The sequence below is a fragment of the bacterium genome (assembly GCA_030648955.1).
Classification (GTDB): Bacteria; Patescibacteriota; Minisyncoccia; order Phycocordibacterales; family JAUSHB01; genus JAUSHB01.
In genome coordinates this window covers 57,672-115,342 of the sequence record JAUSHB010000006.1, presented here as the reverse complement: position 1 = coordinate 115,342, position 57,671 = coordinate 57,672, and the positions used below count along the sequence as shown (strand labels likewise).

60 protein-coding genes, 1 tRNA gene and 1 pseudogene (2 of these 62 cut by a window edge) are annotated in these 57,671 nt (G+C 43.0%); 52 read left to right on the top strand and 10 right to left on the bottom strand.

Annotation, left to right across the window (positions count from 1 at the left end; translation table 11 throughout):
• The 12 genes from Q7S11_01220 to Q7S11_01165 all read left to right on the top strand — a co-directional run.
• Nucleotides 1-1,332, top strand: the 3' portion of a protein-coding gene (locus tag Q7S11_01220) for a carboxypeptidase-like regulatory domain-containing protein (GenBank protein ID MDO8572372.1). Its footprint begins 594 nt before the window's first position; the window shows 1,332 of its 1,926 coding nt (coding positions 595-1,926); the start codon falls outside the window, past its left edge; its stop codon occupies nucleotides 1,330-1,332.
• Between the two features lie 35 nt (nucleotides 1,333-1,367).
• Nucleotides 1,368-4,841, top strand: coding sequence for a tail fiber domain-containing protein (locus Q7S11_01215; protein ID MDO8572371.1), 3,474 nt, complete (start codon nucleotides 1,368-1,370; stop codon nucleotides 4,839-4,841).
• Nucleotides 4,842-4,943: 102 nt separating this feature from the next.
• Nucleotides 4,944-5,984, top strand: coding sequence for a type I glyceraldehyde-3-phosphate dehydrogenase (gene gap / locus Q7S11_01210; protein ID MDO8572370.1), 1,041 nt, complete (start codon nucleotides 4,944-4,946; stop codon nucleotides 5,982-5,984).
• Between the two features lie 24 nt (nucleotides 5,985-6,008).
• Nucleotides 6,009-6,374, top strand: a complete 366-nt coding sequence (locus Q7S11_01205; GenBank protein ID MDO8572369.1) for a four helix bundle protein — start codon at nucleotides 6,009-6,011, stop codon at nucleotides 6,372-6,374.
• A 12-nt stretch (nucleotides 6,375-6,386) separates the two neighbouring features.
• Nucleotides 6,387-6,863, top strand: coding sequence for an RpiB/LacA/LacB family sugar-phosphate isomerase (locus Q7S11_01200; protein ID MDO8572368.1), 477 nt, complete (start codon nucleotides 6,387-6,389; stop codon nucleotides 6,861-6,863).
• 71 nt (nucleotides 6,864-6,934) lie between these two features.
• The gene (locus tag Q7S11_01195) at nucleotides 6,935-7,669 is read left to right on the top strand and encodes a hypothetical protein (GenBank protein MDO8572367.1); all 735 of its coding nucleotides are present in this window, start codon (nucleotides 6,935-6,937) and stop codon (nucleotides 7,667-7,669) included.
• 86 nt (nucleotides 7,670-7,755) lie between these two features.
• Complete coding sequence (locus tag Q7S11_01190) at nucleotides 7,756-8,064, top strand: hypothetical protein (GenBank protein ID MDO8572366.1); 309 nt, start codon at nucleotides 7,756-7,758, stop codon at nucleotides 8,062-8,064.
• A gap of 21 nt (nucleotides 8,065-8,085) precedes the next feature.
• Nucleotides 8,086-8,955 (top strand): transketolase, encoded by an 870-nt coding sequence (locus Q7S11_01185; protein ID MDO8572365.1) that lies wholly within the window; start codon nucleotides 8,086-8,088, stop codon nucleotides 8,953-8,955.
• A gap of 16 nt (nucleotides 8,956-8,971) precedes the next feature.
• Nucleotides 8,972-9,274, top strand: coding sequence for a hypothetical protein (locus tag Q7S11_01180; GenBank protein MDO8572364.1), 303 nt, complete (start codon nucleotides 8,972-8,974; stop codon nucleotides 9,272-9,274).
• Between the two features lie 9 nt (nucleotides 9,275-9,283).
• The gene (locus tag Q7S11_01175; protein MDO8572363.1) at nucleotides 9,284-10,273 is read left to right on the top strand and encodes a transketolase C-terminal domain-containing protein; all 990 of its coding nucleotides are present in this window, start codon (nucleotides 9,284-9,286) and stop codon (nucleotides 10,271-10,273) included.
• Between the two features lie 5 nt (nucleotides 10,274-10,278).
• A complete protein-coding gene (locus Q7S11_01170) occupies nucleotides 10,279-11,973 on the top strand; it encodes a DUF5011 domain-containing protein (GenBank protein ID MDO8572362.1) in 1,695 nt (564 codons plus the stop codon).
• Nucleotides 11,974-12,107: 134 nt separating this feature from the next.
• The gene (locus Q7S11_01165) at nucleotides 12,108-13,595 is read left to right on the top strand and encodes a HAMP domain-containing sensor histidine kinase (GenBank protein MDO8572361.1); all 1,488 of its coding nucleotides are present in this window, start codon (nucleotides 12,108-12,110) and stop codon (nucleotides 13,593-13,595) included.
• Nucleotides 13,596-13,668: 73 nt separating this feature from the next.
• Here the strand turns inward: Q7S11_01165 and Q7S11_01160 are convergent, their stop codons facing one another.
• Together Q7S11_01160 and Q7S11_01155 are read right to left on the bottom strand one after the other, a co-directional pair.
• The gene (locus tag Q7S11_01160) at nucleotides 13,669-14,364 is read right to left on the bottom strand and encodes a VPLPA-CTERM sorting domain-containing protein (protein ID MDO8572360.1); all 696 of its coding nucleotides are present in this window, start codon (nucleotides 14,362-14,364) and stop codon (nucleotides 13,669-13,671) included.
• Between the two features lie 179 nt (nucleotides 14,365-14,543).
• Nucleotides 14,544-15,536 carry a PfkB family carbohydrate kinase gene (locus tag Q7S11_01155; GenBank protein ID MDO8572359.1) on the bottom strand — a complete coding sequence of 331 codons (993 nt, stop codon included), beginning with the start codon at nucleotides 15,534-15,536 and terminating at the stop codon, nucleotides 14,544-14,546.
• Between the two features lie 71 nt (nucleotides 15,537-15,607).
• Here Q7S11_01155 and Q7S11_01150 point away from each other — a divergent pair, with 71 nt between their 5' ends.
• The 12 genes from Q7S11_01150 (at nucleotide 15,608) to Q7S11_01095 (ending at nucleotide 24,555) form a co-directional block, all read left to right on the top strand.
• On the top strand, nucleotides 15,608-16,474 hold the full coding sequence (locus Q7S11_01150; protein MDO8572358.1) for a class II fructose-bisphosphate aldolase: 867 nt from the start codon (nucleotides 15,608-15,610) through the stop codon (nucleotides 16,472-16,474).
• Nucleotides 16,475-16,576: 102 nt separating this feature from the next.
• Nucleotides 16,577-17,542 (top strand): D-glycerate dehydrogenase, encoded by a 966-nt coding sequence (locus tag Q7S11_01145; protein MDO8572357.1) that lies wholly within the window; start codon nucleotides 16,577-16,579, stop codon nucleotides 17,540-17,542.
• Between the two features lie 84 nt (nucleotides 17,543-17,626).
• On the top strand, nucleotides 17,627-18,310 hold the full coding sequence (locus tag Q7S11_01140; GenBank protein MDO8572356.1) for a 50S ribosomal protein L25: 684 nt from the start codon (nucleotides 17,627-17,629) through the stop codon (nucleotides 18,308-18,310).
• A 283-nt stretch (nucleotides 18,311-18,593) separates the two neighbouring features.
• Nucleotides 18,594-19,925, top strand: a complete 1,332-nt coding sequence (locus tag Q7S11_01135) for a lytic murein transglycosylase (GenBank protein MDO8572355.1) — start codon at nucleotides 18,594-18,596, stop codon at nucleotides 19,923-19,925.
• 39 nt (nucleotides 19,926-19,964) lie between these two features.
• On the top strand, nucleotides 19,965-20,339 hold the full coding sequence (locus tag Q7S11_01130) for a four helix bundle protein (GenBank protein ID MDO8572354.1): 375 nt from the start codon (nucleotides 19,965-19,967) through the stop codon (nucleotides 20,337-20,339).
• Nucleotides 20,340-20,406: 67 nt separating this feature from the next.
• A complete protein-coding gene (rpmE, locus tag Q7S11_01125) occupies nucleotides 20,407-20,616 on the top strand; it encodes a 50S ribosomal protein L31 (GenBank protein ID MDO8572353.1) in 210 nt (69 codons plus the stop codon).
• A 98-nt stretch (nucleotides 20,617-20,714) separates the two neighbouring features.
• Nucleotides 20,715-21,692, top strand: coding sequence for a PCRF domain-containing protein (locus Q7S11_01120; GenBank protein ID MDO8572352.1), 978 nt, complete (start codon nucleotides 20,715-20,717; stop codon nucleotides 21,690-21,692).
• 109 nt (nucleotides 21,693-21,801) lie between these two features.
• Nucleotides 21,802-22,329 carry a hypothetical protein gene (locus Q7S11_01115; protein MDO8572351.1) on the top strand — a complete coding sequence of 176 codons (528 nt, stop codon included), beginning with the start codon at nucleotides 21,802-21,804 and terminating at the stop codon, nucleotides 22,327-22,329.
• A gap of 199 nt (nucleotides 22,330-22,528) precedes the next feature.
• A complete protein-coding gene (gene rpsB, locus Q7S11_01110; protein ID MDO8572350.1) occupies nucleotides 22,529-23,248 on the top strand; it encodes a 30S ribosomal protein S2 in 720 nt (239 codons plus the stop codon).
• Between the two features lie 104 nt (nucleotides 23,249-23,352).
• Nucleotides 23,353-23,955, top strand: coding sequence for an elongation factor Ts (tsf, locus tag Q7S11_01105; GenBank protein ID MDO8572349.1), 603 nt, complete (start codon nucleotides 23,353-23,355; stop codon nucleotides 23,953-23,955).
• Between the two features lie 12 nt (nucleotides 23,956-23,967).
• A complete protein-coding gene (locus Q7S11_01100) occupies nucleotides 23,968-24,417 on the top strand; it encodes a hypothetical protein (GenBank protein ID MDO8572348.1) in 450 nt (149 codons plus the stop codon).
• Nucleotides 24,418-24,479: 62 nt separating this feature from the next.
• Nucleotides 24,480-24,555: transfer RNA gene (locus Q7S11_01095), tRNA-Thr, on the top strand.
• A 183-nt stretch (nucleotides 24,556-24,738) separates the two neighbouring features.
• Here the strand turns inward: Q7S11_01095 and Q7S11_01090 are convergent.
• Nucleotides 24,739-25,254 (bottom strand): RNA polymerase sigma factor, encoded by a 516-nt coding sequence (locus Q7S11_01090; GenBank protein ID MDO8572347.1) that lies wholly within the window; start codon nucleotides 25,252-25,254, stop codon nucleotides 24,739-24,741.
• Nucleotides 25,255-25,496: 242 nt separating this feature from the next.
• On the opposite strand from Q7S11_01090, the gene Q7S11_01085 reads away from it, so the two are divergent.
• From Q7S11_01085 to Q7S11_01015, 15 genes are all read left to right on the top strand, one after another.
• Nucleotides 25,497-26,078, top strand: a complete 582-nt coding sequence (locus tag Q7S11_01085) for a PAS domain-containing protein (GenBank protein MDO8572346.1) — start codon at nucleotides 25,497-25,499, stop codon at nucleotides 26,076-26,078.
• A gap of 101 nt (nucleotides 26,079-26,179) precedes the next feature.
• The gene (locus tag Q7S11_01080) at nucleotides 26,180-27,286 is read left to right on the top strand and encodes a hypothetical protein (GenBank protein ID MDO8572345.1); all 1,107 of its coding nucleotides are present in this window, start codon (nucleotides 26,180-26,182) and stop codon (nucleotides 27,284-27,286) included.
• A gap of 46 nt (nucleotides 27,287-27,332) precedes the next feature.
• Complete coding sequence (locus Q7S11_01075) at nucleotides 27,333-27,557, top strand: hypothetical protein (GenBank protein ID MDO8572344.1); 225 nt, start codon at nucleotides 27,333-27,335, stop codon at nucleotides 27,555-27,557.
• Nucleotides 27,558-27,603: 46 nt separating this feature from the next.
• On the top strand, nucleotides 27,604-27,963 hold the full coding sequence (locus Q7S11_01070) for a YggT family protein (protein MDO8572343.1): 360 nt from the start codon (nucleotides 27,604-27,606) through the stop codon (nucleotides 27,961-27,963).
• A gap of 29 nt (nucleotides 27,964-27,992) precedes the next feature.
• Nucleotides 27,993-28,244 carry a GlsB/YeaQ/YmgE family stress response membrane protein gene (locus Q7S11_01065; protein MDO8572342.1) on the top strand — a complete coding sequence of 84 codons (252 nt, stop codon included), beginning with the start codon at nucleotides 27,993-27,995 and terminating at the stop codon, nucleotides 28,242-28,244.
• 40 nt (nucleotides 28,245-28,284) lie between these two features.
• Nucleotides 28,285-29,604 (top strand): ice-binding family protein, encoded by a 1,320-nt coding sequence (locus tag Q7S11_01060; GenBank protein MDO8572341.1) that lies wholly within the window; start codon nucleotides 28,285-28,287, stop codon nucleotides 29,602-29,604.
• Nucleotides 29,605-29,826: 222 nt separating this feature from the next.
• The gene (locus tag Q7S11_01055; protein ID MDO8572340.1) at nucleotides 29,827-30,444 is read left to right on the top strand and encodes a class F sortase; all 618 of its coding nucleotides are present in this window, start codon (nucleotides 29,827-29,829) and stop codon (nucleotides 30,442-30,444) included.
• Nucleotides 30,445-30,549: 105 nt separating this feature from the next.
• Nucleotides 30,550-31,374, top strand: a complete 825-nt coding sequence (pheS, locus tag Q7S11_01050; protein MDO8572339.1) for a phenylalanine--tRNA ligase subunit alpha — start codon at nucleotides 30,550-30,552, stop codon at nucleotides 31,372-31,374.
• 24 nt (nucleotides 31,375-31,398) lie between these two features.
• The gene (locus Q7S11_01045) at nucleotides 31,399-31,788 is read left to right on the top strand and encodes a four helix bundle protein (protein ID MDO8572338.1); all 390 of its coding nucleotides are present in this window, start codon (nucleotides 31,399-31,401) and stop codon (nucleotides 31,786-31,788) included.
• 1 nt (nucleotide 31,789) lies between these two features.
• A complete protein-coding gene (locus Q7S11_01040; GenBank protein MDO8572337.1) occupies nucleotides 31,790-34,174 on the top strand; it encodes a phenylalanine--tRNA ligase beta subunit-related protein in 2,385 nt (794 codons plus the stop codon).
• Between the two features lie 40 nt (nucleotides 34,175-34,214).
• Nucleotides 34,215-34,667 (top strand): hypothetical protein, encoded by a 453-nt coding sequence (locus tag Q7S11_01035; protein MDO8572336.1) that lies wholly within the window; start codon nucleotides 34,215-34,217, stop codon nucleotides 34,665-34,667.
• 25 nt (nucleotides 34,668-34,692) lie between these two features.
• Nucleotides 34,693-35,250 carry a C39 family peptidase gene (locus tag Q7S11_01030; protein MDO8572335.1) on the top strand — a complete coding sequence of 186 codons (558 nt, stop codon included), beginning with the start codon at nucleotides 34,693-34,695 and terminating at the stop codon, nucleotides 35,248-35,250.
• 155 nt (nucleotides 35,251-35,405) lie between these two features.
• Complete coding sequence (locus tag Q7S11_01025) at nucleotides 35,406-36,155, top strand: hypothetical protein (protein MDO8572334.1); 750 nt, start codon at nucleotides 35,406-35,408, stop codon at nucleotides 36,153-36,155.
• A 262-nt stretch (nucleotides 36,156-36,417) separates the two neighbouring features.
• Nucleotides 36,418-38,505, top strand: a complete 2,088-nt coding sequence (locus Q7S11_01020; protein MDO8572333.1) for a DNA topoisomerase subunit B — start codon at nucleotides 36,418-36,420, stop codon at nucleotides 38,503-38,505.
• Nucleotides 38,506-38,580: 75 nt separating this feature from the next.
• On the top strand, nucleotides 38,581-38,814 hold the full coding sequence (locus Q7S11_01015) for a hypothetical protein (GenBank protein ID MDO8572332.1): 234 nt from the start codon (nucleotides 38,581-38,583) through the stop codon (nucleotides 38,812-38,814).
• A gap of 389 nt (nucleotides 38,815-39,203) precedes the next feature.
• Here Q7S11_01015 and thrS read toward each other — a convergent pair whose 3' ends face one another.
• Nucleotides 39,204-40,949 carry a threonine--tRNA ligase gene (gene thrS, locus Q7S11_01010; GenBank protein ID MDO8572331.1) on the bottom strand — a complete coding sequence of 582 codons (1,746 nt, stop codon included), beginning with the start codon at nucleotides 40,947-40,949 and terminating at the stop codon, nucleotides 39,204-39,206.
• 119 nt (nucleotides 40,950-41,068) lie between these two features.
• Between thrS and Q7S11_01005 the strand changes: the two genes are divergently transcribed.
• Entirely contained in the window at nucleotides 41,069-41,479 is a 411-nt protein-coding gene (locus Q7S11_01005; GenBank protein ID MDO8572330.1) for a hypothetical protein, read from the top strand.
• 183 nt (nucleotides 41,480-41,662) lie between these two features.
• On the opposite strand, the gene Q7S11_01000 is transcribed toward Q7S11_01005, so the two are convergent.
• The 3 genes from Q7S11_01000 to dnaE all read right to left on the bottom strand — a co-directional run bounded on the left by Q7S11_01000 (nucleotide 41,663) and on the right by dnaE (nucleotide 45,554).
• Nucleotides 41,663-41,947 carry a type II toxin-antitoxin system RelE/ParE family toxin gene (locus Q7S11_01000; protein ID MDO8572329.1) on the bottom strand — a complete coding sequence of 95 codons (285 nt, stop codon included), beginning with the start codon at nucleotides 41,945-41,947 and terminating at the stop codon, nucleotides 41,663-41,665.
• Entirely contained in the window at nucleotides 41,938-42,159 is a 222-nt protein-coding gene (locus tag Q7S11_00995) for a hypothetical protein (protein MDO8572328.1), read from the bottom strand. The genes Q7S11_01000 and Q7S11_00995 overlap by 10 nt, the downstream gene beginning before the upstream one ends.
• A 206-nt stretch (nucleotides 42,160-42,365) precedes the next feature.
• Nucleotides 42,366-45,554: a DNA polymerase III subunit alpha gene (gene dnaE / locus Q7S11_00990; protein ID MDO8572327.1), complete on the bottom strand. Its 3,189-nt coding sequence runs from the start codon at nucleotides 45,552-45,554 to the stop codon at nucleotides 42,366-42,368.
• A gap of 116 nt (nucleotides 45,555-45,670) precedes the next feature.
• Between dnaE and Q7S11_00985 the strand changes: the two genes are divergently transcribed.
• From Q7S11_00985 to Q7S11_00935, 11 genes and pseudogenes are all read left to right on the top strand, one after another.
• Nucleotides 45,671-46,279, top strand: coding sequence for a hypothetical protein (locus Q7S11_00985; protein ID MDO8572326.1), 609 nt, complete (start codon nucleotides 45,671-45,673; stop codon nucleotides 46,277-46,279).
• Nucleotides 46,240-47,730: an alpha/beta fold hydrolase gene (locus Q7S11_00980; GenBank protein MDO8572325.1), complete on the top strand. Its 1,491-nt coding sequence runs from the start codon at nucleotides 46,240-46,242 to the stop codon at nucleotides 47,728-47,730. Before Q7S11_00985 ends, Q7S11_00980 begins: the two co-directional genes overlap by 40 nt.
• Nucleotides 47,696-48,328: a ribonuclease HII gene (locus tag Q7S11_00975; GenBank protein MDO8572324.1), complete on the top strand. Its 633-nt coding sequence runs from the start codon at nucleotides 47,696-47,698 to the stop codon at nucleotides 48,326-48,328. The genes Q7S11_00980 and Q7S11_00975 overlap by 35 nt, the downstream gene beginning before the upstream one ends.
• Nucleotides 48,329-48,557: 229 nt before the next feature.
• Entirely contained in the window at nucleotides 48,558-48,803 is a 246-nt protein-coding gene (locus tag Q7S11_00970) for a hypothetical protein (protein MDO8572323.1), read from the top strand.
• Nucleotides 48,804-48,949: 146 nt separating this feature from the next.
• Nucleotides 48,950-49,285: a hypothetical protein gene (locus Q7S11_00965; protein MDO8572322.1), complete on the top strand. Its 336-nt coding sequence runs from the start codon at nucleotides 48,950-48,952 to the stop codon at nucleotides 49,283-49,285.
• A gap of 69 nt (nucleotides 49,286-49,354) precedes the next feature.
• A pseudogene (gene rpmF / locus Q7S11_00960) lies at nucleotides 49,355-49,516 on the top strand (50S ribosomal protein L32).
• Nucleotides 49,517-49,746: 230 nt separating this feature from the next.
• Entirely contained in the window at nucleotides 49,747-50,655 is a 909-nt protein-coding gene (gene nusB, locus Q7S11_00955) for a transcription antitermination factor NusB (GenBank protein MDO8572321.1), read from the top strand.
• A 21-nt stretch (nucleotides 50,656-50,676) separates the two neighbouring features.
• Entirely contained in the window at nucleotides 50,677-51,456 is a 780-nt protein-coding gene (gene rnc / locus Q7S11_00950; protein MDO8572320.1) for a ribonuclease III, read from the top strand.
• Nucleotides 51,457-51,466: 10 nt separating this feature from the next.
• Complete coding sequence (locus Q7S11_00945; protein ID MDO8572319.1) at nucleotides 51,467-53,725, top strand: AAA family ATPase; 2,259 nt, start codon at nucleotides 51,467-51,469, stop codon at nucleotides 53,723-53,725.
• A gap of 91 nt (nucleotides 53,726-53,816) precedes the next feature.
• Nucleotides 53,817-54,029: a hypothetical protein gene (locus Q7S11_00940; GenBank protein ID MDO8572318.1), complete on the top strand. Its 213-nt coding sequence runs from the start codon at nucleotides 53,817-53,819 to the stop codon at nucleotides 54,027-54,029.
• A 3-nt stretch (nucleotides 54,030-54,032) separates the two neighbouring features.
• Nucleotides 54,033-54,284, top strand: a complete 252-nt coding sequence (locus Q7S11_00935; GenBank protein ID MDO8572317.1) for a type II toxin-antitoxin system RelE/ParE family toxin — start codon at nucleotides 54,033-54,035, stop codon at nucleotides 54,282-54,284.
• A gap of 144 nt (nucleotides 54,285-54,428) precedes the next feature.
• Here the strand turns inward: Q7S11_00935 and Q7S11_00930 are convergent, their stop codons facing one another.
• The 3 genes from Q7S11_00930 to rnr form a co-directional block, all read right to left on the bottom strand.
• Nucleotides 54,429-54,875 (bottom strand): hypothetical protein, encoded by a 447-nt coding sequence (locus Q7S11_00930; protein MDO8572316.1) that lies wholly within the window; start codon nucleotides 54,873-54,875, stop codon nucleotides 54,429-54,431.
• A gap of 216 nt (nucleotides 54,876-55,091) precedes the next feature.
• A complete protein-coding gene (locus Q7S11_00925; protein ID MDO8572315.1) occupies nucleotides 55,092-55,265 on the bottom strand; it encodes a hypothetical protein in 174 nt (57 codons plus the stop codon).
• 72 nt (nucleotides 55,266-55,337) lie between these two features.
• Entirely contained in the window at nucleotides 55,338-57,311 is a 1,974-nt protein-coding gene (gene rnr / locus Q7S11_00920; protein ID MDO8572314.1) for a ribonuclease R, read from the bottom strand.
• Between the two features lie 133 nt (nucleotides 57,312-57,444).
• Here rnr and Q7S11_00915 point away from each other — a divergent pair, with 133 nt between their 5' ends.
• Nucleotides 57,445-57,671, top strand: partial view of a hypothetical protein gene (locus Q7S11_00915; GenBank protein MDO8572313.1) — the beginning only. Its footprint extends 301 nt past the window's final position; only the first 227 of its 528 coding nucleotides appear in the window; it begins with the start codon at nucleotides 57,445-57,447; the stop codon falls past the right edge of the window.

The following is a 57,671-nucleotide window of genomic DNA, read 5'->3' as shown; positions in this document are numbered from 1 at the left end:
GTACCACCTACACCAACTCCCACTCCCACTCCCACACCAACTCCAATTCCCATACCAACTCCTACTCCAACTCCCACGCCAACTCCGACCCCTACACCATCACCGTCCTCCATTCCACCTCTTACTGAACCACCGTCAACAGAACCGTCACCCTCTCCATCGTCAAGCGGTGGTGGACTATCGAGCGGTGGCACCACAGAAAATACACCAACGATAATCCCTACAACGCAGATTTTTTCTCCTCAAGTTTCTCTTCAAGTAACCGCTTTTATAACTCAAACTATTGCAACCATAAAAGAAAATGCAAAACTTGGAATAGCTCAAACAAAAAAAGTGGTGAGTGAGATGCGTAAAGAAGTAAAAGAAGCGCTTCAAACTCCCGAAGGGTCTGCGACCAGTAAAACAATAAGCACCACGGGCGTTATTGCCGGAGGCACAACTTCGCTTCTCACGCTCCTCGTCACACCATTTTCTTTGTCGGAAATTTTTCTTTTACCACTTCGGTTATGGGCGCTCTTACTTTCCGCGTTGGGTATCAAGCGACGTCATCGTCCATGGGGTTCGGTGTATGACAGTGTTACGAAACAACCTCTTGATCCGGCGTATGTTGTTTTGGAAGACCTTAACGGTAAAGAAGTTGCGACGGCAATTACCGATCTTGATGGTCGCTATGGGTTTCTTGCTCCTCCCGGCATTTATCGTATTGTGGCGAACAAGACGAATTATAAATTTCCATCGGCGCGGCTTGCAGGAAAAGAAGGTGATGAATTGTATCGCAATTTGTATTTTGGAGAACCACTTACTGTGAGCAACGGGGAGAACATTATTGCTCGTGATATTCCGATGGATCCGGAAGGATTCGACTGGAATGAATACGCAAAACGCGCGCAAAAGCTCATGGGATTTTATTCAAAGCATACAATTTTTATCGAGCGGCTATCTCGTGTATTGTTTGCTATTGGATTTCTTATTACCTTCGTGGTGCTTATTGCAGATCCGCGATTTTATAATATTGCCACATTTGGTCTGTATGTATTTGTGTGGGTGCTTCATAAGCTAGGGCCGGGGGAGCGTCCACACGGTGTGATACTTGATAAAGAAACCTCGCTTCCCGCATCATTTTCATTTGTGACGGTTAAGCATGAGAACAGTGGGATTGAAGCGCGAAAAAGTGTTGCAGACGCCCTTGGGCGTTATTATTGTCTTGTGACAAAAGGGACATATAATGTTGGCGTAACACGCAGGAGTGAAAACGGCGACTATATTCCTACGTCATTTACGAAAACAGTGCATGCATCACGCGGTATTATTCGCGAGAAGTTAGAAGTGTAAGGGTGTGAAAACGTAAAAAGCTTTCTTGTAGTATAATGAGTCTAAACATACTCAAGAAAAATCGCACAATGCAAGTAATGTTCACACAACGATTTAAATTTTACAAAGGTGCATATTATGTGTTTCTATTTTTTGCCGTGTCAGGATTTTCTTACATTGCTTTTGCCGTTCCACCGGCAACTCCATACACTCCCGGCGCAACACTCGATCCCGGATGTGTGCCAGGGGGGGTAAATTGTACCGTAAGTATTTTACCGTCGGGCTCGACGGGGGAGATTCAATTCAATGCAAGCGGGGCGCTTTCAAGCGATACAAATTTCTTTTGGGACAACACCAACAAACGCTTAGGCATCGGCACCACCTCCCCCTACGCAAAACTCTCGGTGGTGGGGGAAACAGTGTCAGAATATTTTACAGCAACAAGTACGACGGCGACGAGTACGTTTGGGGGAGCATTTTCTGTCGGATCCACGACACCTGGAGGCAGTAGTTTGTTCTCTGTGGGAACTTCAACGGCGAACCTCACCGTGAACAAATCAACTGGTTATGTGGGGATAGGTACCGCAAATCCATTGGGCCCACTGCACGTTATCTCTGACATAAGCAATTACAACGTTCTCTTTTCTGAAGCGTCTACTGATGTAAATGGTGTTAATATTGTATTAAGGAAATCACGAGGAACACATGCATCTCCTGCAGTGGTCGAGGGGGGTGATGTTCTCGGTACTATTGGTGCGTATCCCTACAATGGTTCGGGATTTGACCTTGTGGGCTCAATGAGATTTGAAGCAGAGGGGGCGCCTCTAGGTGGCCAACAACCCTCATCGAGAATTGTTTTTTCAACCCAGCCTATTTCGCTCGCGGGGACTTCACCCACAGAACGCATGCGCATCGACTCTCTGGGGAATGTCGGCATCAGCACTACCTCCCCATGGACTACACTTTCTGTGAGTGGCTCATCCGATTTGGGAAATTTTGGACTGGCGGGGTACTTTACCGCAACCTCAACCACGGCGACGAGTACGTTTGGGGGAGCATTTTCTGTCGGTTCTACTACGCCCGATGGATCAACACTCTTTTCAATCGGCACATCATCGCCGCTTTTCACGGTAAGTAAGAATTCCGGCAACGTGGGAATTGGCACAGCATCTCCTGGTGATTTTGTGAGTATTACCAAAAGTCAGAATGCTGGCGTAACGGCATCACTTGAAAACCTCAACAGCGGTTCTTCGGCAACGATTGCTCTTACTCTCAAAAACAATATAGGATCCATCGGCTCATTTGCTGGTTTTTCCTCATCATTTACATTGAGCCACTTCGCCTCTCGTGTGGGGTTGCTTTCAGATGTAACCAATGGAACCGGCTTCGATATCATTGCACAGAAAGCAGGCGACGATATCCGACTGTATACCGGAGGAACTGGAACTGCAAATGAACGCCTCCGCATTGGCTCTACCGGCAACGTAGGCATCGGCACCACCTCCCCCTACGCAAAACTTTCCGTGGTGGGGGAAGTCGTTGGCGCATATTTCACAGGCACTACCACGGCAACTTCGACATTCGGCGGCAACCTCGCAATTAATGGCACGGGCACTACAACTTCGACAGGTGGTTTTAATATTTCAGCAGGATGTTTTGCAATTAGCGGAACATGTGTGGGAGGAACGGGTGGTTCACTCACTGGTTCAGGTGCTGCAAACCGCGCATCCTTTTGGACAACAGCAAGCAATATTTCTTACGACGACGCATTCACCTGGGACAATACCAACAAACGTTTAGGCATCGGCACCACTTCACCGTATGCAAAACTGTCGGTTGTGGGAGAAGTTGTCTCAAGTTATTTTACTTCCACCTCAACAACCGCAACCTCCACCTTTGCAAACCATATTTCGATTGGAAGCGCAAAAGAATATCGTGTGAACGGTGTTGGTATTCTTACGCGTGATGCATCAAGCGCGATTATATTAGGAGATCTCACGGGCAACGCGAGAGGAAGTTTTGCGCTCGACTTGCAATCAGGAAGAAGTGGAGTAGCGGTTGTTGCATCGGGGGCAGATTCAAGTGCGGTTGGATCAAGTAATACGGCTGGCGGAACGAATTCTTCCGCCTTTGGTTCTGTAAACACTGTCACAACCGGCTCTATTAATGCTTCCGCTTTCGGACGTTCCAACATTGCCTCAAATGAATCTGCGGCTTCATTTGGTACAGTCAATGATGCTTCAGGAAATACAAGCTCTGCATTTGGCTATGGCAATACTGCTTCGAACTATCTTACTGTTGCATTTGGACTTTCAAATAATGTTTCCGGGTCCGGTGCATCCGCATTTGGTTCAGACATCATCAATTCCATCGCATCTTCAACTATGGTTGGTCCTTCAAATACTGCAAAACTCACTATTCTTTTTTCGGGAAACACAGGCATTGCTACCACCTCTCCTTACTCAAAACTCACCATCTGGGGCAATGGCACCACTGCGAGTACCACCTTTGAGATTGCCAACAACGCTTCCACCACACTTGCAAAATTCCTTGACAATGGAACAGGATATTTCTTGGGCAACATCGGTATCGGCACCACATCGCCGTGGCGCAAGCTTTCAGTAACTGGTACTGTCGGATTTGATGGACTCACTACATCTGTAACTGGTAATGCAGTCTGCGTGACGGCAAATAAAGAAATCACAGACGCCGGAGCGGCAAACTGTGTCCCCTCATCGATCAGATTCAAGGAGAATATTACCACGCTTCCCATGGGTACCGCGCTTGATTCTTTAAGAAAGATGGCGGTTAAAACTTTCACTTATAAAAAAGAATTTCAGATGGATGAACAGGAACACATCGGTCTCATTGCCGAAGACCTCGAAACCATAGATCCTCGATTGGTTGTGTACAACAAAAATGATGGCATGCCATGGTCAATCCATTTTGAAGAAGTTACCGGACTTTTAGTACAAGCAACTCAGGAGCTCGATATGCGTATTTCTGCGATTGAGGCGCGGCAGGCAAATACCGTGGCAATTCGTGGCAGTGCAAGCGAGTGGAGTATTGATGAGAATGGCAAGCTTGTAGTGGAAGAACTTGAAGTAAGGGGAAATGCAAAAATCGGATCCCCGAGTCGTCGCAGTGGTGTGACACTCTATGATGATCAAACGGGAACTCCATATTGTCTTACGATTTCAGACGGACTAACCAAAACAACATCAGGAGAATGTGGTAGTGTAATTACAATCCAATCTCAGATACCGTCATCTCCAATCGTGGAAGATACCACACTACCAGAATCTTCTACAACATCGCCACCAGTGGCACCGACGGTAACAACAACAGAATCCGCACCTCTCCTTGAGCCCGCTTCGGAACTATCGTCTGAGTCTGTGCCAGAGCAAGTTATTATTTATGAACCAGAAGTAGCACCAAATCAAGAACCTATGCGAGAGCCCATTTCCGTACCAGTCGATGCAATTTCACCACTTAAAACAGCAACAACACCAATCTCAATTTCTCAGTAACTGCAGGAAGAGCTCTCGTGACAAAATAAAACGATACTTTTGGGATTTTTATAGGTACCTGATACAATGGAGTCATTAAAACTAATAAAAAATTTTTAACACATGGCAAACATTAAAGTTGCAATTAACGGATTAGGAAGAATCGGCAGAGCATTTCTTAAGACAGGATTTGAGCGGGAAGAACTATCAATTGTCGCTGTGAATGATTTGGGCGATATCGACAATCTCGCATACCTTCTCAAGTACGATACCGCGTATGGGAAAAGTAAGCTTGATATCGGGGTGCGTAAAGATGGAGATAAAAAATTCTTGCGGATCAATGGCAAAGACGTCTCCTTCATTCAACAGAAAGAGCCATCGCTCTTGCCGTGGAATGAACTTGATGTTGATGTGGTCGTTGAATCAACGGGATTTTTTGAGAGCTTTGAGAAAGCTCATGGACATCTTGATGCGGGCGCAAAACGCGTGGTGATTTCCGCTCCCGCAAAAGAAGGTGGCGATGTGACGGGGGTCACTGTGCTTATGGGAATCAACGAAGGTGATTTGGAAAAGTCACCACTTTCTTCAAACGCTTCATGTACTACGAACGCTTCAAGCCCGCTCATTCAAATTCTACACGAAGTGATTGGTGTTGAAAAAGCACTTTTGAATACCGTACATGGATATACCGCAACACAAAAACTTGTCGATTCTCCTGACGCAAAAGATTGGCGGCGGGGGAGAGCGGGTGCGCAAAATATCGTGCCTTCAACTACAGGTGCTGCGATTGCTGTGGCAAAAGTCATCACGGACCTTGAAGGAAAATTTGATGGCATTGCAATGCGCGTGCCGGTGCTCACTGGTTCTGTCGCCGATATCACATTTGTCGCGAAGCGCGACACGAGCGTGCAAGAGGTGAATGATATTTTGCGCAAAGCGGCGCAAGATGACCGATGGAAAAAAGTATTCACCGTCACCGATGAGCAAATTGTTTCATCAGACATTGTCGGCAGTCCCTATGCCGCGATTGCCGATCTTTCTTTCACAAAAGTCGTGGGTGGAAATTTAGTCAAAGTGCTTTCATGGTATGACAATGAGATGGGGTACACCCACGCGCTTGTGGAGCATGTGATCAAGGCAGGGAAATTAGTTAATAGTCGTTAGTTTTTAGTTTATAGTTGATTAAAAATGGGTTCAAGAAATTACAAGGACTTAATTGTTTGGCAGAAATCAATGGATTTAGTAACCGAGGTATATAAACTTACCAGTAATTTTCCATCGTCAGAAGTATACGGATTAGTTTCACAAATGAGGCGAGCCGCGGTGTCAATTGTGTCGAATATTGCCGAGGGAAGCAAGCGAAATACTAAAAAAGATTTTAATCAATTTCTTGCCATAGCAATGGGATCTGGCGCTGAACTAGAAACTCAAATTGAGATATCAACACGATTAAAATTTGCCGATCAGTCATATTTTACAAGCGTCAACAGCTTACTTAATGAGGTAATGCGCATGCTTAATAAGATGGTCATGAGCCTAAAAACTATAAACTAATAACCATAAACTATGCGCATTTTTATCGGAAGCGATCATGCTGGATTTGAGCTCAAACAAAAGCTCATTCTCTTTATGGAGTCACTCGGACATGAGGTGGTTGACAAGGGAGCATTTGCGCTTGATGAGCACGATGATTATCCCGATTTCATTATTCCCGTTGCAGAAGAGGTCGCCAAAGATCCGTCGTCACGAGGAATTATTCTCGGCGGTTCGGGGCAAGGCGAGGCGATTGCGGCAAACCGTATTAAGGGTGTGCGAGCGGCGGTGTTTTATGGCCTGCCTGCCGCGCCGAGCACGGCGCAGGTAGGAGGACCGCTTGATATTGTTGAGCTTTCGCGTGAGCACAATGACGCGAATATTCTTTCTCTTGGCGCGCGGTTTGTAAGCGAAGGGGAAGCAGAAACAGTAGTACAGCTTTGGCTTGAAACGGAATTTTCCGGCGATGAACGACACGTTAGGAGAATCAAGAAAGTTGATAGTCGTTAGTTTTTAGAAATAATAAAACTTCTTGAACATGCAAACTAAAAACTACGAACTAAAAACTATAAACTAACTATATGGCAGAAATCATTCCCGCAATCATGCCCAAGGATTTCAAAGACCTGGAAGAAAAAGCAGGTCTTTTTTCAGGACTTGTTGATGCGGTGCAGATCGATATTATGGATGGCATTTTTGTTCCGGAAAAAACGTGGCCATATCGAGGTCTCGTAAAAGAATTTTATGAGATTGTTAGTAAAGAGCGATCATATCCCAAAGGGGAACAGATCATCTATGAGGCGGATCTGATGATAGCTCGCCCCGAAACATGCCTTAAGGGCTGGGTGGAGACTCATCTCGGAAGGATTATTGTTCACTTGGAGTCAATAGGCGATTCTGGGTATTTTTGGAAAAATTTGGGTCATAACAAATATCCTCAAATTAATAATGATGGGATTCAGAGTTTTGAATTTGGTCTTGCGATTAATATTGATACACCCAATGAAGCCCTCTATGTTGAAATTGAAAATGACCGCGCGAGAAAAAATAAATCCATTGATTTTGTCCAATTTATGGGGATTGGAAAAATTGGTTACCAGGGGGAGCCGTTTGACGAGCGAGTTGTCCCCAAAATACATGCTTTTCGTGAGAGATATAGTGATATAATGATAAGCGTGGATGGGGGAGTGAACCTCGATTCCGCTCCACGCCTCATTGCCGTAGGGGCTAATCGGCTTGTTGCTGGTTCTGCGATTTTGAAAAGCACGGATATTAAGGGAACGATAGAGAAATTCAAAAAAATAGGAACAAATTAGTATTGTAGTATGTTAGTAGATAGTATCTTAGAGTAGAACCAAACTAATTTACTAATCTACTAATATACTAAACTACTTATTAAAATATGGTATTGCGCAAAAAAAAGAATAAAGAAGTTTCTAACAACAATCTGTCAAAACAAATTGATAGCTTGTTGGCGCATATAAAAATAATTGACGAGCGTATCGATGTAAATGACAGGAAGTTATCTGATCAGATTGAAGCAGTTGCTTTTGCTGTTGCGAATATTCAAAATACACTAGCTGAGATGCGACATAAGGTAAACGGAATTAATAATCGCGTGGGTGATTTTGCGCTTAATAGCGCCAAGATAGATGAAGTGACCGCACGATTTTTGCGATTGGAGAAAAAAGTCGGTCTTTCTAAAAACTAACAACTAAAAACTTTTTTAATCATGTCCCATCTTTACGACGAAAAAATAAAAGAGCTTGAAATAAAAGCTAATGATATTCGGGAGTCGATTATCGAGATGCTCCTTGCGGCTGGCTCGGGCCACACCGCAGGTCCTTTGGGTATGGCGGATATTTTTACCCTTCTTTATTTTCATGCTTTAAAACATGACCCCAAGAATCCTTCATGGGAGGATCGCGATAGACTCGTTCTTTCCAATGGTCACATCTGCCCCGTGCTCTATGCGGCGATGGCGCATGCCGGATATTTTCCCGTTGAGGAATTAAAAACATTGCGCAAATTTGGCTCCCGCCTGCAAGGCCATCCGCATCGGGAATTTATGTCATTTTTAGAAACAAGTTCCGGACCGCTTGGCTCGGGACTCTCACAGACTGTTGGCATGGCGCTTGCGGAGCGGATCAACAAAGGAAAATCGTCCGACAAGTTTTTCTATTGTCTTATGGGCGATGGCGAGCTTGATTGCGGGCAGATCTGGGAGGCGACGATGCTTGCGGGCAAAGAGAAGCTGGGGAATTTGATCGGCATTATTGACCGCAATAATATTCAGATCGATGGGTTCACGGAAGACATTATGCCCCTTGAATCGCTCCGCGGGAAATTTGAATCGTTCAATTGGCATGTTTTGGAAGTGAACGGTCATGATTTTAGCGATATCAACAACGCGATTGAGACTGCGAAAGCGGAATTTAGCAAGCCAACGATGATTATTGCGCATACTATTCCCGGGAAAGGAGTGGATTTTGCAGAACGGAAATTCGAATGGCATGGTAAACCGCCAAACAAAGAAGAAGGCGCGGTGGCACTTGCGGAATTGCGGACGCTTGGCGGAAAGATTAAAAGTGAGCATGAGTAAATAATTATATATATTTATGGAAACTTTTTCAAAATACACTTATATTTTAGGTTGGGGTGTTTGTTTGGTGGTAGCCATTTTCTTTTCCGATACCATTCCTGACCTTTTAAACGATTATCATGTATTTAATAACACTACACCCCTGTACAGCATTCTTACGTTCATATTTTTACTTCCCATGCCATTATTTTTTGCAGTACGAGGTCTTCGCGCAGGCTATTTCAAGAAATTCTCAAAAATTCTTATTGGCTTAACGATCATTTTATTTTTTCTTAGCTTAGTTGCCATTTTTATGACACTAACGCTGGCACCACATTAAAAAACGAGTATGTTAAACATTACAACTAAACTCAACCCAAAACTTTTTTCCGCAGACATCGAACAAGCGCCGATCCGCAAAGGATTTGGCGAGGGGTTACTTGCCGCGGCGGAAGCGGATGAGCGCGTCGTGGGATTATGCGCCGACCTTACTGAATCAACACAGATGCACCTTCTTGCGAGAAAATTCCCAAATAGATTTGTGCAGATGGGAATCGGGGAGCAATCAATGGCTTCCGTCGCATCTGGCATGGCGGCGATGGGGAAAGTCCCATTCCTTACCTCATACGCGATGTTTAGCCCAGGCAGAAACTGGGAACAAATTCGCACGACTATTTGCTATAATGACCGCAACGTAAAAATTGCTGGCTCTCATGCGGGAGTTTCTGTCGGTCCCGACGGTGGTACGCACCAAGCCATCGAAGATATCGCTATTACGCGCGTTATTCCAAAAATGACGGTTATTGTGCCGGGAGATTCTATCGAAGCCAAGAAGGCGACTCTCGCGGCCGCAAAACTTCATGGCCCGGTATACATTCGCCTCGCACGCGAAAAAACTCCGATTATGACCACCGAAGAAACACCATTTGAGATTGGAAAAGCTCAAACTTTTTTCAAACCGAAGGATGGACTTGAGTGGAAAGTCGGTATTATTGCGACGGGCGCGCTTACCTACCAATCGATCATGGCGGCGAAACAATTTGAAAATGAAGGAGTCGGCGTTTCGGTGTTGCACCTTGCGACCATAAAACCTCTCGATAAAGAAGCCATTATCGCATTTGCAAAATCACACAAAGCGATTGTTACTGTTGAAGAGCACCAAGCGGCAGGGGGAATGGGTTCTGCGGTCGCGGAGCTTCTTTCACAGGAATATCCGATAAAAATGAAAATCGTGGGTGTACAGGACAAATTCGGCCAATCTGGAACGCCAGACGAACTTATCAAACATTACGGTCTTGATACGGAATCAATAAAAAATGCCGTGCAGGGTCTTCTATAGTATTTATGCAAAATAAAATTCGAGTATATATTGCAATAATAATTTCCATAAGTATCTTATTGGGGATAGAGAGCAATGTGCTCTATGCAGAGACAGGAACAAGTGACACCATCTCAACTATCTCAACTACGGATAGCGCCACAACAAACACTACTACTTCAACCTCGGGAACATCGGGAACAACTGATACTTCAAATTCAGGATCCGGTACCACTTCTACATCTGACATCACAACTTCAAATTTAAACACTACAAGTACAATAACAAGTGACAGCGATACTACTTCTGCTACAGGAACTGCGGGAACCACAGACACTACTACGTCATCAATAAACTCAACATCATGGGGTGTTTCGCTTGCCGATACAATGCCACCAGTCATAAAGCTGATTGGGGAGACGGTTGTATATGTTAAGGTGGGGGCACTGTACACCGATTTGGGCGCAGTTGCCTACGATAACGCTGATGGAGATATTACTTCGCACATAGAACATGAAAGCACGGTAAATACAGCATTTTCCGGTGCGTATCATGTGGTCTATGAGGTACGTGATCGTGCGGGGAATATGGCAAAAGTTGCAAGGAAGGTGTATGTTGTGACACCACCTTCGTCAGTTTCTCTTCCTACTACCACAACAACCAATACATCAAATACAGCATCGCCAATAAAACCAACCGCAGGTACTTCCACAGATCCTCTAAAAATAGAAACGACAAGAAATACCAGTATTATTGCTACTACTACATCTACAGCAACAAAATCAAACGATTCATTTATATTGGAAAGATATCGCCTTTTGCAAATACTTCAAGAGAGGAACATCCAGAGAGTTGAAGAGAGTGGGAATAGAGAAACCGAAAATAAAACACTCCCCTCGGAGATATCTCACGCAACCTCCACACAATCGACATCAACGCCAATCCTGGAATTACGCGAAAGAGTAGTTGAAAAAATCCAGAAAGTTGTTGAACGCGCAACGATCAATCACGAAGAAATACAGATTGACTCGGACCATGACGGAATTTCCGATTTTGATGAGTACCACATATACGGGACCGACCCCGGTGTTGTTGATAGTGACGAAGATGGCTATTCAGATCGTGCCGAGATTACCACAGGATTTGATCCAAAAAATCCAGATTTGCACGCAATTATTATATATGAAAATCCCAAGGATAGCGGAGAAGTAAAAAATAATATTCTTTCTGTTGCTGAAATTGTTGTTGCTGAAAAACAAATTGAAAATGAAAATAACACTGCACAAAGAGTTGAATTCAAAGGAAGGGGGTTGCCGAACAGTTTTGTCACCATTTACATTTTTAGCACTCCTACGGTTGTTACTATTAAGACCGACAGTGATGGTAATTGGAAATATGTACTCGACAAGGAACTTGATGATGGAAACCACGAAGTATATGTAGCGATGACAGATAATGCCGGAAAGATTCTTGCAAAAAGTAACGCTATTCCTTTTGTTAAAGAAGCAAGCGCAATAACAGTAGACCAAAATCTTCTTACGCCGATCACGAGCGGAGAATCTCCCAGTTTATTGCGCGGAAAATATTTGTACGCAGTGGTGGTGAGTATCATTTTTCTCATCGGTATTGTGTTTGTGGTTATCGGAATACGTTTTCAACCACAGTATCGTCGAGACAATAATTCTGATTCGGTTGATCGTACGGGCGATGGTAATAACTAGAATTTATTTCAAAAATAACCACGCATGATTAAAAACACCAAGAAAAATAATGCGTTTGGCTCCATTGCCGCCGAAACCCCTACGGTGGCTCTATCCACAATATCTCGTCGTGTCTCCAGTACGCCTTTGATATCGTGCCCTCGCCTCGTTTCAGATTTCCATCGACTCGTAATCTTCCTGTCTGCCGTGCTGGCACAGGCAGGCGGCAGGCAGGTGTTCTTGTTTTTGAAATGAGTTCTATGCTTGATCCACTCAAAAAAATAACATCCCACAGCATCGTGTTTTTCAAAGAGAATCCTCAGATTCTCTACACCACCTTTTTATTAATAGTGATTCCTATTGCATTTCTCGTAAGCGGACAGCAGTTTTTGGATGTTGCGCAAAAGAATCAGGAGCGTTTGGAAAAAGAGCGTATCGGGCTTATGCAGGATGTATTTGCATCCATACTTCGTGAAGGAGCATACTTTGAAACAGTAATACCCCAAGAAATAAAACCGCGAGATTCATTTTTACAGAATGTTCTCTCGGATCTTCAAGAGCAAAATCCATCTCTTGAGGCGTTTCGAGTGGCGATACATCGTGGTGGAGAAAATATTATTATTGCATCACTCAATACGGGAGAAGTGGGGAAAGACGATAGTATTAACAAGGCGCTGTATCAAACCGCCGGACTAGAAGTTGGGCAATCATTTATTTTTGAGGACTATATCGAAGGAGTGCGACATTGGAAGGCAGTGCGAGCGCTTACTGACATGGAAGGAGATATCCGTGGGTTTGTCTTTCTTGATACGTCAATGGCATATATTGACGATATTACAGCGCGCAACATACGGAGCGCATACATAATTCTTTTTGGTATTATTTTTGTCATTGTGCTCCTGCTTCTACGTCAGGCAAAAGTGGTGGATTATGCCATTTTGTATCGCAAACTCAAAGACGTAGATCAAATGAAAGACGATTTTGTTTCCATGGCTGCGCATGAATTGCGGACTCCGCTTGCAATTATTAAAGGTTACATAGGAATGATTTCCACAGAACGTCTTACTGATGAAGAGAAAGAAGATATTTCACGGGTGAATATTTCTGTTGACGGTCTTAATAATCTAGTGGGGGATATTCTTGATGTGGTAAAAATGGAACAAGGGAGTATCCACTTTGACTTGAAAGAGATTGATATTTCTGCTATCGCCAAAGACGTTACAAGCTCTCTACAAACTCTTGCGAAAGAAAAAAATCTATCCCTTTCCTTTGTAAGCACGAGTTCATCTCATATTATTGCTGATCAAGTGCGAATCAAGCAGGCACTTATCAATATTATCGGGAATGCAATTAAGTACACCCCATCAGGGGGCGTGACTGTTATGGTAGACAGAGAAAAGGGACGGGTTTCTATTCGTGTACGCGATACGGGCATCGGTATTTCTGCCGAAGATCAAAAACGGCTTTTTGGAAAATTTATTCGCATACGATCAAAAGAAACCGAAGATATTCGGGGTACGGGATTGGGCCTGTGGATAACGTTGCAGATTGTTTCTGGTATGGGGGGGCTCATTACTGTTGAATCCATCAAGGGGAAGGGAAGTGACTTCATTCTTTCATTTCCGATTACTTCAAAAGCGTAACTCATCAAATTTTGAATTTACACTTCATAGAAAAACGAGGCGTTGTGTACGCCTCGTTGATTCCCTTTGGATATTATATATTTTTTCTCCGTGCTACTGCTCCGAGTCCGATGAGTCCGGATCCAAAGAGTAAAAGTGCTGTTGGAATCGGCACTGGTTGTGTAGATGTAGACGAGGAAACATCAACCAATAGGGGAGCGATTTGATGCGATGGAGATGCGAGTACCCTAGTGTTGTTGTAACTCCAGTCGTAATCTGAAACCAACCCTGGAGCAATTGAACTATTATATAGATCGAGATACGTCATTGGTGTTTCTGCCGAGGGATCTATAAATTCTTTCAGATTTGTTCCCGGCAAAGACTCCCACATAGCCATCCATACAATTTCGTTCCATACGGCGGTCCATTTTGAATTCCCTGCATGGTAATCTGAGAGAGCACTGCCAAAGGCGATAACTCCCTTGCTATACTCTGCTGACCCAAGAACCACCGCGGGGTTTCCAGATGCTACGTCGTCGTATGTGTAGAAAGCACAGTCGGAACAAGTGATGTACCCTTCCGACGTTGGACCAATGGGAAATATTGACATTCCCGGCATTTCCATGCCGTCAATATTAAGCACAAGTACCCCAGCCCAGTACGAAACATTACTTATCGGAGTATTTACGCCGACTTCCTTACCGGGCGCTACGTTAACGGTTGCAGCAGAGGCCGTGTGTGAAAACACAACAGCAAGTAATATCAAGAAGAACACTTTGAGCGCATTCATTTTCTTCCACCCCCATATAAAGTTAATTAGTTTGTCCCTGTAAAGATCTCCTTAAACCGATTTAATAGTACATTATAAAGTACTATTTTGTCAAGTTTTCTTAAAAATCATTAAAAACTACAAAAATACAAATACATCTTCCACAAAACTTATTTTTTTATACAATAAAGTGATAATTTTTAAAGTTTCTTGGGCTGATAGTCTGCTGGGGCGGTTTTTAAATATTCCAAAAGGTCGTTCTGGAAGAGCAACCCTTCCTGTGCGCCGATCTTTTGGACGACAGACATTGAGTTGATTGGTCCCCAACGGAGTGCGTCTTCAATGCTCTTGCCAAGTGCAAGTGCCGAGGTGAATGTCGAAGCGAATGCATCGCCCGCACCGGTGCGTTCGTAAGGAGGTGCCGGATCAGGGTACGTGGGCATGAACCACGTATTTGTGCCGTCGTAGACATACGCGCCCTTTGGTCCGTCAGTAATGACGGAAATTTTAGGACCAAGCTTCTCCACCATCTGCGCGAGTTTCGCAGGATTCTCTTCCTTTGTTTTAAGAATTATTTGCGCTTCTTCTTTATTGCAGAAAAATATTTCAGTGAGTTCATAGAGTTCTTTTAACATTTCATATCCAAGTTTTATCTGAAACGTTCCTGGTTGAAACGCGAGTTTAATTGAAGAATGATTGCGTACATATTCTGCGATTTCTTTGTGATAGGGAAGTGAGTTCTCGCCAACAGAGCTGAAATAGATCCACTTTGGGGTTCCTATGTCGGGAAGCTTGTATTCATATTCTTCATGTTTAATGAGGATGGTGCGTTCCGCCTTATACCACAAAACATAGTGATAATTACTCGTTTTGTCGGCATGAATTTTCACGAAATTAGTGATAACACCGTTTGTCTTAAGGGCGTCGAGATCTTCTTTGCCATGCTCATCACCACCTACATCCGCCACAAGCGCGGAGCGCAGTCCTAGTCGTGCGGCGGCAACCGCCGCGTTTGCACTATTGCCGACCGCGGGGATAATTTTTACAAACTCATAGGGGATTTTTGAGCCGTTCACGAGGCACAATTCTTGGTCTTGTTCACCGTCAGTTTGATGCACGTGTGCTTGTTTGATGCGGATAAATGCATCGGTAGTGATATCACCAATCGCTATAAAGTCGAGATCGTCGTTCATGTCATTTCTAAAATGCTATTAAATATTTATACACATCAGTATACCACAACTCTTATGGTACAATAATACCCATGAAAACATTACGAGAAGTCATCAATGAGGCAGAATCAAACCATGTTGCCATCGGTCATTTTAATATCTCAAATATCGAAGGGTTGTGGGCGATTTTCCACGCGGCACGCAACCTCAACCTTCCGGTCATCATCGGGCTTTCAGAAGGGGAACGGGATTTTGTTGGAGTGAAGCAGGCGGTTGCGCTGGTGAAAAGTCTTCGCGAAGAATTTGATTACCCAATCTTTATCAACGCCGATCATACGTACTCGTTTGAACGCGTACAAGAGGCGGTGGATGCAGGATTTGATGCGGTTATTTTCGACGGTGCGAAACTTTCTCTTGCTGAAAATATAACAATCGCTAAACAGTGTGTGGAATATGCAAGAAGCAAAAATCCGGAGATTATTGTCGAGGGAGAGATGGGATACATTGGCACGTCATCAAAAGTTTTGGATGCGATTCCTGAAGGAGTGGATCTTTCCGAGGGAGCGCTCACTAACCCCGCGGAAGCGGCACAGTTTGTAAAAGAAACAGGTGTTGATCTTTTTGCGCCTGCGGTAGGGAACATCCATGGGATGCTTCGGAATGTTCATGATCCCCGTCTCAATATCAAGCGGGTTCATGAGATTAAGGAAGCGGTAAAAGTCCCTCTCGTGCTTCACGGGGGTTCTGGGACAGTCGATCAGGATTTCACGGACGCCATTAATTCCGGTGTTGGTATTGTGCATATTAATACGGAAATTCGGGTTGCCTATCGAGACGCGGTCAAGAAATTTGTAGAAGAACATCCCGATGAAGTTGCCCCGTATAAGATCATGAAAAGTGTTGTGAGCGCGATGGAGAAGGTTATAACGGAGCGGCTTAGGTTGTTTAATCACATGTAAAAAGTATTTTAGTATGTTAGTAGATAGTATTTTAGAAAAAAGCGTGCGTTTCTAAATTAATTACTAACCTACTAATTTACTAACCTACTAATCTACTAAACTATGAAAGTATATGTAACAAGAAAAATTCCGCAGCGAGGAATTGAAATGTTGAGAGAAAAAGGATACGAAGTTGATGTAAGCGAGAAAGATGGCGTGCTCACGAAAGACGAACTTATTGCCGCGCTTCGCGCGAAGCCCTATGATGCAGTGCTCTCGCTTCTCACCGACCCTATCGGCAAAGAAATATTTGATGCGGCTCCGAACGCTAAAATATTTTCAAATTACGCGGTGGGGTTTAATAATATCGATGTTCTGGAAGCAAAGGCGCGCGGAATCATGATCACCAACACACCGGGCGTTCTTACGGAAACGGTTGCCGAACACGCATTCGCCCTAATCCTTGCTATGACCTCGCGTATTGTTGAGGCAGATGCATTTACGCGCGCGGGCAAATATACCGGCTGGGCTCCTCTGATGTTGCTTGGCACGGACATCTCACACAAAACACTTGGAATCTTAGGCGCGGGGAGAATCGGTTCACGTGTCGCGCATCACGGGAAACATGGTTTTGATATGAATATCATTTATTACGATGTAAAACGCAATGAAGAAATCGAACAAACGACCGGTGCATCATATCGCGATACCCCTGAAGCGGTGTTGAAAGATGCTGATGTGGTGAGCATTCATGTGCCACTTCTTGATTCAACGAAACATCTCATTAATAAGGAACGTCTCGCCATGATGAAGCCATCGGCATACATCGTCAACACTTCACGCGGACCGGTAATCGATGAAGTCGCGCTCGTGGAAGCGCTTCGAAACAACGTCATCAAAGGCGCGGCACTTGATGTGTTCGAGAATGAGCCAAAATTGGCGCCAGGACTTGCGGAACTTTCTAATGTAGTGATCACGCCTCACATCGCCTCCGCAACCGAAGAAACCCGTTCAAAAATGTCTGAAATGGCGGCACAGGCGATCATTGACGCACTTGAGGGAAGAAAGCCGGTCAATTTGGTTTCATAACTCCATACTGTTGTTGGTATCTCAAAAATCCTCATAAAAATCAAGGGGTTTACATTTCCCCGTTCTTATATATAATAAGCCACTATGTTAAGTCTTAAATCACAAGCACGTGACAGCAAAATGAAACCCGCATTTCTTCGGAAACAGGGGTTGATTCCTGCTGTGTTCTACGGTCCCAAGGCAAAAACGACGTCTATTACCATCGTGCAGAAAGAGTTTAGAAAAATCTGGCGTGAAGCGGGGGAGTCTTCTATTGTTATGCTCGAAACCCCGGCGGGCAAAGTTTCAACGCTCATTCATGATGTTCAATTTGATCCGGTAAAAAGCGATCCGATTCACGCCGATTTCTATGTTATTGAAGAAGGTAAGGAAGTTGAAGTCCATATCCCCATTGAATTTACCGGTGTTGCGCCAGCAGTTAAAGAACTTGGTGCGATGCTTATCAAAGTCCTCCATGAGGTCAATATCAAAGCAATGCCGAAAGATCTTCCCCATAATCTCACTGTTGATGTTTCTTCACTTGTAGCACTCGAAAGTCAAATTTTAGTAAAAGATATCAACCTTCCTAAGGGTGTCACACTCATCACTCATGCGGACGATGTTGTTGTGTCAGTTGCGGCGGCTCGTAAAGCAGAGGAAGAAGAAGTGGTGGCACCCATTGATCTCTCAGCGATTGAAGTGGAGAAGAAAGGAAAGAAAGAAGAAGAGGGAGCAGAAGGAGAAGCCCCTGCAACATCTTCCGAAACGAAAAAAGAAACAAAAAAGTAACAATAAAACCCCCGCCTTCCTCAAGAAGGCGGGGGTTTTCCAATGGTGCCACTGTTTTGCACGTTTTCTCCACCATGGTACATTTATATAGAACCCATCTCAAAATAAATGGCGTAACGAGAGTATTTTTTCTCGTGCGAGGCGCAGTTGCGGAAAATGAGCCATATCGAGATACGGCGAGTTTGAGCGACAAGTCGTAGCCGAGAAAAAATACTCGCAGTAGCCAAGTGTTGTTACCTTTTTATTTATCATGATTTATTTTGAGATGGGTTCTCATATGAAAATGTTCTTGCAACACACATCACGCAAAAAATTTTTAGACATAATAATTATTTCCATACTCGTGCTCTTGGCGGCAAGCTTCATTTCTTATGAACGCGCTTTAGCACAGGCGACTTCGGGAGATGTTCTGTCACGTAGAGCACAGCTTGAGGCAGAGCTTTCCGGCATTGAAAAGGATATTGAATCCCAACGAAAAATTCTTGCAGAAAAACAGCGCGAGGGGGTTTCTCTTGAACGCGATATTGCAATTCTTGATGCCGAGATCAGTAAAGCGAAGCTTTCTGTTAAGGCTCGTACTATAAATATTAAAAACATTGAGGAGGACATAGGGTTGAAATCAAATACGATTGGCAATTTATCCGATAAGATTAATCGCGAAATCGCTTCGCTTGCGCAACTTCTTCGGAAGGCTGATGAAATTGAATCATCTTCGCTCGTTGAAGTCGTTCTCTCCAGCACGAGTATTTCTGAATTTTTTGCAGATGTAGATGCATTTGAAGCAATAAAAAGTAGTCTCAGCAACTCAATTAATGCTGTAGAGGCTGACAAGGTGGCAACCGAACGCGAAAAAAATAATTTGGAGGAAAAAAAATCTGAAGAGTTGTCATTGCGCCAAGTTCAGGAACTTGAAAAGAAACGACTTGAGCAGAATGAAATCCAAAAACAGCAGATTCTTAAGGTTACTAAAGGTAAGGAAAAAGAATATCAAACAGTTCTTAAATCAAAAGAAAAAAGTGCAGCTTCGATTCGAAGTGAACTTTTTACCCTTCAGGGTTCCAAAGCAATTCCGTTCGAAAAAGCACTTCTGCTTGCTAATCGCGTGCTCGCAAAAACTGGTGTACGTCCTGCATTCCTCCTTGGTATTATCGCGGAAGAGTCAAACCTCGGACAAAATGTGGGAACAGGGAACTGGAAAGTGGATATGAAGGCTCCGAGAGATACCGAACCATTTTTGAAGATTACTGCGGCTCTCGGACTCGACCCCGATAAAATGCCGGTATCAAAAAAAGCATGGTATGGGTACGGGGGTGCAATGGGACCCGCGCAATTTATTCCCTCCACATGGGTGGGATTTCAAGACCGAATCGCAAGCCTTACAGGGCATAACCCCCCCAATCCATGGGATCCAGAAGACGCATTTATGGCAGCAGGAATGTATCTTTCTGACAATGGTGCTTCTACTAAGGTTGCAAAAGACGAACGATATTCTGCGCTCTGCTATCTTGCTGGATGTAAAAATGCCCAAAAATCATCGTACGCATTTTATGGCGATGATGTCATGGAACTCGCAACAAAATATCAGCGTCAAATCGATATCTTGCAGGGAAATTAAGTGTATTGTGTATGGGGTATTGAGTATAGTATATCGAATATGGAGGACAAAAAAATTGAACATTTTACTGACCTTAATGCGTGGAAAGAGGCACACAAATTCGTCCTTCTCGTCTACCATATTACCGAGAATTTTCCTGACAAGGAACGATTTGGTCTAACAAATCAATTGCGTCGTGCGGCGGTATCAATTACATCAAATATTGCAGAAGGATTTGGGCGCGGGACAAAAAACGACAAAGTACATTTTTACACCATTGCCAAAGGATCATTATTTGAAACTCAAAACCAAGTTTATATAGGAAAAGATCTCAAATATCTTAATCAAAATCAATTTCTTGAATTTGAACAACAGGCAGACATTGTTTCTCGGCTTATCACAGGCTTAAGAAGGGCTGCTATGGACAGAAAATAAATAATGCGATATATTGCAATTCTTGGTGGATACCCAATTCACCATACACTATACTCAATACACACTTATGAAAGACATACACCCAACATACTATCCAGAGGCAAAGGCTACCTGTGCTTGTGGTAAGAAGTTTACCGTAGGATCCACCATGGAAAAACTTGAAGTGGAAATTTGCAGCGCATGCCATCCATTCTTTACCGGAGAAGAAAAAATCCTCGACACCGGCGGACGCGTTGAGAAATTTAAGAAACGCCAAGCTGCGGCGAAAAAGAAGTAACATCAGTACAGCTTCAGCAGCTTCGTTGGCTTCAATAGCTTCTTAGGTTTTGATCCCATGAAGCTTTGGAAGCTAGAACCTTATGAAGCTTTTTTACCATGGTTGATCTTGAAAAATATAAAAAAAGCAACAAAACGCTCTATTTTGCACAGGAATATGAGCGGCTTTCGCGTGAAGAAAAGTCGCTTCAAGATCTTACCGAAAAAGATCTTGAAATGAAAGCACTTGCAGTCGAAGAAATCGAAGGGCTCAAGGCGCAAAAAAATAATCTTCTTGCACAAATGGACGAAATTCTTGCCACATCGGAGAAAGAAGAACAGGAGTCGCCTCGAAAACTTGTTCTTGAGGTACGCGCGGGAACTGGGGGAGAAGAGGCGGCAATTTTTGCCGAAGACCTTGCGATGATGTATGAAAAATATGCCGTGCAGAAAGGCTGGGACTTCAAAAAACTCGATGAGTCGCGAAGCGAGCTTGGGGGATACAAAGAAGCATCGTTTGAAATTGACGGCTTGGGCGCGTACGATCTTTTGCAATATGAAACAGGGGTTCATCGCGTACAGCGTATTCCCGCAACAGAGAAATCCGGCAGAATACACACCTCCACCGCCTCCGTTGTGATCATGCCCGTGCGAGACTTTAAAAATACTGAAATCAATCCAGCCGATCTCGAAATGGAATTTTCCCGTTCAGGGGGCGCCGGTGGACAAAATGTAAATAAAGTTGAAACCGCAGTGCGTATCATCCACAAACCGACGGGGCTTGCGGTGCGATGCACGAGTGAGCGAAGCCAGCTTAAAAACCGCGAAAAAGCCATGTCCATCCTTGTCGCAAAAATTGAATTGGCAGAGCGCGAGCAGGAACACAAAAAACTTTCGGCAGAACGAAAACAACAAATTGGAACCGGAGATCGTTCAGAAAAAATAAGGACGTACAACATACTCCAGGATCGTATCACCGACCACAGAATCAAAAAATCATGGAGTAATATCGAGAAAATCTTCGCCGGATATCTTGACCCGATCTTGGAGTCTTTTGGCGAGGAAATTCTTAAGGCACAGGATTCTCCACAAGATTAATCCTGATTGAAAAGTAAGTTCAAAAATGCTATGTTTTTTATAGAGTGAGATTTTCTTGCATCTGTGCCGGCAGATTCCCGGAAGTACACCACAAAGAAAGGATAAGATTATGAACACGAAATTCATAGGTAGTGTCGATGTGGACGACCAATTCGAATTGATTAATACTTTCAATATTATTGTGCCGAAAGGTTATAATCACTCTAAACGTTTGGATTTGTTCAGTAAGGAACACCGCAGGGCGTTTTACTATTATAATGATGCCATCACTGATAAGAATTATGCCAATGCTACAACGAAACTCAAGCCATCGTGCAAGCTCAAAGTAAAGATCTTTGAGTTCAAGAAGAGTGTTTCTTCAAAAGTTTGTATGGCCAAACTGCGTTCGGAAAAAGGCATTCTCGTCGGTGCTCAAGGAGTAACACTTGCCTGGGAGCAGAAACAGGAAGAATTGCCGGTCAATCGGTGGTCCATTTCTCTTGATGAGGAAGAAGCGCTCTGGAAAGATGCTGAGGGCAACAGTAGAGTGCCATGCATAAACCGCTTCTCGGTTGTGGATTTCAGGTTTGACCTCGGCGACTTCAAAGAGATTTGGCATAACGCCTACTCTCTCCTCTGTTTCTGTAGCGCCGACTAGTCCTTCGGTTTTTTTGACACTTAGTTCGTTAATTCATGTCTTCAATCTTTAGACTCTTTGAGCCCCTTAGTCAAATTTATTTTGGCGGGGGCTCATTTTTTTTGTATACATTTAATATTCGTCTATTTTCTTGTCTTACGCTCTACGCTTCACGATATGGCGCTTGCATTGCCAACCGTTTTTTGATAGGATATCCCCCATGCCGCTTACCAAGGAGAAAGAAATCAATACTGAACTTATCGAAAAAATGTTCAAAGCAGGAGCTCACTTCGGCTATTCGAAGTCGCGTCGTCACCCATCTGCGAAACCCTATATTTTTGGCGCAAAAAATAGCGTTGAAATTATCGATCTTGAGAAAACTCAAGACCTCTTGATTACGGCAAGAGAATATGTCAAATCGCTTGCGCGTGAGGGGAAGAAAATCCTATTTGTGGGCACTAAAAACGAAAGTCGTTCTGTAGTAAAAGAAGGCGCCGCTTCAATCGACATGCCGTATGTAGAGATTCGTTGGATTGGGGGAACTATCTCCAATTTCATACAAATCAAGAAACGCTTGGCTCACCTCGAAGATCTTATGCAGAAACGGGATACAGGCGGGCTCGCTATGTATACTAAAAAAGAAAGACTTTTATTTGATCGCGAGATCGAGCGTCTATTAAGAAAGTTTGAGGGACTTTTATCTATGAAAGAACTTCCTGCGGCATTCTTTGTTGTTGATTCTCGCAAAGAACATATTGCAATACAAGAAGCACGAGATAAACGTATTCCAATCATAAGTGTTTCTAATTCCGACTGTAATATTAAAGAAGTTGATTATCCAATCCTCGCGAATGACTCATCGGTCGCGAGTGTGAAATTTTTTGTTGAACAAATCGTTTCGGCATATAAAGAAGGACGAGCAGGGATGGAAACAAATTAAAAATCAAAGTTCAAAATTAAGGAATCGCCAAAGGCGATACAATAATTTTACATTTTGATATTTGCACTTTGAATTAACATGATGTTCTAAACCGTAGACAGCACATGAATATAAAAATAACAACAGAAGATGTAAAAAAACTTAGAGATAAAACCGGCATTTCCGTTATGCAGTGTAAAAAGGCTCTTGAGGAAGCAGAAGGCGATGAACAAAAAGCGCTTGCTATTTTGCAAAGCAAGGGAAAAGAAATTGCTTCAAAAAAAGGAGAACGAACACTCGGAGCTGGAATTATCGCATCCTATATTCACAGTAATGGTGCTATCGGTGCTATGGTGGAACTTTCTTGCGAGAGTGATTTTGTTGCAAAAAATGAGGAATTTAAAACTCTTGCATATGATATTGCAATGCATGCTGTCGCCTTGAATCCAAAATTTGTATCTGATGCCCATATTAAAGACGAGGATCGTACGGTTATAACAGCCCTCTTTGCCGAAGAAGTCGCAAAGTCTGGCAAGCCAAAGAATATTCAGGAAAAAATGTTAGAAGGGAAACTCGGTACGTATTTCAAAGAACAAACACTCCTAGACCAATCGTTTGTAAAAAATCCCGATATTACCATAAAGGGTTTAATTGATAGTGCGATACAGAAGTTTGGTGAACGAATAGAAGTGGCACGATTTACAAGGTTTTCGGTTCTCGGTCGCTAATGAGTTAGTATTATGTACATTCTCATATTTATATTTTCATTCTCACTATTGGGAACGGTCTTCATAATCGGCTATAAGGTCTTGATGCTTCGAAAATATGGCATCGAGGCTATCCCTGGACGTATTACGCCCTTAAGTGAGCAGGCGCATTCTCTTGAGCGTCATCTCGGTACATTTCTTCGAACACGTCTAAGGCAATACCTAGAAAAAAGTATTTTTTGGTTTAAAACAGTTTGCGTCCCTGTAGTTATCCATGCTACGAAAGGTGTTATTATCATGGTCATTCATAGCATTAGATACGTTCGAAATCGGTTCTTTCATGGTGTAGATTCATTGAGAAATAAAAATACTCCCCACGATGACCTGCCAGAGCAAGGGCGCCCGCAGTCAGGCGCCTCATCTTTTTTTCTCAAGGATATTACCGAGCATAAGAAGAATTTGAAAAACGGAAACGGTCGCTAGTTATTTTACTCCGTACATTCTCTCTTGCAGGTCGATAAAAAATTCGATACCATGTGTCCTGTGCCGCCTTAGCTCAGTTGGTAGAGCAACACTTTTGTAAAGTGAAGGTCCTCGGTTCAAATCCGAGAGGCGGCTCCAGAATCAGACTTTCGGACAAAAGACCGACTTTTTGATGGGACGCGCTTTGCGCGTCCCACAACCAACACTCGCGTTGCACCACGGGGAATCAAATGTCCCGATTGTAAACCTTTATGGCGGAGTTTATTTTATAGGTAAAGAAAATTTTAGGGTATTCTAAGATATTTTCCCTACGTTGTTTATTTATGCCGGATCATATAACAGTTTAAGTTTATCGAGTCCTCGATGCACCTGCACGGCAATAGTGTTTTTTGATTGTCCCGTGATGAGGGATATTTCTTTGAGTGATAAATCTTGTATGAAGCGCATGCGCATTACCTTTTGATATTTTTCAGGGAGATGCTGAATCAAGAGAAGTGCCGCTCTTCCGTCGAGTACATCAAAAATACTATCGGAATGGCCAGTGCTCGGTTCAAACCCTTTTTCGAGAAGAATATCAAGCGAGGTTGTTTTGTGTTTCCGATATTGATCCACAATCAGCTGATTAAGGACGTGGTAAAGAAAGGCTTTCATCACGTCAATTTTCCCTCCTTTGACAAGATACATCCACGTTTTCATAAAAGTATCTTGTACTAAATCTTCACCAATTGCACGGTCGTGTATCTTAAAAAATGCATGAGCATTAAGTCCCTTCTCATAATCATGGTGCGCAACGGCTAAGACACTTTGTTGTCGAGTCTTTTGTTTTTGGGTGATCATACATTATGCAAATTATGACGCTATTCTATTGCGCGAGTATTACAACAGTACCATGAATAATAGATTGATAGCTATATTCCCTCGCTGCGAGGCCCTTGTACTTGCCCAGCTTCATCATACTCTACTACACTCCTATTACAATGAAGTTTTAATGAAGAGGAATTACCCTGACGCAAGACTATATAAAGCCGCACCTCGATAACGAGTTGCAATAATCCGCATCCTTAAGCGGCATTGATACTATGAAAACAAATAAAAAAGGTGTTGCACAAACTCTTGAGCCTGTCAGGGCTGATTTTGTCGAGCGGTTGTGGGAAGAAAGCTGGACTTATATTAAGACAGTTGTAGATGTCGTGCGCGAGCCGGTGTTAATTCTCGATAAAGATCTGCGTGTAATGGCAGCCAACGAATCTTTCTACCGGATGTTCCAAGTAGAACTAAAAGATACCGAAGGTAAGGTTGTGTATGAACTCGGAAATGGTCAGTGGAATATCTCCTCTCTGCGAAAACTTCTTGAGGACATTCTCCCTAAAAATACCTTTTTTAAGGGTTTTGAAGTTGCGCATGAATTTCCTTTTATTGGACGCAAGGTAATAATCTTAAATGCCCGCCAGATTCATCCGAGAGAAGATACCACTTCAGGAATATTTCCGCCCATCATCCTGCTTGCGATGGAAGATGTCACAGACATGATGGTGGTAGCCGAAACGCTTGCCAGTCATGCAAATCATATAGAAGCTAAACACACAGCTCGAACAGATAAACTAGAGGTCCATATTGGAAAGTTAGAAAAACAAATTAATGAGCTTAAAAATAGGTCATAAAACGTTTCAAAGATAGTTGTAATACACCCGTCTTTGAAACGGCATCTATAATAAGGGTCTACATTTTTACTAAAGAAATTAATTTTTAAACACTAAAATTCATGAACAATACTACGGCGATTATTGGGGGAATAGCGGCAGTCATTATCATTGGGGGATTGATCATTTATAGCACAGGAAACACAACGCCACCTTCAATCAATGTTCCATCGACTCTTGCTGGTTCGACAAATACTAGCCCTACCACTACGTCGGGTGAAACACAAACTCCGGAGGCACCCATCGTGTTGACCAGTGCCAAGGCCTATCCCACTGATACAACCGTTGTTCTTTCTGGCAGTGTGACTCCGAATGGTGCGTTTACAAGTTACTGGTACGAATTTGGTGCGACGGAAAGTCTTGGGAATAAAACATCAAATCAAACAATCGGTTCAGGTTATACCACAATCCCAGCTCCTGCCTACATCACAGGATTTTCCAAGGATACGTCCTATTTCTTCCGTCTGGTAGCCCTAAATCAATTTGGCACAGTCACGGGGAGTAAGTATTCCTTTCAAACAACACATGGTGTACCATCACCCGTTGGCAGTATTCCTAATGTAAAAACATTGACGGCAGATGGTATATCAAGAAACACTGCAAATTTAAATGGGGAAGTGACACCGAACAAAGTGGGGACAATGCATTGGTTTGAATATGGTCAAACCGCAAACTTAGGCAATACGACCGCCCTTGTATCTGTTGGGGATGGAAGCACGAAGGTTCCTGCATCAGTATCATTTTCTGATCTCAATCCTGCAACGACTTACTATTTCCGACTGAACGCTCAAAATCAATTTGGCACCGTGAACGGAACAATTCTTAACTTTAAAACCTTAGGCCCGGTCACAGTTTCCAACGCCCCTTCGGCAACAACCAGAGCGGCAGGCACGATTGGCACAACGACGGCTACCCTTCATGGGACAATAGCACCGAATAGCGCAGAAACAACCTATTGGTTTGAGTATAGTACAAATTCACTTTTTAAGTCATCTCTGCTTACAACGACTGACAAAAAAGTAGTTGGTGCTGCAATGAGCCCGGTTACTGTTGAGGTTTTGGTCGACATTTCTTCTCTGAAGGGAAATACAAATTATTACTTCCGCGTGGTAGCAGAAAACCCCCGAGGGTTAGTTCGCGGAGAGCGCCAAACATTCAGAACAAAGTAGTGTTGAAATCATAATTAACGTAATTAAATAAATTAATAAAAAATATATGACCACCGTAATTAATACTCCCGGAACCGGGAACGAATCAGATTCATCGGCAAGCATCGTAATCCTCGTTATCGTCCTACTGGTGGCTGGGGTGTTGTTCTTTATCTATGCGGTGCCGGCAATGCGTAATAGCGGAGCCGCTCCGCAAAACAGTACTATAGATGTGAATGTTAAGTTACCTGTGGATACAACACCCCCACCATCACCTACTCCAACACCCTAAACTTCTTAATATTAAGGTAGGTTAGAAATCTAAAATAATAAAATTCATGGACTCATTTAATTCTCCAAGTACGAAGCCACTCTATCGAGGCACGCAAATTGTTTGGTACATTTTGGGTCTTATTGAAGTGCTGCTTGTCTTTCGGTTTGTGTTGCGGTTATTGGCGGCAAATCCTGATGCCGGTTTCACTAGTTTCATTTATGGAGTAACCTATATTTTCGCCGCTCCATTTCTTAATGTCTTCGGTGTTACACAGGTGGCAGGCAGTGTTTTTGAGTGGACGACGCTTCTGGCGATGTTTGTGTACTGGGTGTTGGCTGTCGGCATTATTAAATTATTTCTTATGGGGAAGACAGTGTCGACGCCTGAAGCCGCGGTTGAATTAAACAAGCAAGAACGTAATTAAAAAATAATTAACAAGTAATTAAAAAATTTATGGGAATAATTCTTTGGATCATCTTTGGTGCGTTAGTCGGTTGGATTGCTTCGCTTATCATGAAAACAGATGGAGAACAGGGTGCAGTGCTTAATATTGTTGTTGGCATTGTTGGCGCTGTCATTGGCGGCTGGATTATGAGTGTTGTTGGTGAAAGTGGAATAAGCGGTTTTAACCTTTACAGTTTATTGGTCGCACTTCTCGGAGCCGTCGTCCTTATTGCTGTCGTAAAAGCGTTGCGACGCGCGTAGTTATAAAAGTCGATTATATTTGATAAAAAATATCATACACATGAGAAAAAATAATAAGAATTCAATGGTAACCGCATTAGCTATTTTCCTCGTGCTCGGTCTCACTGGGCCGATTACTACGCTCGCAGCCGGTCCAGCAGGAGTTGTTCTTGGATCAGCGGGTAATTTTGTGATTCTCACAAAGTCAGGAATTTCAACTACCGGGTCAACTTCAATTACCGGAGATATTGGAGTGAGTCCAATTGCCGCAAGTGCCATAACTGGATTTGGATTAATAATGGATGTTTCAAATACATTTTCGACGTCAGCTCAAGTAATCGGAAAAGTATATGCAGCCGACTATACGCCTCCTACCCCAACTACCATGACCACTGCGGTAAGCGATATGCAAACTGCGTACACTGACGCCGCGGGAAGAACAAATCCAACGTCGACGGAATTAGGTGCTGGGAATATTGGTGGGATGACACTCGCTCCGGGACTTTATAAATGGAGTACTGGCGTCACCATACCAACAGATGTCACGCTCTCTGGTGGTGCAAATGATGTCTGGATCTTCCAGATTGCACAAAATCTCACCGTGAGTTCCGCTACGAAAGTAATTCTCACCGGTGGCGCACAGGCTGCTAACATCTTCTGGCAGGTTGTCGGTCAAACAACACTGGGAACAACATCTGTCTTTAATGGAACTATATTAGATCAAACAGCGATTGTGCTCAACACTGGTGCACGACTCAACGGTCGCGCGTTCGCACAGACCGCAGTTACGCTCGATTCAAGCGCTGTTACCAAGCCAACTACCATAGCTCCGACACCAGCCCCAACTTCTACAAGTTGTGTTCTTACAAATGGTTCAGTCGGCAATATTCCAATGGGAACAAGTGCTATTTTTAGTGCCTCTGGTGGTAATGGTATATTCAGTTGGTCTGCTCCGGGAGCTTCTCCGTCTTCAGGTGTCGGAACAACGTTTACCTCTCTTTACAATAATTGGGGAGCATTCACGGTTACGGTTACCTCTGCTTCTTTAAGTGGAAGTTGCAATGTTAATGTTGTTACGATTCCACCGACACAACCAACACCTCCTTCGACAGGTGGAGGGCAGGCAACTCCGACTTCGCCAACATCATCAGATACTAATATTATTGCTTTACAGACCAAACTCAACGGATTATTAGCGACCGTACAGTCGCTCCAAGCACAACAGGTAGCACAACAAAGTTCTTTCGCCCCGAGTCTTCCTAATACAGGGCTTCCCCCTGAAGCTGAAGGGAACAATATTCCATGGAATACTGTTATCCCAACTATAATTTCCATTGCCCTATTCTCATTCTATCTAGTTCAAAAGAAATGGGGAATTTGAGTCTTATGGTATGAAGAGTTGATAAATTTGCTTGTTCTCACTACTCCTGGTGAGTTAAAAGAGTCAGACCAAGGCAAGTCTGGCTCTTTTAAATTCCCACGAATCCCGTTAGAGGACGCTATTGTGTATGATATAAATATCTATATCCATTGCAGTACAGCTTAAACACAAATAATAAATATGGCAGATAGCATCAATTGATTACAATTTGCTTTTAACAAGATGAATTTCCCAAAAATTTTATTAACCCGCCGAATACTGGTATTAGTCAGTCTCGCAGGCCTTTTACTTTCTCTGGAACTTATTTTTCACGCTATCCTAAAAAGTTCAATTCAGAGCGACTTGATACCGCTTACTGCAGGTACCACCGCTTTTAATGAACAAGGAAAAATGAATCTTGGGCTGCCGGTGCGTCTTAAGATTCCAAGGATTAATGTTGACGCTACTGTCGAGTATGTTGGCCTTACGCCCGATGGAGCAATGGATATACCAAAAACCGCGAGTAATGTAGCGTGGTTTAATCCCGGGTCGCGTCCTGGGGAGAATGGCAGTGCGGTTCTTGCCGGACACTATGGATGGAAAAACGGGAAAGCATCGGCATTTGATAATTTATATAAATTACGCAAGGGCGATAAGCTATATGTTGAAGACGATAAGGGTGTGACCACTTCCTTTGTGATGCGTGAAAGCCGAAGGTATGACCCCGAGGCGGACGCTTCAGGCGTATTTATCTCAAATGATGGGAAATCACACCTTAACCTCATTACCTGTGAAGGAGTGTGGGATAATGTTTCCAAAAGTTATTCCAAGCGTCTCGTGATATTTGCTGATAAAGAGTAGGGAAGTTGATGTTGGTTCGCGTAAAAGATTGGGGTGACTAGAAACACTTCACTATTGAAAGAGGCGTCATTTTTACAGTGTCTGATTTTTCTGTATAATAGGCACATGAAGAACATCTCTCCAATAGAAGTTTCCCAAGGCCTGCCTGCCGCGTCGCATGGCTCCGCGGCGCAGGCAGGACACCTGCACCCCTTGACCACCACGTTACGTGAAATAGTATCTATTTTTTCTTCTCTGGGATTTGAGGTTGCGGAAGGCCCTGAAATAGAGAGCGAATACTACAATTTTGATGTTCTCAATGTCCCCAAGGACCACTCTTCGCGAGACATGCAGGATACCTTTTGGCTCAAGGGCGTTAAGGAAACAGTGCTTCGCACACATACGTCGGCAGTGCAGGTTCATTATATGGAGCAGAATAAGCCCCCCTTCGCGATCGTGGTGCCCGGTCGTGTGTTTCGACATGAAGCAACAGATGCAACGCACGAGGTGCAATTCTACCAGATTGAAGGGCTTGTCGTCGGGAAAGACATTTCTCTCGCGCATCTTAAGGGAACGCTTGAACTTTTCTTTAAAAAACTTTTTGGAGAAAAAAGCACAATACGATTTCGTCCAAGTTTTTTCCCATTCGTCGAGCCAGGTGTTGAGATCGATGTATTGTGTTTTAAGTGTGCGGGGAAGGGCCTGCTTGCCGCGTCGCACAACTCCGCGGCGCAGGCAGGCTGTAACTTGTGCAAACAAACCGGTTTTATCGAGGTCATGGGCGCAGGGATGGTGCATCCGAATGTTTTAAAAAACGCCGGTATTGATCCTCGGCAGTGGCAAGGCTTTGCATTTGGTATGGGTGTTGATCGATTGGTAATGAACAAATACGGCATTGATGATGTCCGCCTTCTGTATTCGGGAGACTTGAGATTAGTTTGTCAGTTTTAAAGTTGATAAGTTTATTAGTTATATATGGCAACAGGACTTGAAAATTTGAATATTTATAAACTTGCAGCAGAGCTTGAAGTTGAGGTATTTCATCTAACAAAAAAATTTCCACATGATGAAATATATCGAAGCACCGATCAGTTACGAAGGTCTTCAGCGTCTGTTTCCAATAATATCGCCGAGTCGTACCATAAACGTTCTATAAAAGAAAAAGTGCGAATTCTTAACGATATTGTGAAAGGGGAAGCAGAAGAAACACGCAAAAATTTGGAAATTTGTCTCAAAAAAGGATTTCACAATGACAGGGAAATCCCCGAAAAATATTTATCGCTTTTGAAAATGGTGAGTGGTTATATACGATTCGTTAAGGAGCAAAAACCAACAAACATATCAACAAAAAAACCAATAAACTAAGATGTTAATCTCTTATAGCTGGCTCCAATCATATTTTAAAGAAAAACTTCCATCTCCTGAAAAAGTTGCGGAGCTTTTGATTTTTCACGCATTTGAAGTCGAGTCTATTGAGAAAAAGGGAAATGATGCGATTCTTGATGTTAAAGTTCTACCCGACAGAGCACACGATGCTCTCTCACATCGTGGCATCGCAAAAGAACTTTCAGTTCATTTGAATTCAAAAATCAAAAATCAAAAATCAAAATTACAAATTAAAAGTGAAAAATTAGAAGACGACATATCTATCAGTATTGAAGAACCTAATTTGTGTCGCAGATATGTTGGAAGAAAAATTCTGGGAGTAAAAGTCGGACATTCGCCCCAGTGGCTCATTGAAAGACTTGAATCAATCGGGCAAAAATCCATCAACAATGTTGTTGATGCGACAAATTTCGTTATGTTTGATCTTGGTCAGCCACTTCACGCCTTCGACGCTCTCAAGGTGGACAGTGGTATCATTGTGCGAAATGCGGAGAAAGGGGAAAAGATAACTACACTGGACGGGAAAGAAGTCGCACTTGATGGCGAAACGCTCATTATTGCTGATGGGAAATCTGCACTCGCAATTGCTGGCATCAAAGGAGGTAAAAAGGCGGAAATTAATTCTGATACGACAAACATCATTCTTGAAGCGGCGAATTTTTCTCCAGTAAATATCAGAAAAACTTCTCGTCGATTGGGAATCCAGACAGACTCATCAAAACGATTTGAAAACGAGCAATCACCAGAAGGTGTGGAAGAAGCCATGGAGAAAATCACAGCACTTGTTGTGGAAGTCGCAGGAGGAAAAGACACAAAGGTTGGCGATGTCGTTGATATATATCCGCGCAAGCCCGCACCATATGTTGTCGGTGTTTCAACGGAAGAAGTAAATCGCATTTTGGGAACTAATATATCGGAAAGAGAAATCACATCAATTCTCTCGTGTGCAGAGTTCTCACACAGGGGCGTTTCTTCTCCCATTAAAGAAGTTTTAGGACGGGCAACGACACTCATTGATGTTCCGTACAAATTTGGAGCAAGTATCGTGTACGATGCTCCGCGTGCCTTTGATTGCTCATCGTTCATTGCGTATCTTTTTGCACAAGCGGGGGTTCAAATCCCGCGTATGGCAGTGGATCAGTATGCCTATGGAGAAGCAGTGAGCGAGAAAGAATTAGAACCGGGCGATCTAGTGTTTTCAAATACCGGAGCAGGGAAAATATATTACGAAACAGTTGAGTTTATGAAAGGGATAAAGATTCCTGAAGGAGTCGACCACTGTGGCTTGTATATGGGAAATGGAAACGTTATCCATGCCACGCGCGCGACAGGAAAAGTGGTGATGGAGAGTATGTCCGAAAGTTCCCCGTTTAAAAACATTATGGGGTATCGCCGTATACACGAAGCTCTTTCCCCTCGCCTTGTGGTCACGGTTCCTTACTGTCGTCTTGATGTGCGCATCAAAGAAGACCTCGTTGAGGAAATCGGAAAAGCATACGGCTATGATAAAATTCTTCCTAAACAACTTCCTCAATTTGAAAAAATTCCTGCTATCAATAAGGAATTTTATTACACGAATAAAATAAAAAACATTCTGATTGAAGAAGGATTTTCTGAAATATACACTTCATCGTTTACAGACACAGGAGATGTTGCTGTTGAAAATCCGATTGCGGGAGATAAGGGTTTTCTTCGGAGCAACCTTTCGGATGGATTAACGAAAAGTCTTGAGATAAACATAAAAAACGCGCCACTTCTCCAAGTGGATGTTGTTAAAGTATTTGAAATTGGAAAGGTGTTTGAAAAGAAGGGGGAGTCCCTTCACCTTGCTTTTGGGATTAGGAATACTTTAGGATACAAAGGTGACAAAGCATTTGAAGCAATAAAAAAGGTATGCATGAAACTTTCTCATGAACTAGGACAAAAGCTTAAAGAACACAGCGAACACTCAGTGAATGAAGCAATAACACAGATTGATTTTGATGAACTGCTTACGGGGCTTCCTGAATCAAAATCGTACGAACACACACTTAAGGTATCAAAAAAGGAAGCGGTCTATAAAAAGATATCTTCCTATCCGTTCGTACTTCGGGATATTGCCATATTCGTGCCCGCGGGGGTCGTACTAGGCGATATTTCCTCGATAATAAAAGAACACGCAGGGGAGTTATTAGCAAGAGAACCAAAACTCTTTGACCGATTTGAGAAAAAGAACAAAGAAACGGGAGCAATTGAAAAAATCTCATACGCATTTCAACTCGTATTCCAATCGGGAGAAAAAACACTTACGGATGGTGAAGTAAATACTATCATGCAAAATATTACTGATGCGCTTAATAATAAAAGTACTTGGCGGGTACGATAAATCGACAAATAATATGGAAAATGTATATATAATAATTTTTATGTTCACAACAGGTGTAATAATTTGCACACCATTCCTTGTTTTTGGTTACTTTAAAAGAAAGCTACGTTCAAGTCGTCTGCAAGCGCTTGCACGTGAGTTTGGTTTGTCATACAAAAAAGGTATTTCTCCGCTACAATATGGTTTTAAATATCCTTTTTTAAACCCTGCTTTTTTTGAATGCAATATTATTGAGGGGGCTATTCTTACTAAAAAAATCAGGATTTATGATCATTATCGTGGCGATCGACCCAATTATGCTTTCTCTCGCGGTTTGATGAACTTCATCGACCTTGGGGGTCCATGGAATCGTGGCACTAGAATCTATATTGATGAATGTCCGTATCGCATAAAACCGAACCATTTTTTATTTGCATCCATAAAAGATATTTACAATGTTTTGAATAATTTAAAGAACAACAAACTCCCCGATACTTTTCTAAAAGCACTTTAAAAATATATTTAGATTAAAAATTTGAATGACAAACATTCTTGCCGTTCCATACTACTCTCAAAAGATCGATGTTTCAGATCCGCACTGGAAAGACCGCGCATGTGGCATCCTGTGTCTTAAAATGGTCCTTGATTTTCTCGGCGCAAAAACACCTTCTTCAGATGAATTTGTTAAGGGGGGAATGTCCGCCGGTGCATATGGGGAATGGGGATGGACGCACGCAGGACTTGTTTCTGTTGCATCATTATTTGGGGTTACTATGGAAAGAAAAGAATTTCGCTCGCACGATTCTCGTGAAGCAAAAAAACTTCTCAAGGAAGGTATTAATGAGCTTGTTTTGTCCATTGAAAAAGAAAAACCCGTGCTCATATCGGCAATCAAAAAATGGGTGGAGACTAAAAAATTTCATATGATGATTGTAGTGGGGTTTGAGATGGATGAAGGAGTTCTTAAAGGCTTCTATTATCATGATCCCGATGCCTATACTCCACGTGAAGGGAAGGACCAGTTTGTGTCCATTGAAACCTTTAAAAAGTACTGGCGAAGGATGGCTATTTTTGTTGATTTTAAAGGCTTTTTATAGACCCAGTGATTCCAAGCTATTGGGATATTACCACCCGAAAAACTTAACAAAACTAGATAATAGGTGTATGATAGGGGTCATAGTTCTTTGATAAGACTTGCGAGTGGTGATAGCGAAAAGTAGCTTGCTTTCATGAGAGTAGGCCATTCCTCGCTATGACCACACAGACCATGGTTCCTCCTCGGATCAGGGGAATAGAGACGGGCAAATTAGCCCAAGGAGATACAATGAGCACAGAATCCGCAATTGCTGAAGTTATGCCGGGTAAATTGAATGCATTGGTGAAAAATATCATGCGTCAAACCGGCGAGACCGATGCTAACAAAGCTGTCCGGTTAATCAATTCTGGTGAATGGGTGTTGACAAAAGTCGCACAGGCGATCAAAAACATCCTCGAATCTGTTGGAACGATCGTTGTTTCTGCTACCATCGGCACGTTCATTGCCCGCGAGAAGTTTGTGGTGGGCACTGACTGCAAGACAAGGGTGAAAATCAACCACATTAGCAACGACTTCACCGAATGGTTTCTCTCCGGTGGGGGAAAGATAGAAGATCCGATCGGTGAACAAACCCTTCGCTATCAGGCGTTGAAACAGTCCTCGATAGACAGTCCCATCATCGCTGAGCTTGGTGGCGAACCGAAAGTTGAAACGACACTGACGGAAGTTTTTTCCCTCATGGAGAAACAGCCGAACGGCGAAGAAGGTGTATTGCTCAACAATGGTTGGGCCAACATCTTCTATGTCCGAGACAAAAACAACATCCTTCGCACCGTGCACATGTACTGGTATGGCGGCTGGAACGCCCATGCGTACTCCGTTGAGTACCCGATCACGCGGCACGATGGCTGTCGGGTGTTCTCTCGCAATTCTGTCCTTGAATCCTCTGCCACTGTGTCGATGTAAGTCTGACTCTTTGCCCCTTGGATACTTTGTCCAAGGGGTTTTATTTTGTATACCAAAGATGCAATCGCGCATCGTTTTGCGGTTACGGCTTCGGAGTCACCCCTGTTGATTTTTAAGAGTGATTTTTGGTCTTATTTTCACTAAAAGATATACCCAGGAAGCTTAGAAAAACCCTTTTGTTTTCTAGGGTTTCCTGGTATAGTGGTAGTATCAAAAGTTACCGCCTGCTTGGGCGGCACTCTTTGTTTAAATATCTGAAATAATGGCTAAAAACGACGCAAAATCATCACAAAATAGAGATAGTTATGGAGCAGAGGACATCGTCGTTCTTGAGGGTCTTGAGCCCGTTAGGAAGCGTCCTGGAATGTATATCGGCTCAACAGGTGTTGACGGACTGCACCATCTTATTTGGGAGATTTTTGACAACTCGCGCGATGAGGCAATGGGTGGTTTTGCAAACCATATTGAAGTAGCACTTCTATCCAATAATCGCGTGCGTGTTGTCGATAATGGACGTGGTATTCCTGTTGATATGCACAAAAAAACAAAAGTCTCCGCGCTTGAGACGATCATGACCACACTGCACGCGGGAGGAAAATTTGAAGGTAAAAGTTACAAAGTTTCCGGCGGGCTTCATGGGGTGGGAGCGTCTGTTGTAAATGCGCTTTCTGTGTATACAAAAGTCGAAGTTCATCGCGATGGAGGAGTGTACATGCAAGAGTACGTTCGAGGAAAACGAAAGGCGGCAGTCAAAAAAGTTGGCACCACAAAGTTTACCGGAACCATTGTGACGTTTGAGCCAGATGCGGAAATTTTTTCCGAGATTACATGGAATTGGAATCAGATTATAAACCACATGCGTCAGCAAGCGTATCTCGTGAAGGGGCTTCGCCTGGGAGTCATTGATGCACGCGAGCACGGAAGAGATTTGAATGAAAAGGCAGTGTATCTTTCCATAGAGCATCTTGAAGTTTCAAGCTTTACGTTTTATTTTGAAGGAGGCCTCGTCTCGCTCGTGGAACATTACAATCGCCTTCTTTCTCCTGTCCATAAAAATATTTTTTATATTGAAAAGGAATTTGAAAATGTTCACGTCGAGGTTGCGCTTCAGTATGTGGATGACATTTCATCTCGTGAACTTGCATTTGCAAACAACACCTATAACGCTGAAGGCGGGATGCATGTGACTGGTTTTCGCACCGCGCTCACCAGACGTCTCAATGAATATATAAAGAAGAGCAATCTTCTCAAGGATGAAAAAGAAGCGCTTACTGCTGATGATGTTCGCGAAGGACTCACGGTTGCTATTTCAGTAAAACTCCCTGAAATTCAATTCGAAGGACAGACCAAGGCAAAATTGGGAAGTGTTGAGGCACGTGGAGCCGTTGAACGCATATTCGGCGAGGCATTTGGAAATTTTCTTGAAGAAAAGCCGGATGATGCACGGGCAATAATAGGCAAGGTTATTCTCGCATTTCGCGCGCGTAAGGCTGCAAAAGCCGCCAAGGATAGTGTTTTACGCAAAGGTGCCCTTGAAGGAATGACTCTGCCGGGTAAGTTGGCAGACTGTCAGACGAATGATGCTTCCGAGTCCGAACTCTTTATTGTTGAGGGAGATTCAGCAGGTGGATCTTCAAAACAGGGAAGAGACAGGAGAACACAAGCGGTGTTGCCGCTTCGTGGGAAAATTCTTAATGTTGAACGTGCGCGACTTGACAAAATGCTTGCATCGAAGGAAATCAAATCACTCGTGATTGCGCTCGGTACTGCGATTGGTGATACATTTGATATTGAGAAACTTCGCTATCATAAAATTATCATTGCAACTGATGCCGACGTAGACGGCGCGCACATCAGGACGCTTCTTCTCACGCTCTTCTTTCGATATTTCAGACAACTTGTGGATGCGGGAAATATTTTTGTTGCGCAACCACCGCTCTATAAAATCAAACGCGGAAAAGAAATTACCTATGCATACTCTGATAGTGAAAAATCAAAAATTTTAGGGAAGGACGCGGATACCATGCAAGATACTTCAGAAACTCCGTCGGATGATGCAGAAACAGAAGAAGAGGAGGGCGAAGAAGGAGAAACTCCTGAAAACACGGGGAAAAAAGAATCAAAAAAATCTACAAAGATTACGATTCAGCGCTATAAAGGTCTCGGAGAAATGAACCCCGAAGAACTTTGGGAGACAACCATGAATCCCGCGACACGGATTCTTAAACAAGTAACCATTGATGATGCGCAAGAAGCGGATCGCGTATTCGATACCCTCATGGGCGAGGATGTAAGTTCACGCAAGTCATTCATCCAATCAAACGCAAAACTCGCGAATTTGGATATTTAAATCAATACCCATTGATGTGTTTAGGGAATTACGATATGCTCAACAGTAGATAAATAACACGTTACAGGAGGATACATGAAAGAAGTTCCGTGCGATGTTCCCACACTGATTGGCAGGACAATTGTTTCGGTTACAAAAACCATAATTGACGAAGATGGACTTGATGTAGTAAGGGTTTCTTTTAATCTTAATGATAATAGTGTCCTTGCTATCACAAGGGTGGGAGGGGAGGCAAAAGGTATTGATTGGGCGCAAGAAATCTCCATTCGCCATAACGATGAATGGATTGCTGATATATCTTTTGAATAAATTTAAAAGGGCTTTTTTTTAAGCCCTTTTATTTTTTTAAAATCTATGTTCCACAAAAAATAAATCGCCCCAAATGTAATAATTGGGACGATTCAAGAAGAAGCGAGGGCATTCAACTCACCCGTATATTGTTGTAAAACAGAAGGTTTTTGAGAGTCCACATCATTACTGTGTTTGTTGGCACATTGATTAGAGCAGTAATCAGTTTTTCCCTTCGAAACATATTTGTCTTCATTGATTTTTTTACCACAAACGCATTCATCATTCCGAAGACACACAAACCACCTCCTTTTGTACGGATTTAATCCTCCATTAATAATATGTCCACTATCAACACATTGCCAACAGGTTATCCCCAATTTTATCCCCTAGCGAGGCTTAAGTAAGGCTTATTTAGAGCCTTTAATTTTTTCCCCAAGAAAATCAATAAACTTTTGAATTTGGAGCGTTCCAACACTTTCGCCGTCTCTGCTTTCAATGGTGATTGTTTTAGCGGATTCTTCTTTTTCTCCGACAACAAGAAGGTAGGGAGTCTTTTTCATCTTTCCATCGCGGATCTTTTTACCGAGTGATTCATTTCTACTGTCGAGTTCCACGCGAAAACCTGCCGATACCAACGCACGTCTCACTTCTTCTCCATACGCGCCAAACTTTTCACTGATAGGGAGAATGAGTGCTTGAACAGGGGAGAGCCATACGGGGAATGCTCCGCCGTAATGCTCAATCATAATTCCTAAAAATCGCTCCGTTGAACCCAAGATCGCACGATGGATCACGACGGGGCGTGATTGTTTTCCTTCGTTATCTATATATTCAAGTTCAAATCTCTCCGGGAGATTCCAATCAAGCTGAATGGTGGAGAGTTGCCAATCCCTTCCTAAAACATCTTTAAATACGAAATCAAGTTTGGGTCCGTAAAATGCCGCTTCACCCTCTTCCTCTTCATGTTTCCATCCCGTTGTCTTCACAACATTTTTGAGCGCGCTCTCCGCTTTCTCCCACACCTCATCGCTTCCCAGATACTTTTCTTTGTTTTTTGGATCACGGAGTGAAATGCGGACAGAAAAATCATTGAGTTCGAATTTTTTATAGACCTGCCCAATCATTTCAAGCATCAACTTAATTTCATCTTCAATCTGCAATGGTTCACAAAACACATGACAATCGTCTTGCGTAAGTGAGCGTACGCGTGTGAGGCCGGAAAGCTCCCCCGATTTCTCATAGCGATAGTTGGTAGTAGTTGAAGTGTAACGGAGCGGAAGATCGCGATATGAGTGTTGCTTCGTTTTATAGAGCATCATGAAATGCGGACAATTCATGGGTTTGATGTAGTAATCATGCTCGTCAATGTTCATTGGCGGGTACATTGCGTCATATTTGTCGAGGTGACCGGAAGTCTTATAGAGATTTCCTTTTGTGATGTGGGGAATCCAAATCGGCTGGTAACCTCGCTTTTCTTGTTCTTCTTCGATATAACGTTCAACAAGGCGACGGAGGATCGCGCCATTCGGATAAAAAAGCGGAAGTCCCGGACCAACATCGTCAATGATCGTAAAAATTTCCAAATCTTTGCCGAGTTTTCGATGATCGCGTTTTTTTGCTTCTTCCTGATTTTTTAGATACGTATCCAGCGCTTCTTTGTTTTCAAATGCGAGTCCGTAAATACGCGTAAGCATTTTATTTTTCTCATCTCCGCGCCAATATGCTCCGGCAATATGGGTGATTTTAAACCCATCGGTGTCGATTTCTTTCGTGTTCTCTATATGTCCGCCTTTGCAAAGATCAATGAAATTACCTGTTTCATATACGGTAAGTTTACGACCGTCTTTTTCAAATTCTTCAATAAGCTCGAGCTTGTAAGGCTCATTCGAGAAAAGTTTGCGCGCTTCATCCGCAGTCACTTCTTTGCCTTGAAACGGAAGGTTCCTTCCCGCAAGCTTCTTCATTGCCTTTTGAAAACTCTTCAAATCTTCCGGAGTGGGGGAGTAGTCTCCCGAGAATTCAAAGTCATAATAAAAGCCGTTCTCAATAACGGGGCCAATGGCAAGCTTTACTCCGGGGTCTTTTTCGCGCACCACCGTTGCAAGAAGATGTGAGAGTGAGTGGCGGATATTTGAGAGATTATCTGAATCCATGCAAAACATCATAGCAAATAAAGGCCATTTCTGAAATACTTGACAAAACGCTAATTTAGTGTAATCTAAAGAAAGAGTTTAGTGCGCCAAATCCATATCTGATTAATAGGAGGTTATATATGGCATCGTTAAAACCAGAATTGTTAGAACCAGATTTAGAATGTCTTGCTCAACAAATTCGCACGAGATTCAAGAAGGACTGCGCCAGAAGAAAGAAATATCGTTATACATCAGGAGACGTTCTCCGGATTCTAGTTGAGGGGAACGAGTATGAAGTGCCTGAGTTAACGGATGGCTCAAGACTGATTTCCCTTGATGCTTGTGACAGTGACGTGGACATATATGGGGAAGACGAATTTGGTGAGCTTCGTCTCACTATGTTCCGTATACCGGGTGATGTAGAAGAAGGTAACTTTCGTGTACAGAATGTCAATAAATATGTGTCATTTAAAATGACAATACTCAGAATACATTTTGACGTTAGATATCAGGAGTATGCACACAAAATTTCCTTGATGATCCGATCGTAGAAGTTGATGACCCTGTTTTCACAAGCACTTCACGCTAAAAGCCAACCAGTAACGGTTGGCTTTTCTTTAGGACTACGGAGGTCCGACCTCCGTATATTAACTATTGGTCATTAATCTCGCCGCAAACGGCGTGAAGTAGGATTTGAGGTGAGCGGGGGAAACGGCGTATGAAGGATTATCAGTCTATGTCGTTCTTTTATTTGACAAAAGATACACATTCGAGCGATGACTAATGACAAAGATTAGTACGGTCTTTGATTCAATGCGAAAGATAATTCTATAATTGCCGACACGGAGCTTACGATAGTTCTTAAGCGTGTTGCGGAGCGGTATACCAAATATTTCGGGGTGGGAAACAAGTTTGTTTTCAATAGCGCTTTTGATCTTGCCTCGCCATTCTTTGGAGAGTAGGGGAATGTCGTGCGTTATAACCTGCTTATGGTAGACAATCCTGTACGTTATGCCCATGCCTTTTTATGTGATACAAGGCGCGCTCCTTTTTTGTCACGTTTTTGGGCGACTTCGGCCCAGACTTGATCTTCCTCAATCTCAAGGGCGATACGAAGAAGCTCTGTTGCTTTAGTTGCTTGCGGAACACGGTCGCGCTTGGCGATACGAGAGAGCATCTCTTCAAGCTCGCGTTCCATACTGATGTTGATGCGTTTTTTGGTAGTAGACATGTTTTTTATTTAGTTCTTATATATCTAGAGTGTACCAAAAGTGTATCACCTCTGTCAAGTTCTTTGAGTCACCAATTATAAGCCGTAAACTACCCACCATATACAACTCCTTCACTTTTTCCATAACAACACCCAATGATAACTATTATAAACTTCAAGTCATGACTTGAAGTTTATAACAATTTTAAAATCAAGTTCAGTGGTATTTAGAGAATTTTAATCTTCTCCGCGATGATGCTTTTTTCGCCGTTTCGCTCGGAGGTTCTTCCTTTGATCGCGATGCATTTTTCTTTCACCAATATATTTTTAAATTCTGTAAATATTTTTGGGAAAATGACGACTTCGATCATTCCCGAGAAATCGGCAATTTTAACGAATGCCATTGAATCGCCCTTTTTGGTGACCACCGGTTTTACTTCTTCAACAATTCCCGCCGCAACGACCGCAAGCTCGGCAGCCAAACTTTTGATTCGTGCGATGGTCATTTCGCGCTTCTCGAGTTTTTCACGATGTTCATCAAGTGGGTGTCCAGACACATACAGCCCCAAAAGTTCTTTTTCCCACGAGAGTTTGTCGGATTTATTTGCGGGCTCTGAATGTTTCAAAGTGAGTTCTGAAAGTGTGTTTGCCCCACCGAGTGCTCCGAACAATGAATTTTGTTGTGTCGGTCCTTTTGATTGTTCACGGTTGTAGAGGAGCGCTTCTTCGGTATTACCGAGGAGCGCTCCTCGCTCGCCAAACGCATCAAGGGCTCCGCTCTTCACGAGCGATTCAAGCGACTTCTTATTGAGATTTTTGTGCGTAATGCGACTGAGAAAATTTGAAAACGATAAAAACTTCCCATGCTCTTCGCGCTCGTCAATGATCGCCTGAGCGATATCTGTGCCGAGGTTTTTGATGGTAAACAGACCAAATCGGATCTTTTCCTGTTCATCTTTTTGTTTTGGCAGAACCACGGTAAAATCTCCAAAACTTTCATTCACATCAGGTGGAAGCACTTCAATCTTCATTCGTTTGCATTCCGTGATGATCTCTGCAATTTTTTCCACATCTCCCGCATCAGCCGTAAGCACCGCGGTCATGTAATCAATGGGGAAGTTTGCTTTCATGTAGGCGGTCTGATACGCGACCAATCCATAACTTGCTGCATGCGCTTTATTGAATCCATACGCTGCAAATGGTTCGATAAGTTTCCAGAGCTCTTCGGATTTCTTGGGTGCCATTCCATTGGTTGCCAATCCTTCGATGAGCTTTGCTTTTTCTGCCTGCATGACCGCGGGAATTTTTTTACCCATCGCTTTGCGCAGTTTGTCTGCTTCAAGCCACGAATATCCGCCGAGCTTGATAGCGATAAGCATGACGTCGTCTTGATAGGTAATCACACCATATGACTGGGTGAGAATTTCTTTCATGCGCGGATCAAGATAGCTCACGAGCGTTGTGTCGTGTTTGCGGCGGATATATTCGGGGATGGATTCCATGGGACCTGGGCGGTAGAGGGCTACCATGGCGTTGATATCGTGAATGCTCGTCGGGCGAAGATCTTTTAGATAGTGTGTCATGCCGGAACCGTTCAACTGAAACAGCCCCATAGTTTCTCCCCGCGCGAGCATTTCAAACGTTTTCTTGTCATCCGTGCGGATTTTTTCAATATTAATATCTATGTTGCGGAATTTTTTTACGAGTCGGACGGCGTCACCCAAGATCGCAAGATTTTTAATTCCCAAAAAATCGAACTTAAGAAGTCCCGCGTCTTCAATCGCGTGCATGTCGTATTGTGTGATGATCTTTCCTCCCTTAGGGTCAAATTGGGTCGGCACATATTCTGAAAGAGGAGCGGGAGCGATCACGACTCCTGCGGCATGAACTGAAATATGCCGCACGCATCCTTCAAGTTTTTTTGCCAAGTCAATGATTTCCTTCACTTCCTCATCCTTCTTATACATATCTTTGAGTTCTGGAGTGACCTTCATTGCGTGATCAATGGTCATAGGGAATCCCTGACTGCCTATGGGAATAAGTTTTGAGATCTTGTCTCCTGTAATATATGGTTTACCCAACGCACGCGCGACATCACGCACCGCCCCGCGTGCCATCATCGTGCCGAATGTTCCGATTTGTGCGACACGATCAGCACCATATTTCTTTTTTGCATATTCAATCATTTCATCGCGGCGGTTATCGGCAAAGTCCATATCGATATCCGGCGCTGATGGGCGTTCAGGATTAAGAAATCGTTCGAAGGGGAGTTTGTATTCAAGAGGATTCACGTTGGTAATTCCCAAAAGGTATGTAACCAGAGAACCAGCAACAGATCCGCGAATGGCAGTGAGAATATTGTGCTCACGTGCAAAGTGGATTAGGTCAAATACAGCAAGAAAATAAGGAGCATATCCCTTGTTGTTGATGATCCCGAGTTCGTACTCAATCCGGTCAGTAACTTCTTTTGTTTTTGAAAGTTCGCGCATGGCAATGCCCTCAAAAGTAAGCCTACGTAATTCTTCTTCATAGGTCACACCCGTGAGAAGCTCCACGTTGGGAAATACCCAATGTCCCAAGGAAAGTTTTATATCGCACATATTTGCAATCTTCATTGTGTTCTCGACGGCTTCAGGAATATCTTTGAAATATTTCTGTGCCGTTTTTGTATCAATGAACGTAAAATCCTCACTTGCCATAGAGAAACGATTTTCATCGTTCAAGTCAGCGTTGGTTTGAATTGCAAGAAGTGTTTCATGCGCCTGCTTGTCGTCGGAATGAAGATAATGTGAGTCCTGTGTTCCCACAAGAGGAACTTTAAATTTCTTTCCAAGACGGATTATTTCATCACGTACCTCGGTGATGCCGGGCACACCGGGGTGATACATAATTTCCAAAAAGTAATTTTCCTCGCCGAAAATTTCCTGATGTTCTTTGATAACTTTTTCAGCGCGATCAAGGTCTTTAGATCGGATCGCTTTTGAAAGCTCGCTCCCAAAACATCCTGAAAGACAGATTAGTCCTTCCGAATATTTCTGCAGTATTTCTTTATCCATCCGGGGTTTGTAGTAGTACCCCTCAAGATGAGAGAGTGTGACAAGCTTGATAAGGTTTTTATAACCAGTCTCATTTTTTGCGAGGAGTGTGAGGTGATAGCGCTCACTATCGACACCGGGCGTTTTGTCATGACGAGAACCGTTTGCAATATATGCTTCAACCCCAATGATGGGTTTTATGCCATGCGACTTGCAGGTTTTATAAAACTCGATTGCGCCGTACATATTGCCATGGTCGGTAAGCGCGAGCGCCGGCATGTCATATTTCTTTGCAAGCGCCACCATATCTCCAATCTTTGAAAGCCCATCGAGGAGAGAGTAGTGGGAGTGAGTATGGAGGTGGATAAATGGTGAAGGCATAAATTGTGAGCCCATTGTATCAAAAATTGGTATAATAATCATGCCGAATACAAAAAATCAGGTTACTAATATACACTCACATTTTTATAACAATAAAATAAATTCTCACGATATACATGCCCGACTCGTTTTATTGGCTACAGACTGTCTTTACTACCTACCCATCTCTTTCGTACGTTATTCCATTTTTTGGAGCGGCGCTTGGAGGAGAGTGGGTCATTATCTCTGTTGCTGCGCTTTCCGCGCAAGGCGCTATGCCTATTCACATAGTTTTTTTTGCATCATATGCAGGAACTGTCACTTCCGATTTTATATGGTTTTCCTTAGGAAAAACTAAATTTCTTTCCGGGTTTATTACACATCGATATACCCAGACAACGGTAAACGCTGTTGCGGGGTCGCTCAACAAAATAAGCAAAGGGAGCCATCTATCCGCTCTTATAGTCACAAAATTTCTCTACGGAACACGTATCATAATCCTTCTCTATATGAGTCAAATCAATCTTCCACTAAAAGAATTTATGCGGCACAATATGGTCGCTACTTTTATTTGGCTCACGGTCGTAACTGTCATTGGATTTCTTGCCGGAAAGGGACTCACTTATCTTTTAAAAATTTTTGAAAATATTACTATTGCGCTCGGTATTATCTTGCTCATTGTACTATCTTTCTTTATGATACAACTATGGTTCAACAAGCGACTCATTGGAGACCTCAAAAAATAGCCATTGAGGCGGAGTCTCAATCGTGTGCATTTTTTCTTGTACACGGCTATACGGGTAGTCCTACCGACTTCAACGGTCTCCCAGAATTTCTTCATGCCGAGTATGGTGTATCGGTTCTCGTCCCTCTTTTACCAGGTCATGGGACAATTGTAGAAGATTTAGAGGGAATCTCCTGTGAGAATTTGCTTGCCGCTGTTGAAAAAGAATTTAAGGATGTACTGACGCGCTATAAACGTGTCATCGTCGGGGGGCATAGTTTTGGAGGTCAGGTGGCTCTCTACCTTGCTGCTTTATATCCAGTTGCCGGAGTATTTGTAACAGCAACCCCTTACACACTCCGCTTCCCCCTATCAATTCCTGGTATGTACCATATGGTGCGTCTTAAAAAAATATGGGAAAAAAAATTACCAAAGAGCGAAAAGCTTGCTCGAGCAGAAGCTTTTTATTATACACAGATGCCTTCCTATGGACTCGAACTTCTTGTTGAGATGAACAAGAAGCTTTCATTATCTTTATCACGAGTGACGAGCCCACTACTTTCAATATTCACAATAAGAGATAAGATTGCGCACGTGAAAAGTGCACGGAACATAGAACACAAGGTAAATTCTCACAAGATAAAAAATATTACTCTTGAACATAGCGGTCACGGAGTGTTTCATGAAGATGATTATTATGCAACCTATAATAGTATTGGAGAGTTTTTTCTTTCTTCAAAATGTGAAACACATACACAAAACATAATGACAGGTATAAAAGCAACTGCGATTGTTCCATCGTATAATGAGCGGATGCGTATTGGGGATGTACTCTCGGCACTTATCCGTGCACGAATGATTTCAGAGGTGATTGTTGTTGATGACGGCTCAACCGACGGAACCGAAGAGTATATAGCAAAAACATTTCCTTCGGTTGTGTATCTTCGTAATGAGAAAAATTGTGGTAAAGCATTTTCGATGGATCGCGGCGTCAAGCAAGCACGTGAAAACATTATTTTTTTCTGCGATGCGGATTTACGTGGATTGATACCAGAACACATTGATGCTATGGTCACCCCCGTTAGCGATGGGCGATATGATATGAATATCGGGATTAGGAGTAATATCATGCAGAAATTATTTCTTCCCTTCGCCCTTAATTCCGGCGAGCGGGCCCTTAAGAAGGATGTGTGGCACAATCTCCCGGGGTTTTATAAAAAAGGATTTCGTATTGAAGCGGGCCTTAATTACTTTGTGTATTTTCACAGTATCAATGGCGTTGGATATAAAATATTTCCCTATTTTCAAACACTTAAAGAAAAAAAATATGGATTTTTAGAAGGGAGCGTAAGGCGATGGAAGATGAATGTGGATGTTGTTGCGGCGTGGCTATATGCAATCACAGACTTGGGAATAAATACGGCAAGAAATTTAATCAATGGATTACATAAGAGACAAAATAAAGTCGAATAGAATAGGTTTCGTTGTCGGCATCGATGAAGCAGGAAGAGGACCTCTTGCGGGGCCGGTTGCAGTCGGGGTGGTGATGGTAGAAAGAAGGTTCCTCAAGGAATTCACGACCTTGTTTCGGGGGGTGAAAGATTCAAAAAAAATCTCAGCGCAAAAGCGCGAAGCGTGGTTTAAGAAGCTAGAGAACACGGAACGAGATGGCAAGATTTCTTTCCACGTCTCATTTTCCAGTTCGAGCACAATAGATAGGCAGGGAATCAATGCTGCGATATTCCGTTCAATCACAGCTTCATTGGGGGCACTTTCGTGTCCGCCACACAAGAGTCTTATTCTTCTTGATGGTGGTCTCCGCGCGCCGAGGATGTATCGAAATCAAAAAATCATCATACGCGGTGATGAAAAAATAATGATCATTTCGCTTGCGTCCATTGCCGCGAAAGTACTCCGTGACCGGTTGATGAAAAAGTATTCGCTCAAATATCCTTATTACAAATTTGAAAAACACAAAGGATATGGGACCAAAGAGCATTTTAAAAAAATTAAAAAGCATGGAATTTCTAAGATTCATCGCCACAGTTTTTTGAAGAACATTTGCAGATAATGATATTTATGATAGAAATAGAGCTGGAACAAGGACATTGAAGGAGGTCTGCGTAGTGAGAAAACCCATATTCGAGTATCTAGATAACCATACGAAACTAAAAATTCGTATCCCCGGAGTAAACATAAAAGACTTAACTATTTTATGTGCGTGCTATGACCGTATTTGTACGGCATATAGGATTATTCCTAAATCAATTGAGGTTCGAGTAGGGAACAACAAGAGGGGTTTGAAAAAAGAGATAACGCTATGCTATGTGCCGTTGTCTGACAAGCAAATCAAAAGATTAAAAAAAGAAAATCCAGAAAGAAAATTTCATAATACGAAAGATCTTTTTTGCTACATTGAGGACTGCTTTTTTGTTTCCGTAGAAGAGAAATATCAAGGATTTGAAGAAGGAAAGACGTTGGGTTTTAAGCAAATAGAATGGGAAGCACACCGGCTGTTTCGAGAATACGAGAAAGCAAAAAAATAACTTTGTTTTTTCAATGTGGACACGGAAGCTCTCTGTATCGTTTTTCTGAAACATTTTTTGTTAAAAGTGGACACAGAGATAATCTTGGGGCATAATAGTACCGGAATAAATTTAATTCTTTGGTACAGAACACACAGGAGATAAACGTGGAAATAGATAAAATCTACTACGATGGAGATGTCCTTAGGGGCGGTTCAGTCGCGCTTAAACTCAAGAGAAAGTCATTTAATCCAAAAATTCTCTGCGCCACAGAAGAGAGTTTAAAGATTGACCATAAAGAAGTTAAATTATTGTCAATTAGCGACTCTGATAGCTATGTTGTAGTCAATTTTGGTTGTTTTCCAGCAGATGTTGCTATAATTTCACGTTATCTCGGGATTGACAATCGAGGTAAGAATGAATTAAGGTCGTGTGAAAAATGCACGCAAAGGAAATTGTATTGCAATATTCGACCAATTATCCGTAAAATGGGATCTAAGTGATTTTTTCCTAACCCCCGCAAAATACCGCGGGGGTTTGATTTTTTCTGGCGATTCTGTATACTCATTTCAATGGTAATACGAATGCGACATACGCGGGCTCATACGAGAAACCGCCGTTCACACCACGCGCTTACGGGGCCGCGGCTTTCTGTGTGCGTCAAGTGTTCCGCATTCCATTTGCGCCATCGTGCATGCGAAACATGCGGTACGTATCGAGGTAAAGAGGTGATTAATGTATTAAAGAAAGTCGCAAAAAAAGAGAAAAAAATTAAAGAGAGGAATAGTAAAGCAGGTGAAAGTAAGTCGTAGTAAGCTACATTGAAGTATTTTTTAGGAGAATTATTAGGTGCATAATTACAGTATAATATATTTGCTTCTGGGATGAGTTTTGAGTTAATACATCCAGGAATCATAGAAGAGGCTAGTATATTCTTTCATTCATAGCACATTCAAAAACATTCATGGCAAACAGACATCTCTCGCGGTCGGTCGTAATGCAGACACTCTTTGAATGGGATTTTGGTGGTCAAGTCGCTTCCGAGGGGACTATAGACGAAATTCTACTTCGTAATGCAGAGGAATTTGCTCCTGGCATGGGAGATACGTCTTTTATGAAGTCCCTTGTTGAGAGTGTATTGAAGAAACGTGAAACGCTCGATACGATACTTGCCAAAGCGGCTCCTGATTGGCCGATAGAAAAAATCTCTATTGTTGATCGCAATATTTTACGTATCGGGCTCTATGAGCTTTTGTTTGTCGACAAAGCGGAAGTTCCTGCAAAAGTTGCTATCAATGAAGCGATTGAGCTTGCTAAGACATTTGGTGGTGAGAATAGTGGAAAGTTTGTAAACGGAGTTCTCGGAGCTGTATATAAAGAAATGGGTGAACCTGGCAAGGATGATGCTCCGCGCAAAAAAAGGACTCTTGGTGCGCCCATCGACCTCTCAAAGCTTCCTGTGGAAAAGTTGTGTGGTACAGTTGTTTACGCGAAAGATAAGGACGAAGTGTATCTTGCATTGGTGCATGACATATTCGGACATTGGACCCTTTCAAAGGGGCATATTGAAGCCGGGGATACAGAAGAAGTGGGCGTTGTCAAAGAAACATTTGAGGAGCTTGGTATCAATATAACTATAAAAGAAAAACTTGGCGAGAACGAATATATCGCCTCTGACCCAGAAAAGGGAAAAATTAGAAAACACGTTGTTTATTTTCTCACCGAGACTCCATTTTCTGACCTTACGTTAAAGAAGTCTGGCGGACTTGATGACGCACGATGGTTTCGCCTCGCGGATATTCTCGATCTCAACATCTATGATGATATTCTCCCCATCATCACAAAGGCAATCAATATCTTGCTCAAGAAATAACAAAAAAAGTAACGATACATTATGGCTGACAAAGATTTTTCCCAATTTGAACGAAAATTTAAATTAAATTTTAAGAATAAAGATCTGCTTCGGGAGGCATTTACACATCGCTCATATATTAATGAAAGCAAGCGAAGCGACCTACCTGCGCCGCAAAGTCATCTGCCTGTGCATGCCACGCAGACAGGTGCGCCGCGGCAGGCAGGTCTCACGCACAATGAACGTCTGGAATTTTTGGGTGATGCAGTACTTGAACTTGTTGTTACTGATTATTTATTTAAAAAATATCAGGATAGAACTGAGGGAGATCTTACGAGTTATCGTTCTGCGCTCGTCAATGCGGTCACCCTAGGGGAAGTTGCACATACGCTTGGAATGAATGAGTTCCTTCTTCTTTCAAAAGGGGAGGCGAAAGATACCGGAAAGGCACGCCAAATTATTTTGGCAAATACGTTTGAAGCATTTATAGGGGCACTGTATCTCGACCAACACTATGAAGGTGTGGAAGCGTTTATATCAGAGTGGCTTCTTCCACTTACTCACGAAATTGTTGAGAAGGAACTATGGAAAGATGCAAAAAGTTTCTTGCAGGAGAAAGCGCAAGACGAGCTGGGGGTTACACCAACGTATAAGGTAGTACGTGAAGCAGGTCCCGATCACGACAAAAAGTTTGTAGTTGCAGTGTTTTTGGGAGACGAGCTCATTGCGGAAGCGCAAGGGAAGTCTAAACAAGAAGCAGAACAAGGTGCGGCGTCACAGGCGCTTAAAGAAAAAAAGTGGAATACGGTCGATAAGGAATAAACTGGAATTTATGCAACTTAAACGACTTGAGGTTGGAGGATTCAAATCATTCGCAAAGAAAAGTGTTTTTGATTTCAATACTCCCATATCGGCGATCGTCGGTCCCAACGGCTCGGGAAAATCAAATGTTGTCGAAGCGGTGCGTTTTGTGCTGGGGGAACAGTCCCTCAAGTCGCTTCGCGGCAAGCGCGGAGAAGATCTCATTTTTAATGGTTCAAAAAGTCTTGCACGTCTCAATCATGCCAAAGTTTCTATTGCGTTTGATAATACCAAGCGCGAACTCAATCTCGATTACGATGAAGTGGTGATCAGTCGCGAAGTGAATCGCGACTCTTCGAGCGAATATTTTATCAACGGTACAGCAGTGCGCTTGCGGGATATTATCGAGCTTCTTGCAGGGGTGCATATTGGCGCATCGGGGCATCATATTATTTCACAGGGTGAGGCCGACAGAATTCTCAACTCTTCTTCAAGAGACAGAAAATCGATGATCGAAGAAGCGCTTGGGCTCAAAATCTATCATTGGAAGATCGCGGAGAGTGATAAAAAACTCGGAAAGACGGAAGAAAATCTTAAAGAAGCAGAATCGCTTCGTCGCGAGCTTGCGCCTCATATAAAATTTTTAAAAAAGCAGGTTGAGAAAATAGAACAAGCTCGTGCGTTTCGTGACGAGCTTTTAAAGCTCTATCACGAATATCTCAAGCGAGAAGAGGAATATCTTGGAGGCACGCGCAGCGCAATACAAGAAGAGCGTCGAGTGCCCGAAGAAGAACTCAAACGGCTTGGCGATGAGCACGCGCGTTTGCAGGAGTCGCTTCGATCCAAGGAAACAGGCGAGAGCGATAGTGTCCGGAAATTGAAAACAATCGAAGAGAAACTCGCGGAAGTTCGCAGGAAGCGCGACGATCTCACGCGCAAAGAGGGGCGTCTTGACGGAATGATCGAATATCAGGAAGATGTCTTGCGCAAGAAAGCGGAACGCGCGTCTCGCGATGAAAATGCGCCTGTTGATCGAAATTTGGTAAATGAATTCACGGGGTCACTTGAGCGTCATATCGCGGAAGCGGAGACCTCGGGAGATTTTTCTATCACAAAAGCAATTTTCAAAAAGATTCGAGATCTTATTGCGACGTTTATTTCCCAGAGCCGTCAAGGGATTATTACAGAAGGGGAGGATGAAAAAGGCGAACTGGAAACACTCAAGAAAGACCGCGAAGAAACCAATCATTTACTCCAAGAGGCGGTGAATGAAGAAAAAAAGCTTTCGGAAGAATACGGATTCGCGCGAAACGAAATAGAGAAAGAAAAAGATTCGTCTCGCGATGCCGAGATGGCGCTCTTTGATATCCGCGCAAAGAAAAGCGAATTTACTTCAAGGCTTGCCACAGTTGATGTGAAGGAAGAAAATCTTCTCCGCGAGGAAGAAAGTTTTCGTCGGGAGCTGGAAGAAGCAAAAGTCCTTTCGGGTGAAGGCGTGCTTGCGTATAAAGATTTTGCGATTGATGGAGGTCAAGCGCATTCTGAATCACGTACCGTGCAAGAAGACCGCAGGAAGCGTATTGAAAAAATAAAAATTCGGCTTGAGGATATGGGAAGCGGCACAGGGGAGGATGTGGTAAAAGAGCATGACCAAACCATTGCGCGAGACGAATTTCTTGCAAAAGAGATCGAAGATCTGCAAAAAAGCGCAGAAGCGCTCTCGCAGCTTATCCAAGACCTCACGGTCCGTCTCGGAGAAGAATTTCAGGGCGGGATCAAAAAGATCAACAAGCAGTTTGAAGAATTTTTCGCGCTGATGTTTGGTGGAGGTACGGCAACACTCTTGTTGATAAAAGAGCAGAAACGCCGGCGCGCAGTTCCACCCGAACTTGAAGGTTTAGAGAGCGGGGAAGAGGAGGGCGAAGTTGAAGAGGAAGAAGGAATTGATATCAATGTAAGTTTGCCGCACAAGAAGATCAAAGGGCTTCATATGCTCTCGGGAGGTGAGCGCGCGCTCACCTCCATCGCGCTTTTGTTTGCTATCTCGCAGGTGAATCCACCGCCATTTCTTATTCTCGATGAAACTGATGCGGCGCTTGATGAAGCAAACTCAAAAAAATATGGCAATATGCTCGAAAATCTTTCAAAATATTCCCAGCTTATCGTGGTGACACACAACCGCGAAACAATGTCCCGCGCGGGGATTCTCTACGGTGTTACCATGGGTTCCGACGCCGTCTCAAAACTTCTCTCGGTTAAATTCGAAGAAGCCGTCGCGATTGCGAAGTAGCTGACTGTTTTCTAGGATATTGTCCTAGTAAAACTAGGTAGATGTTGCGATTATTCGAGGAAAAGAGTATCATAAAAAAATGAATGCATTCATGAAAAAAGCCCAAATTTTTAAACTTGGCAAGAATCCCGTTGTGGTATTGCCTGTTTCGGCGTGGGAGACCATTCGTGAGCGAGTCAGTATGCTTGAAGAATATTATCAAATGTCCACCTCCAAGAAATATAAACAAGATATTGCTCGCGCGCGAGCTTCTAAAAAAGCAGTCTCTTCAACATATCTATATAAGAAACTCGGACTTGCATAGATTATGAGATACGATTTCAAGGGAAATTCCATTAAAGAATTTTCCAAACTTCCTCGGAAAGCCCAATTGCAAATCAAGCAAAAACTTGAGCTCTACATGTCAGCTCCTTCACCACTTGGTTTTGCAGAGCATCTTACCGATTTTGAGCTCGGAGAATATCGTTTCCGTATTGGAGACTACCGAGTAACCTTTGATGTTGAAAATGATACCGCCAAAATCCTCAAGGTTGGGCATAGAAAGGACATGTATAGGTAGGTTGTGCGTAGTAATCTTTACGGATATAGGGTTGAGGGGAAGAAGCGGACTGGCGCCGTCTCAAAACTTCTCTCGGTTAAATTCGAAGAAGCCGTCGCGATTGCAAAATAAAAAAACCACTCTTTCGAGTGATTTTTAAATGTATTAGTGAGCAGTTTTATTTTCCTTAGGGTTGTAGTAAATTTCATAAACAACATTAGTTATTGTTTCAACCCAAGCGGTGAACGGTTCCTGTTGATGTTCAATGAGGCATATTTCTGGGCCGTAAAAACTTCTCCAAAATAAAACATCAGCGAGAATAATTGGTCCCCCTACTGTAGCAAAAGGATAAGGATCAATAATTGAACCGCTACTTGTTTGCAACCAAGAATGTTCGTAGTGTGACCCGTATCCTATAAAACCGTCTTTAACTTCCAGTGTTTCAAAAATGGATGCCAGTGCTCGCGTAAGCACATGACAAGATATAGGGACCTCTCTACCAGTCTTAGTGTGACCTAGTATTATGTCAGGAAGTAGCCCAACAATTCCTACTATCTCATGAAATATACGTAGGTCTTCTTGGGGAATGAACTGCAAGGCATGGGGTTGCATATGTCCTCCGTATTCATGTTCAGTTTTCTATGAGCAGACTAGCACGCCCAATTTTAGTGTCAAACCTGAAGGTAGTTAGTGGTATTTTACACAAACACATAATCAATCTGCCGTTCGTCGAGGCTTGCGCGTCATAAGAATAGGGGATATGGGTACCACAGATTTCAAGCTATAGCTTGAAATCTGTGGTAGTTGGTTGATGGGAGTAATTTACCGCTAACGATACGTTGTGTCGTTTCGGCGCTCAATGGAAACAATACGAGGCAAGTTCTTTTTGTACGTGAAAATAATACGCAAATCGCCAATGCGAATACGAAACACATTCTTTTCACCCTTCAATTTTTTAACATCAAGACGAGCAATATCGCCAACAAGAACTGATTCGATCACTCAGAAACACCAAGGACGAAACACCAAGGACCGAAACACCAAGGACAGTCCTTGGTAAATGTTGTTAGTTACCTACACAAACACATAATCAATCTGCCGCTCATCGAGACTTGCGCGCTTCACTTTTACTTTCACGGCATCGCCGAGGCGGTACCGTTTTTTCTTTTTTTGTCCCACCATACTGAAATGTTTTTTATCAAATTCGTAGAAGTCGTCGGTCATATCGCGCAGGCGGATCATTCCTTCCGCTTTCGTTTCTTTTTCTTCGATATAAAGACCCCATTGCGTTATGCCTGAAATAACGCCGTCAAATGTTTTTCCAACGCGCTCGGTCATATATTCAACCTGCTTGTATTTGATTGATGTACGTTCTGCGGTCGTCGCCAGTTGTTCTGTCTGCGATGTGTAATTTGCAAGGCTCTGATAGCGGCGGAGTTCTTCTTGCGACGGATGCTTGCCCGCGAGATAGCTCTCAAGTAAGCGATGTACCATCACGTCCGCATAACGGCGAATAGGGGAGGTGAAGTGCGTGTAGTATTCAAATGCAAGGCCGTAATGCCCGATATTTTTTGTTGAGTAGATCGCTTTTGCCATTGAGCGAACCGCGGCAGTCTGTATCATATCCTTTTCCGCACGCCCTTCCGCCATTTTCAAAATCCCATTGAGATCTTTTGATGACACATTTTTATTTTTTATCTTAATGTTATAGCCAAGCTTGTTGAGGAATTCAATCAAGTCACTGATCTTTTCCTGATCCGGCTCGTCGTGGACGCGATAGACGAAAAGTTTTTCTTCTTTCTTGCCGAGTTCATGAACACGACGCGCTACCTGTTTATTCGCCAGAAGCATGAATTCTTCGACGAGCTTATTGGTATCCTGCATTATTTTTTTGTATACGCGAAGCGGTTTGCCAGTTGCATCAAGTTCAAATCGTACTTCTTCGTGTTCGAATGAAAGCGCACCATCCTCCTCGCGTTTTTTGCGGAGTTTTTTCGCGAGATTATTGAGTATCAAAAGCTCGTCATAAAAAATCCCCTTCCCGTCATCAAGTACACCTTGCGCCTCTTCATAACTGAATCGTTTATCTGAATTGATGATCGTTTTCCCGAACCACTCGCTGGTAATGTGCGGAGTGCCCTTCTCAAGCGTGTCTTTCCCAAACGTAAATATTGCGGCAAAGGTGAGCTTGTCTTCATTTGGATTGAGACTGCAAAGGTCGTTTGAAAGAACTTCAGGGAGCATGGGGATGGTGCGGTCGACAAGATAAATCGAATTACCCCTGCGCGCCGCTTCTATATCCAAGTCAGTGTCGGGACGCAAGTAATGGGATACATCAGCGATATGGATGCCGATCTCAATTGTTCCATCAGGGAGTTTCTGGTACGACAATGCATCGTCGAAGTCTTTTGCGTCAACGGGGTCGATCGTGAAGGTGGTAACATTGCGCATATCGCGTCGTAACTCAATGTCGCGTTTAAACTCCGTCTCCTCATTTTTTTTGATTGCTCCAGCTTCTCTTAATGCTTTTTCTGGAAAATCAGGACGAAGACCGGTATCAAGCACAATGGCCTCCATCTCGACATTGTTGTCGCCGGGTTTGCCGATAACTTTGATCACTTCGCCTTCAGGGCTTTTTTTGGGATCATTCCAGCTCGTAATCGCCACAAGCACTTTTTCCCCATGTTCCGCACCGAGCGCTTTTGAAGCGGGAACAATGATGTCGACATACATCCGCATATCTTGTGGAACAAGAAAATAAAAATCCTGATGGCGTTCGAGAACACCAACATATTCCATTTTATTTCTGGTGAGTATCTCGACCACCTCGCCTTGAACACGCTCGCCGGGAGTTTGCGGATGGAGAATGACGCGTACCGTATCTCGATGAAGTGCGGTATTGAGAAACAGCGAAGCAACCTCGATATCCTCTTCTCTGTCGGGAATTTTTACATACCCAATTCCCTTAGGGGTAATACCAATGATTCCTTCAAGTGCAGAGGATTTATCGTCCTTATGGGGAGGGTTATTTTGAGCTTCCTTATACATAGCCCCTATCCTACCGTATTTAAGGGAACTTTTCCAACTGAACGAAAGGGCTGTGTTTTAAATATCTGTGAAAGCTCGATTTTTCTTTCACTGCATGATATCATCAAACTACATTACTTCTGGGATTTTTTGTATGATTACATTGACTAAAAAAGAAATTATTGCATTTGGAATTCTTGTTGTTTTTGCGGCGGGCGGAATAATGCTCTATGTGTCGCAAGAAAAAACAATTGAACCAACAAAAAATGAAGCATCAGGCATTGTTCGCATAATCCCCGTAGATCATTATTTTGAAAATGGCATTCATGTTTACAGGGGTATCCTAACGGTTCCCACCCCGTGTCATGAATTAGTATCGCA

Bases quoted from the DNA above. Each gene is read 5' to 3' on its own strand.
- Q7S11_01015 (MDO8572332.1), top strand. From the start codon at position 38,581: ATGAAAGAAGTTCCGTGCGATGTTCCCACACTGATTGGCAGGACAATT.
- Q7S11_00980 (MDO8572325.1), top strand. From the start codon at position 46,240: ATGGTTCAACAAGCGACTCATTGGAGACCTCAAAAAATAGCCATTGAG.
- Q7S11_00975 (MDO8572324.1), top strand. From the start codon at position 47,696: ATGGATTACATAAGAGACAAAATAAAGTCGAATAGAATAGGTTTCGTT.
- Q7S11_01100 (MDO8572348.1), top strand. From the start codon at position 23,968: ATGTACATTCTCATATTTATATTTTCATTCTCACTATTGGGAACGGTC.
- Q7S11_00945 (MDO8572319.1), top strand. From the start codon at position 51,467: ATGCAACTTAAACGACTTGAGGTTGGAGGATTCAAATCATTCGCAAAG.
- Q7S11_01160 (MDO8572360.1), bottom strand. From the start codon at position 14,364: ATGAATGCGCTCAAAGTGTTCTTCTTGATATTACTTGCTGTTGTGTTT.
- Q7S11_01075 (MDO8572344.1), top strand. From the start codon at position 27,333: ATGACCACCGTAATTAATACTCCCGGAACCGGGAACGAATCAGATTCA.
- pheS (MDO8572339.1), top strand. From the start codon at position 30,550: ATGAAGAACATCTCTCCAATAGAAGTTTCCCAAGGCCTGCCTGCCGCG.
- Q7S11_01080 (MDO8572345.1), top strand. From the start codon at position 26,180: ATGAACAATACTACGGCGATTATTGGGGGAATAGCGGCAGTCATTATC.
- Q7S11_01085 (MDO8572346.1), top strand. From the start codon at position 25,497: ATGAAAACAAATAAAAAAGGTGTTGCACAAACTCTTGAGCCTGTCAGG.
- Q7S11_01070 (MDO8572343.1), top strand. From the start codon at position 27,604: ATGGACTCATTTAATTCTCCAAGTACGAAGCCACTCTATCGAGGCACG.
- Q7S11_01030 (MDO8572335.1), top strand. From the start codon at position 34,693: ATGACAAACATTCTTGCCGTTCCATACTACTCTCAAAAGATCGATGTT.
- Q7S11_01170 (MDO8572362.1), top strand. From the start codon at position 10,279: ATGCAAAATAAAATTCGAGTATATATTGCAATAATAATTTCCATAAGT.
- thrS (MDO8572331.1), bottom strand. From the start codon at position 40,949: ATGGATTCAGATAATCTCTCAAATATCCGCCACTCACTCTCACATCTT.
- Q7S11_00935 (MDO8572317.1), top strand. From the start codon at position 54,033: ATGAGATACGATTTCAAGGGAAATTCCATTAAAGAATTTTCCAAACTT.
- Q7S11_01120 (MDO8572352.1), top strand. From the start codon at position 20,715: ATGGTTGATCTTGAAAAATATAAAAAAAGCAACAAAACGCTCTATTTT.
- Q7S11_01055 (MDO8572340.1), top strand. From the start codon at position 29,827: ATGAATTTCCCAAAAATTTTATTAACCCGCCGAATACTGGTATTAGTC.
- rnc (MDO8572320.1), top strand. From the start codon at position 50,677: ATGGCTGACAAAGATTTTTCCCAATTTGAACGAAAATTTAAATTAAAT.
- Q7S11_01190 (MDO8572366.1), top strand. From the start codon at position 7,756: ATGGTATTGCGCAAAAAAAAGAATAAAGAAGTTTCTAACAACAATCTG.
- Q7S11_00930 (MDO8572316.1), bottom strand. From the start codon at position 54,875: ATGCAACCCCATGCCTTGCAGTTCATTCCCCAAGAAGACCTACGTATA.
- nusB (MDO8572321.1), top strand. From the start codon at position 49,747: ATGGCAAACAGACATCTCTCGCGGTCGGTCGTAATGCAGACACTCTTT.
- Q7S11_00985 (MDO8572326.1), top strand. From the start codon at position 45,671: ATGCCCGACTCGTTTTATTGGCTACAGACTGTCTTTACTACCTACCCA.
- rnr (MDO8572314.1), bottom strand. From the start codon at position 57,311: ATGTATAAGGAAGCTCAAAATAACCCTCCCCATAAGGACGATAAATCC.
- Q7S11_01060 (MDO8572341.1), top strand. From the start codon at position 28,285: ATGAGAAAAAATAATAAGAATTCAATGGTAACCGCATTAGCTATTTTC.
- Q7S11_01040 (MDO8572337.1), top strand. From the start codon at position 31,790: ATGTTAATCTCTTATAGCTGGCTCCAATCATATTTTAAAGAAAAACTT.
- Q7S11_01020 (MDO8572333.1), top strand. From the start codon at position 36,418: ATGGCTAAAAACGACGCAAAATCATCACAAAATAGAGATAGTTATGGA.
- Q7S11_01155 (MDO8572359.1), bottom strand. From the start codon at position 15,536: ATGAACGACGATCTCGACTTTATAGCGATTGGTGATATCACTACCGAT.
- Q7S11_01185 (MDO8572365.1), top strand. From the start codon at position 8,086: ATGTCCCATCTTTACGACGAAAAAATAAAAGAGCTTGAAATAAAAGCT.
- gap (MDO8572370.1), top strand. From the start codon at position 4,944: ATGGCAAACATTAAAGTTGCAATTAACGGATTAGGAAGAATCGGCAGA.
- dnaE (MDO8572327.1), bottom strand. From the start codon at position 45,554: ATGCCTTCACCATTTATCCACCTCCATACTCACTCCCACTACTCTCTC.
- Q7S11_01130 (MDO8572354.1), top strand. From the start codon at position 19,965: ATGGAGGACAAAAAAATTGAACATTTTACTGACCTTAATGCGTGGAAA.
- Q7S11_01025 (MDO8572334.1), top strand. From the start codon at position 35,406: ATGACCACACAGACCATGGTTCCTCCTCGGATCAGGGGAATAGAGACG.
- Q7S11_01205 (MDO8572369.1), top strand. From the start codon at position 6,009: ATGGGTTCAAGAAATTACAAGGACTTAATTGTTTGGCAGAAATCAATG.
- Q7S11_01200 (MDO8572368.1), top strand. From the start codon at position 6,387: ATGCGCATTTTTATCGGAAGCGATCATGCTGGATTTGAGCTCAAACAA.
- Q7S11_01145 (MDO8572357.1), top strand. From the start codon at position 16,577: ATGAAAGTATATGTAACAAGAAAAATTCCGCAGCGAGGAATTGAAATG.
- rpmE (MDO8572353.1), top strand. From the start codon at position 20,407: ATGAAAGACATACACCCAACATACTATCCAGAGGCAAAGGCTACCTGT.
- Q7S11_01065 (MDO8572342.1), top strand. From the start codon at position 27,993: ATGGGAATAATTCTTTGGATCATCTTTGGTGCGTTAGTCGGTTGGATT.
- Q7S11_01150 (MDO8572358.1), top strand. From the start codon at position 15,608: ATGAAAACATTACGAGAAGTCATCAATGAGGCAGAATCAAACCATGTT.
- Q7S11_01175 (MDO8572363.1), top strand. From the start codon at position 9,284: ATGTTAAACATTACAACTAAACTCAACCCAAAACTTTTTTCCGCAGAC.
- Q7S11_01115 (MDO8572351.1), top strand. From the start codon at position 21,802: ATGAACACGAAATTCATAGGTAGTGTCGATGTGGACGACCAATTCGAA.
- Q7S11_01045 (MDO8572338.1), top strand. From the start codon at position 31,399: ATGGCAACAGGACTTGAAAATTTGAATATTTATAAACTTGCAGCAGAG.
- tsf (MDO8572349.1), top strand. From the start codon at position 23,353: ATGAATATAAAAATAACAACAGAAGATGTAAAAAAACTTAGAGATAAA.
- rpsB (MDO8572350.1), top strand. From the start codon at position 22,529: ATGCCGCTTACCAAGGAGAAAGAAATCAATACTGAACTTATCGAAAAA.
- Q7S11_01005 (MDO8572330.1), top strand. From the start codon at position 41,069: ATGGCATCGTTAAAACCAGAATTGTTAGAACCAGATTTAGAATGTCTT.
- Q7S11_01000 (MDO8572329.1), bottom strand. From the start codon at position 41,947: ATGGGCATAACGTACAGGATTGTCTACCATAAGCAGGTTATAACGCAC.
- Q7S11_01135 (MDO8572355.1), top strand. From the start codon at position 18,594: ATGTTCTTGCAACACACATCACGCAAAAAATTTTTAGACATAATAATT.
- Q7S11_01090 (MDO8572347.1), bottom strand. From the start codon at position 25,254: ATGATCACCCAAAAACAAAAGACTCGACAACAAAGTGTCTTAGCCGTT.
- Q7S11_01195 (MDO8572367.1), top strand. From the start codon at position 6,935: ATGGCAGAAATCATTCCCGCAATCATGCCCAAGGATTTCAAAGACCTG.
- Q7S11_01035 (MDO8572336.1), top strand. From the start codon at position 34,215: ATGTTCACAACAGGTGTAATAATTTGCACACCATTCCTTGTTTTTGGT.
- Q7S11_00940 (MDO8572318.1), top strand. From the start codon at position 53,817: ATGAAAAAAGCCCAAATTTTTAAACTTGGCAAGAATCCCGTTGTGGTA.
- Q7S11_00995 (MDO8572328.1), bottom strand. From the start codon at position 42,159: ATGTCTACTACCAAAAAACGCATCAACATCAGTATGGAACGCGAGCTT.
- Q7S11_01180 (MDO8572364.1), top strand. From the start codon at position 8,972: ATGGAAACTTTTTCAAAATACACTTATATTTTAGGTTGGGGTGTTTGT.
- Q7S11_01140 (MDO8572356.1), top strand. From the start codon at position 17,627: ATGTTAAGTCTTAAATCACAAGCACGTGACAGCAAAATGAAACCCGCA.
- Q7S11_01215 (MDO8572371.1), top strand. From the start codon at position 1,368: ATGAGTCTAAACATACTCAAGAAAAATCGCACAATGCAAGTAATGTTC.